The sequence below is a fragment of the Segatella copri DSM 18205 genome, assembly GCF_025151535.1.
Classification (GTDB): Bacteria; Bacteroidota; Bacteroidia; order Bacteroidales; family Bacteroidaceae; genus Prevotella; species Prevotella copri.
Map to the genome: position 1 here is coordinate 125,172 of NZ_CP102288.1, position 55,880 is coordinate 181,051.

The window sequence follows — 55,880 nt, forward strand, 5'->3', positions numbered from 1 at the left end:
GAAACTGCTGGAGAGAACAAGCAGGAAACTGCTGGAGAGGGTGCGAATCTGGAGGCGCAGGGGCTGGAGATTCCGGTATCTAAGGTAAAGGTATCTGAAACCATCAAGCATCGGTTGGCTTATACGGTATCTTATAATCATGATACGCGACAGCCGAATTGGGTAGCCTGGGTGCTGACGGGTGAGCATGCATCTGGTAAATTGCCGCGCGGTAAGTTTGCTGATGATGAGGAGATGCCGGCACCCGTGGGTACTTTGGCGGATTATTACAACAGTGGTTTGGACAGGGGACACATGTGTCCGGCTGGTGACAACAAATGGAGTCAGCAGGCGATGGATGAATGTTTCCTGATGACCAATATGTGTCCGCAGAACCACAGTCTGAATGCGGGGGTATGGAACACGATAGAGCAGCAGTGCCGTAACTGGGCGAAGCAGTATGGCAAGGTTTATATTGTCTGCGGACCGATATTTCTGAATAAGCAGCATCGCAAGTTGGGTAAAAACAAGGTGGTAGTGCCTGATGCCTTCTTCAAGGTGGTTCTTCATACGGGCAAGAATCCGCAAGCCATCGGCTTTATCTGCCGTAACCAGTCGCAGAAAGGCAGGAAGAAGACGGAATTCGTAAATTCAGTAGATGAAGTGGAGCGTATCACCGGCTATGATTTCTTCCCTCAGCTTCCGGATGATGTTGAGAAGAGGGTAGAGGCTAAGGCTGAAATGTTTTAATAATTCAAGTTTCAAAAGTGAGGGAATTGACAGAAGTTAAAGAAGTTATCACTCCCTACGGTCGTTCGGGAAGTGAAGAGACAATAGTTATTTTACGTAAAACGTAGGACATTTGTCCCTTAACTTCCCTCTAACTTCCCTTAACTTCCCCACTTGCGAAAGTTCAGTTTTAATAACAAAAAAAGGCTTTCCGTAATGGAAAGCCTTTTTCTTGAAGATCTGTGACTCGCATGGGGCTCGAACCCATGACCCCAACATTAAAAGTGTTGTGCTCTACCAGCTGAGCTAGCGAGTCAATCTTCTGCTTTATGTTTCAAAAGCGAGTGCAAAGGTACGGCAAAAATCTGAAATAACCAAATATTTTGCCATATTTTTACTGATTTTCTTCATTTTTATCCGAAATTGGGACATTTTCGCCCGTTTCTTCATGATATTGCGGCTTCTCTTTCGTTACATACCGCTGCCAATAGGCTATGATGAGCGTTGTGAGCGGAAGGGCTACAATCAATCCCAGGAAACCCAGAAGTGCACCCCAAACCGAGAGACTCAAGAGGAGAATGGCTGGGTTCAATCCCATCGCTTTACCCATGATCTTCGGGGTAACTACCATGTCGGTGATGACCTGCACCACACAGAACACCAGAACAGCCAGACCGAATACCAGCCAGAAATTCTGACCTGTGTCGGCTGCCTTCAGCATGGCAAGGAATGCCGTAGGGATGAGGGCGAAGGTATGGAGGTATGGAACCAGGTCCATGATGCCGATGAGAATGCCCAGACCTATCGCCATCGGGAAACCGATGATGGTAAAACCGATGCAGAACATGATGCCCATACAGAGCGCTACCAGTCCCTGACCACGGATATAGTTGTTGAGCTCGCGCTCCACATCCTTCATCAGCGCACTCCAGAACGGACGGTTCTTCTTAGGGAAGATTCTCACCCAGTTGGCTGTCAGTGTCTCATAATCGAGCAGGATGAAGAACATATATAATAAGGTAATCATCGATGCTACGATACTCATCAGTACCGTTGCCGTCTGGCTGACTACCGAGAAGACCTTAGGCATGGTGGTCTTGATGGCATCGCTGAAGTCCTTGCTTTTCAGAAAATGCTCTATCTGTTCCTGGTTGGCCTGCAACCAGTCTTTGATCAGCGCCGTCAGGTTGTTGGTATGAGTCGTCTGATGCAGCCATCGTGTCAACACCTCACCGAGTTTGTCAAACTGGTCAATCATCGGAGGGATGATGAGCCACAGCACGCCTCCTATAACAGCGATAGCCGTTCCCATGGCGATGAGGATAGACAGCGCACGTATTCTGACGTGGAGTTTGTTTTCGATAAACTTCACGACCGGATAGAGCAAGTAAGCGAAAAACCATGCAATGAAGAATGGCAGCAGTACGCTGCTCAGATAATTGGTCATGTAGAGCACGGCCAGTACGATGAGGGTAACACCCGCCCATCTTATAAATTTATCAAATGTAATCTCCTTTCCCATAACTGTTCCTTTTGTTATAATTTTTCGTTAAGAATCGCCTTCTGGTAGCATTCCCTGCAGAGTGGCTCGTATTCATCTTTCTCGCCCAGAAGCACCCGTTTGTCGTTATTGACCAACCGGTGGCTCACATAGGCAACCGATCCGCACTTTACGCAGATGGCATGAACCTTGGTCACCTCGTCGGCGATGGCACAGAGAGCAGGAATCGGACCGAAGGGAACTCCCTTGAAGTCCATATCCAGTCCTGCCACGATGACTCTCACGCCACGGTTGGCGAGTTCGTTGCATACCTCCACGAGCCCATTGTCCAGGAACTGGGCTTCATCGATACCCACCACGTCGATATCAGAAGCCAATAGCAGTATCGATCCAGAGGACTCAATAGGAGTAGACCGGATAGAGTTCTGATCATGGCTCACTACATCTTCCTCGGAGTAACGAGTGTCAAGCGCCGGCTTAAAGATTTCCACCTTCTGCTTGGCGAACTTCGCACGCTTCATTCTTCGGATCAATTCCTCTGTTTTTCCGGAGAACATCGATCCGCACACCACTTCAATTCTTCCGGGACGGTGTGCCTCCCCAATTAGATTTTCTGTCATTTCGGGGGCAAAATTAATAATAAGGTTTTAAAAAATGCAAAGAAACGCGTTTTTTTTTTGCTATGAAAGATTAATTAACTACATTTGCGGTCAGTATGGGCACATTATACATCGTTCCGACTCCAGTTGGTAACATGGAGGACATGACAATGCGAGCTATTCGCATACTGAAAGAAGCGGATTTGGTACTCGCTGAGGACACTCGAACATCGAGTGTCCTGATGAAGCATTTCGATATCAGAAATCGATTAGTGGCTCACCATAAGTTTAACGAACATGGCACATCTTCTGCCATCGTAGAGCGACTGAAGGGTGGCGAAACCATTGCCTTGATCAGCGATGCCGGAACACCGGGTATCAGCGATCCTGGTTTTTACCTCGCCCGCGAGGCAGCCAAGGCAGGCATCACGGTGCAGACTTTGCCTGGACCTACGGCATGCATACCGGCCATCGTTTCATCGGGTTTGCCATGCGACCGTTTCTGCTTCGAAGGATTCATTCCGCAGAAAAAGGGCAGACAGACCTATCTTGAGTCATTGAAGGATGAGGTGCGCACCATGATTTTCTATGAGTCGCCTTATCGTGTGGTGAAAACCTTGCAGCAGTTTGCCGAGGTTTTCGGGGATGACAGACAGGTGAGCTGTTGTCGTGAAATATCCAAACTCCACGAGGAGAGTGTGAGGGGTACGCTTGCCGAGGTTATCGCTCATTTTGAGGAGACAGAACCAAGGGGCGAATTTGTCATCGTATTGGCAGGAAAAGATCCTAAACAGCTCAAGGAGGAGATGAAGGAAAAGAAGCGTGAAGAGCGCAGGCAGAAGAAAAACGGGGCTCGCAGGGATGAAGAAAGTAATGAATAAAGTTTAGGAAGCGACGCGTTATACGCGAAAAGATAATTTTTTAAATCAAATATTAAAAAGGAAAATGATTATGAAAAAGCTATTATTTGCGGCATGTTTAGCTGCTTTTTGCTTGACCAGTTGCAACAACGGCAAGAACAACACCCAGGATTTGGCAAATCAGCAGAATGATTCGCTAAACAGTATCATCGCTCAGAAGGATAGCGAAATTAACGATATGATGGGTACATTGAATGAAATCCAGGATGGTCTGAACCAGATCAGTGAGGCTGAGCACAGGGTAACTCTCCTGAAGAACGGTGAGGGTGTCAGCAAGAGACAGCAGCTCAAGGAGAATGTTCAGTTCATCGCTACCCGTATGCAGCAGAACCGCGAACTCCTGGCTAAACTGCAGAAGCAGATGGCTAACAGCTCTTTGCAGGCTGACCAGTTGAAGAAGACCATCGCAAACCTTCAGGAGCAGATTGCACAGAAGGATAAGGAACTTCAGGCGCTTCGCGAGGAGTTGGATAAGAAGGATATTCATATTGCAGCGCTCGACGAGACTATCAACAATCTGAATACCAAGACCGCTCGTCTTACTACTGAAAGCAACCAGAAGACAGAGACAATCAATGCACAGGACAAGCAGCTCAACACTGCCTGGTACGTATTCGGTACCAAGAAGGAGTTGAAGGAGCAGCATATCATGGAAAAGGGTAAGGTAATGACCGGCAATTTCAACAAGAGTTATTTCACCAAGGTTGATATCCGCAACATTTCTGAAATCAAGTTGATGTCAAAGTCGGCTAAGTTGCTCACTACCCACCCATCCAGCTCTTATGCATTGGTACGTGATGCTAACAAGCAGTATACACTCCGCATCACCAATCCACAGATTTTCTGGAGCACCAGCAAGTATCTTGTAGTGCTCGTTAAGTAATTATCTCTTTCTCTGAAAGAAATCCTGCATGAGTGCGCGGCACTCATCTTCCAATACGCCCGATGTCACTGTCGTCTTAGGATGCAGTGCATCGGGCGCATATTTTGTATACCCCCTTTTCTCGTCGCTGGCACCATATACCACGCGGCTGATCTGTGCCCATCCCAGCGCTCCGGCGCACATCACGCAGGGTTCTACCGTAACGTATAGGGTACAGTCTTTCAGGTATTTTCCTCCCAGCATGTTGGCTCCCGAAGTGATGGCCTGCATTTCGGCATGAGCCGTAACATCTGTCAGCATCTCCGTAAGATTGTGGGCACGCGATATGATCCGGTCTTTACAAACGATGATGGCGCCTACCGGAATCTCGTCTTCATCGAATGCCGCCTGAGCCTCCATCAGGGCACGGCGCATGTATGCTTCGTCTTTTTTCTTGATATCTTCCATTGTTTTTCGTGCAAAATTACATAAAAAAGTTTGAAGTGTGGACTTTTTTTGTTATTTTTGCAAGGTAAAAGCATCTTTTGGTGCAAAATAAAGAAAATAGACTATGGCAGAGCATAATGAATTAGGCAAATGGGGAGAAGACGAGGCTACGCTCTATCTCGAGAATGAAGGCTATGTCGTCATCGACAGAGACTGGAAAGCCGGCAAGCGGGATCTGGATATCCTTGCCGTTTCGCCGGATGGTAAGACGCTGGTTGTGGTAGAGGTCAAGACCCGTTCGGGTGAAGAATACCAGCAGCCCGAGGAAGCCGTAGATGTCAGGAAGATGCGTAATCTGGCAATAGCCGCCAATACTTATGTCAAGGAACAGAAGGTGGAAAAAGAACTTCGCTTTGATATTGTTACCGTGGTAGGGGTAGGGCATCAGGTGAAACGCATCGAGCATCTTGTGGATGCCTTCAACCCGTTGCTGATTGGATAACCCGTTGTGATTCGCTATACATTATTATATAGACATGGAAAAGAAGATTATACGATTAAAGGAAGTGGATTCCACGAATACCTTCCTGAAGAATTTGGATACTTACGATGAAGATGCGCTGACCATTGCCATTGCTGATTATCAGACAGCAGGCAGGGGACAGGGCGTGCATACCTGGGAGAGTGAGCCGGGCAAGAACCTCCTCTTCAGTATGATGATGTGTCCTAAGTGGGTACCTTTGCGCCAGCAGTTCCTACTTTCCGAGGCTGGTGCGCTCGCCGTGAAGGACGCTCTTGATTCCTATACGGACGGCATTACGCTGAAATGGCCGAATGATGTGTACTGGTATGACAAGAAAATCAGTGGCACGCTGATAGAGACTGCCATCGACTCCAAGGGCATCAAGCGCTGCATCTTCGGTATCGGTATTGATGTCAATCAGACTGAGTTCCACAGCGATGCGCCCAACCCTGTATCTCTGGCTCAGATTCTGGGTCATGAGGTGGATAGGGAAGAGGTGCTTCAGAAGGTGATTGAGGCTTTCTGCAGATACTACGAACTTCTGCGTCGTGCCGACTATATGGATGTGTCGGGCATCTATCATCTTTCTCTCTACCGTCGCAAGGGCTATCACTGGTATGAGGATAAGGACGGTAAGTTCGAGGGCGCCTTCGTAGAGGTGGAGGACGATGGTCATCTCATCCTTCATGACAAGAAGGGAGTGATACGCTCGTATGCGTTCGGAGAAATCAAGTTCCTGATTAATAGTTTATAGTTAATAGTTAAGAGTTAATAGTTTATAGGAGGCTACGCCCTATAAACTGTTAACTGTAAATTGTAAATTAAAATAAAATGGCAAAGTTTAAAAGAATTCTTTTGAAATTGAGCGGCGAGAGTCTGATGGGCAAGCAGAGCTTCGGCATCGACCCAGAGCGCCTGAGTGATTATGCTAAGCAGATAAAGGAGGTCCATGAGATGGGCGTTCAGATAGGCATTGTGATTGGTGGTGGTAACATCTTCCGCGGTTTGAGCGGAAGCCAGAAGGGTTTCGACCGTGTCAAGGGCGACCAGATGGGTATGTGTGCTACCGTTATCAATTCCCTGGCATTGAGCAGCGCACTCGGAGCCTTGGGTGTTAAGAACAAGGTGCTTACTGCCATCCGCATGGAGCCTATCGGCGAATTCTACACCAAGTGGAAGGCGATTGAGGCGATGGAGGCAGGCTATATCTGCATCTTCTCTGCAGGTACAGGTAGTCCATACTTCACTACCGATACCGGTTCTTCTCTCCGTGGTATCGAAATCGAGGCTGACGTGATGCTCAAGGGTACCCGTGTAGACGGCATCTATACCGCCGACCCAGAGAAGGATCCTACAGCTACCAAGTTCAAGGACATTACCTATGATGAGATTTACACCAAGGGCTTGAAGGTAATGGATTTGACTGCTACCACCATGTGTAAGGAAAACAACCTTCCTATCTACGTGTTCAATATGGATGTTGTAGGTAACCTCAAGAAGGTGATGGATGGTGAGGAGATTGGTACGCTCGTACACAACTAAACTTCTCTCAACAGGAAGAAAAAAGCAAATGCGACTGGATTCACATCTAGCCGCATTTTTCAATTAACAATCTTACTAAAACTGTATATCCCAATAAAGGGAATTTCTTCTATTTCGTCTTCTTCAGATAAATAATCGCCGAGATGATGACGTATGCCACGATGACAAGCCACCAGCCGGTGAGGAAACCGATCAGACCATCAAGTGCTACCGATGTAGCGAGGATGATGATGGTGAGCGCGGCAAAGCCATATTTCACCTCATTGCCCTTGAAGCCCCACTGCTTGAACTTCAAGGCGAAAAGAGGCATCTCGCAAACCAGCAGATAGCTGGTGATGAGAATCAGAGCCAGAATGATGAATACCGACCATGAATATCCTTCGAGCCAGCTTGGATTGAACACAATCAGCGAACCCCAAAACAGGGCGTTGGCTGGTGTAGGAACACCGATGAAAGAGGTAGTCTGACGCTCATCAAGATTAAACTTAGCCAGTCGCAATGCCGAGAAGGCTGCGATGATGAAGGCTGCGTAAGGCAGCCATGGGCGCAAAGGCTCCAGAAAACCCGGATATTCCATTACAAAGAGTTGTGAGAATACGATGGTGGCAGGAGCCACACCGAAGGTTACGTCATCTGCCAGCGAATCCAGCTCCTTGCCTATTGGCGATGAAACGTGCAGCAGGCGGGCGCTCATGCCGTCAAAGAAGTCGAATACGGCTCCGATGATAATCCATAACAATGCCATCCTTGGGTTCCCGCCGAAGGCAAACGATGTTGCAATGCAGCCCGAAACCAGGTTGCAGCAGGTTATCGTGTTTGGAATATGTTTTTTGATACTCATTTCTTTACACTATATTATGATAGAGTGAAAGCCGGAAGTATGTTCCGGCTTGCCCTCTATCTGTCAATATGTTATTTCAATTTAGCGATGATGGTCTGGTCGCCAGTAGTTGACTGTCCCATCTTTACGCATACTTCTGAACCTACAGGCAGGTAGACATCCACGCGTGAACCCAGCTTGATGAATCCCAGGTGCTCGTCGATGAAGCATTCTTCCCCTTCCTTGGCATAGGTTACGATGCGGCGTGCCACTGCACCGGCAATCTGTCGGCAGAGTACATCCACTCCCTCAGGTGTGGTAATCATCACGTCGGCATGCTCGTTTTCCTCGCTAGCCTTAGGCAGCCATGCCTTGTGGTAGTTGCCGTCCACATGCTTCACGAATTTTACCTTACCATCCACCGGGAACCAGTTGGCATGAACATTCCAGAGGCTCATGAAGATGGAAATCATCAGGCGGCGGTCACCGAAGTAAGGAGCATTCTCCACCTCTTCTATCACCACAATCTTTCCGTCGGCAGGTGCTACTACCAGTTTCGAAGTATCCTCTACGTTGAGGTATCTGATAGGACAACGGTAGAAGTTGAGCACGATACCATATACCGTACCGAACACAACAACAAAAGCCCAGAACGGAATCTTGTTGTCTAAGGTTGTCCACAATATAGCCGCAATGGCTACTAACGCTATCGCTCCGGTTACCAGCTGATCGGTACCTTCGCGGTGCAATCTTATCTTCTTTAATTTCTTTATTTTCTGTCCCATATAGTAGGATTAAGTTTTTATTGGTGCAAAGGTACGTCATTTTTATCACTTTTGCAAATTTTTTATGGGTTTCTTTTACCTTTTTCAATATTTTCGCATATTTCTTTTGGCTTTTTCAATATTTCGCCGTAACTTTGTTGTCAAAATTTGAATTTTAAACAGATAATGGAAGATTTTGTTCATTTGCATGTACACACCCAATACTCCATCCTCGACGGCCAGTCGAAGATACCGCATCTGGTAGATAAGGCCATCAAGGACGGCATGAAGGGTATGGCGGTAACCGACCACGGTGTGATGTTCGGCATCAAGGAACTCACCGACTATTGCGGCAAGATTAATAAAGACCGCAAGAAGGAGGGACTCGAACCTTTCAAGCCTATCATAGGCTGCGAGATGTATGTGGCACGCCGAACCAAAGCCGACCGAGAGAAGGATAAGGGCGATATGAGCGGTTATCACCTCATTGTACTTGCCAAGAATTATAATGGATACAAGAACCTCATCAAGCTGGTGAGCAATTCGTGGGTGGATGGTTACTACATGCGCCCACGAACCGACCGTGCCGATCTGGAGAAGTATCACGAAGACCTCATCGTCTGTTCGGCATGTATTGCAGGCGAGGTGCCATCCAAGATTCTGCATGGTGACCTGGAAGGAGCCCGCGAGGCTTGCCAGTGGTACCACAACCTCTTTGGCGATGATTACTATCTCGAGCTCCAGCGCCATAAAGTGCCCGATGATCCCAGTCTGCTTGCCAACCGAGAGGCTTACGAGTTGCAGCAGCGTGCCAACAAGGAACTCATCAAGATGGCAAGGGAGTTTAACATCAAACTGGTGTGCACCAACGACTGCCACTTCGAGGATAAGGAGACTGCCGAGGCTCACGACCATCTGCTCTGTATCGCTACCGGCAAGGATCTCGACGACCCTAACCGTATGCGCTATTCCAAGCAGGAATGGTTCAAGACCCGCCAGGAGATGAACGAGGTGTTCTCGGATATCCCCGAAGCGCTTTCCAATACCCTCGAAGTATTGGATAAGGTGGAGATTTACAGCATCGATCATGGTCCTATCATGCCTTTCTTCCCGATTCCGGAGAGTTTCGGTACCGAGGAGCAGTTGCGGCAGAAGGTATCAGAAGAAGACCTCTACAAGGAGTTTACCTCTGATGAGAACGGCAAGAACCCGCTGCCACCAGAGGAAGGTCAGAAGGTAATCGACCGATTGGGCGGTTACGATAAGATATACCGTATCAAGTTTGAGGCAGAATATCTGCGCCACCTTGCCTACGAGGGAGCCAAAAAGCTTTATGGCGACCCGCTGCCCGAGGATGTAGACGAGCATGTAAACTTCGAGCTCCATGTGATGAAGACCATGGGTTTCCCGGGCTACTTCCTCATCGTGTCAGACTTCATCAGGGCGGCGCGCGAGGAACTCGGCGTGATGGTGGGCCCGGGACGTGGATCTGCGGCAGGTTCGGTGGTGGCTTACTGCTTGGGCATTACCAAGATTGACCCATTGAAGTACGACCTCCTGTTTGAGCGTTTCCTGAACCCAGACCGTGTGAACCTTCCGGATATTGATACCGACTTTGATGATGACGGCCGAGGCAAGGTGCTGAGATGGGTAATGGATAAGTATGGTCATGAGAACTGTGCCCATATCATTACCTACGGTTCCATGGCGACGAAGAACTCCATCAAGGATGTGGCGCGTGTAGAGAAGTTGCCGTTGGATAAGGCGAATGCACTCTGCAAGGCTATCCCAGACCGATTGCCTGACGGTGCCAAGATGAACCTGACCAATGCCATCAAATATACCCCAGAGCTGCGCGAGGCAGAGTTCTCCAACGATCCCCGCGAGAGCAATACCATCAAGTATGCCAAGATGCTCGAAGGAACCATCCGAGGCACGGGTATCCATGCCTGCGGATTCATCATCTGCCGCGACCCTATCAGCAACTGGGTGCCTGTATCTACTGCCGATGACCCTGATTTCCCGGGACTGAAGACGGCGGTAACGCAGTACGACGGCCATGTCATCGAGACCACCGGTCTGATTAAGATGGACTTCCTGGGCTTGAAGACCCTCTCCGAGATGAAGGAGGCATGCAAGGTTATCAAGCAGACTACGGGCGATGTCGTTGACCTCGATACCATCCCTATCGATGACGAGCTGACCTATCAGCTCTATCAGCGCGGTCAGACCATCGGAACCTTCCAGTTCGAGTCGCCGGGTATGCAGAAGTATCTCCGTGAGCTGAAGCCTACGGTGTTCGAGGACCTCATCGCCATGAACGCCCTCTACCGTCCGGGACCTATGGATTACATCCCTGACTTCATTGCCCGCAAGAACGGCAAGCAGGCGATTACCTACGATATCCCGTGTATGGAGAAGTATCTGAAGGATACCTACGGCATCACGGTCTATCAGGAGCAGGTGATGCTTCTTTCCCGTCAGTTGGCGAGCTTCACCCGAGGCGAGTCTGATGCGCTGCGTAAGGCGATGGGTAAGAAGAAAAAGGCCATCGTAGATGCGATGAAGCCTAAGTTTATCAAGCAGGGACAGGAGAACGGCCACGACCCGAAGGTGCTGGAGAAGATATGGGGCGACTGGGAGAAGTTTGCTTCCTACGCCTTCAACAAGTCTCATGCCACCTGTTATTCGTGGGTAGCCTACCAGACTGCCTATCTCAAGGCGCACTATCCTGCCGAATACATGGCGGCGCTGATGACCCGACGCTTTGCACAGATTACCGAAATCACCAAGCTGATGGAGGAGTGCCAGTCGATGGGCATCAAGACCTTGGGACCGGATGTGAACGAGAGTTACCGCGTGTTCGGTGTGAACGAGCATGGAGAGATACGTTTCGGTCTTTCAGCCATCAAGGGTATGGGTGCTCCGGCAGCCGATGCCATCGTGGCAGAGCGACTGAAGAACGGACCTTATAAGAGCATCTTCGATTTTGCCGAGCGTGTAGATTACTCCAGCGTGAACCGCAAGGCTTTCGAAACCTTGGCGCTGAGTGGCGGTTTCGACAGCTTCGGCATCCGTCGCGAGCAGTTCTTCGGCAAGAACAACAAGGGCGAAACCTTCCTCGATACGCTGGTGCGCTACGGTCAGCTCTTCCAGCAGGAACAGCACGAGGCTGCCAACTCACTCTTTGGCGGTACCGAGGCGATAGAAATAGCTACGCCGCCTATTCCTGATGCAGAGAGCTGGAGCACCATCGAACGTCTGAACCGTGAGCGCGAGCTTGTGGGCATCTATCTTTCTGCCCATCCGCTCGATGAGTACAGCATTATCCTCAACTCCCTCTGCAATACCCATTGCTCTGAACTGGGCGACAAGCAGGAGCTGGCAAAGAAGGAGGATGTGGTGCTGGGCGGCATCATCACGGGTGTGAAGTCGAAGTTTACCAAGACGGGCAAGCCGTGCGGTTTCGTTACGCTCGAAGACTTTGAGGGCTCAGGCGAGCTGGCTCTCTTTGGCGAGGACTGGGGCAAGTGGCGCGGCATCATGGTTGAAGGCAGCACCATCTACATCACCGCCAAGTGCGTTTCCCGTTACGGCAATGCCAACTATCTCGATTTCCAGATAGGCAATGTGGAGTATCTGCAGACGGTCAAGGAGAACCGCATCGACCGCTTCACCATCAATGTGGAGAGCGATGCGATAGATGAAACGATGGTTAGCGACCTGCAGACCATTCTGGAGAATGACGAGGGCAAGGCGCAGCTCTTTTTCCAGATACATGATGTAGACAGCAATACCTATTTGCTGATGCGTGCCCGTGAGCATACGGTGGGTGTGGGCCATGCCCTCATCCAGTATATCGAGCAGCATCCTAAGATGAGCTATCAGATCAATTAGAGATAATTTTGTTTAATATTTAAAAGTTTAGAAAAATGGAAGTAACAATTACAACCGAGAATTTCGAGAGCTACAAGAATGGCGAACTGCCATTGGTAGTAGATTTGTGGGCAACATGGTGCGGTCCTTGCCGCCAGATTGCTCCTATCGTATCAGAACTTGCTGAGGAGTTTGACGGCAAGTTGGTAGTAGGCAAGTGTGATGTAGAGGAGAACGACGACATCGCTATGGAGTTTGGTGTCCGTAATATCCCTACCATCCTCTTCTTCAAGGGGGGCCAGCTGGTAGACAAGTTTGTTGGCGCAACCTCTAAGGCAACCCTCACCGAGAAGTTCCAGGCTCTCCTGTAATCAGCCTGGATAGGAAATGATAAAAGCATCTGGCTTGAGAAAACATATTCTCAGCCAGATGCTTTTTTTGTTCGGGGCTGTCGGAGACTTACCATTCTACGCTTCTGGTTCCGTCTTCTTCGGCGGTGATAGTCACTTTGGTGCAGTCTTCCGGCAGCAGGTCTTCTATCAGTTCCGGCCACTCCAGGAAACAGAGGTTGCCGCTGTAGAAATAATCTTCGTAGCCCATATCGTATACCTCATCGAGTTTCTTGATGCGGTAGAAATCGAAGTGGTAGACAGGTGAGCCGTCGCCCGCTGTATATTCGTTTACGAGGGCGAAGGTAGGAGATGTGATGACATCTTCTACGCCCAGTTCTTCGCAAATGGCTTTTACAAATGTTGTCTTTCCGGCTCCCATCTTGCCATAGAAGGCAAAGACCTTGCCGTCGCCCATGTTCTGCAGAAATTCCTTGGCTGCTTCATGGATCGTGTCTAATGAGTCAATTTTTATCTTCATATATTTACTTTGAATTAATTTATTCTAGCTAGGAGTTAAGGAGTTAAGAAGTTAAAGGAGTTAAGACGTATGTCTTGTTGCCTAAGAACAACGCCTGAAGACTATTGTCTTAACTCCTTTAACTCCTTTAACTCCTTTAACTCCTTTAATTCCTTTAACTCCTTTTTCTCGGTGTCAGCGTGATGAGCGGTATGAGCATTTCCTCCATCGAGATGCCGCCGTGCTGGAAGGTATCCTTGTAGTATTGCACATAATAGTTGTAATTATTCGGATAGGCGAAGAAACTGTCGCCCGTGGCAAATACATACGAGGTACTCAGGTTAGGTGCCGGCAACTGGGCACGCTGAGGCTCCTTGATGGTGAAAACTTCCTTGCTCTGGTAAGCCAGATTCTTGCCCAGTTTGTAACGCAGGTTGGTGTTCGTATTGCGGTCGCCTACAATCTTGATTGGTTTCGATGCCCTGATGCTGCCGTGGTCGGTGGTGAGCACTACCTGGTAATCGCTCTGCGAAAGGAGCTTGAAGAGCTCGGAGAGAACCGAATGGCGGAGCCAGCTCTGCGTGATGCTGCGGTAGGCACTCTCGTTGTTGGCAAGCTCGCGCACCATCTTAGATTCGGTACGCGCGTGAGAGAGCATGTCGATGAAGTTAATCACCAGCACGTTCAAATCGTAGTTGCGGCACTCGTTGTAATGCTCCAGGAAGCGGTCGGCACCCTGCGAATCGTTCACCTTGTGATAACTGAAGGTATAGTGCTTTCTGAATCGCTCTATCTGGGTCTGTATCAGCGGCGCCTCGTTGAGGTTCTTGCCTTCCTCCTCGTCCTCATCTACCCAGAGGTCAGGGAACATTTCGGCTATCTTGTTCGGCATCAGGCCGCTGAAGATGGCGTTGCGCGCATATTGCGTGGCGGTAGGAAGGATGCTCATGTAGAGCTGCTCGTCGATGTCGAACAGGTCGCCGATGTCTTCAGCCAGCATGCGCCACTGGTCATAGCGGAAGTTATCTATCACAATCATGAACACCTTCTTGCCCTCATCGAGCAGCGGGAATATCTTGCGCTTGAAGATGTCGGGACTCATCAGATGGCGGTCTCTGTTGTCGGGACTCACCCAGTCGAGATAGTTCTTGGCTATGTATTTGGCGAAACCCTGGTTAGCCTCTTCCTTCTGCATGCCCAGCATCTCTGCCATCGGACTTGCCGTATCGCTCAGCTTCAGTTCCCAGCTTACCAGTCGCCTGTAAATCTCCATCCAGTCTTCCGCCGTTCTGCATTCCATCATCTGCATGGCTATCTGCTGGTAGTCTTGCTGGTATCCGCTCTGCGTCACCTCCGCCACGATGTCTTTGCGGTGGATGTTCTTCTTGAGCGAGAGCAGAATCTGGTTCGGGTTTACGGGTTTGATCAGATAGTCGGCTATCTTTGAACCGATTGCCTGGTCCATGATGTTTTCTTCTTCGCTCTTGGTGCACATCACTACCGGTGTAGCAGGCTGGATGTCCTTGATGCGTAGCAGGGTTTCCAGTCCGCTGAGTCCCGGCATCATCTCATCGAGCAGGATGAGGTCGAAGGTCTGCTGGCGGCAAAGTTCAATGGCATCAGGGCCGTTGCTTACCGTCTGCACCTCGTATCCTTTCTTTTCCAGAAAGATGATGTGTGCCTTGAGAAGTTCTATCTCGTCGTCTATCCAAAGTAATAATCCGTTGCTCATATTTTATATCCTTTTTCTTTTCGGGGTGCTAAAGTACAAAGAAAAATGGAATGAGGAACACGACTTCGTGTTAAAGAGAGTTAATGATAAAGATTCTTTGGTACTTTTTATGAAAACGTTTGTATTACCTTGTGACAAAACCTAAAGACATAGGTTATTTGAAACTTATTTGTATAACTAAACATAAGCATTATGATCAGACGCAATTACTTGAAAAATTTGTCTATTTAGCAATAATACGACCGGGAATCCGTTTTTTATGGTAAGGTAATTCATAAAAACGAACAATATAAAGAAGAAAAACAAGAAACAATGCTCAAGATAGTAATGATTATGTTATGCGGAATAGGTACCGGCTATCTGCTCCGCAACAAGAAAATGAGTTTTATCGGCCGTATCATCACGGTGCTGATATGGGTACTCCTGTTCCTGCTCGGTATCGAGGTAGGTTCTAACCCTCGTATCATCAGCGGTCTTCAGACCCTGGGACTTGAGGCGATAGCCCTGACCTTGGGAGGCAGTCTGGGTAGTGCACTCTTTGCTTGGGCATTGTGGAAGTATGTTACAGCAAAGCAGGCTAAATCGTCGGCTCACGCTGAAACCGGGAAAGGAGGCAAGGCATGAAAGGCAGTTTGATTATCGTAAGCTTCTTTGTTCTGGGTATCATCGTAGGCTTGTGTGATGTGATTCCGGCAGGTCTTCTGGACAGCGACGTGAGCTATTGTGCACTCTGCTGCCTGATGTTCTGCGTAGGTATCAGCATCGGTTGCGATACCTCAGTGCTGAAGAGTTTCAAGAAGGTGAATCCCCGTCTGATGATGCTCCCTGTGATGACCATTCTGGGTACGCTGGCAGGTTGTGCCGCCGTATCTCTCATCTTGAGCCACCGCCAGCTTACCGATTGTCTGGCTATAGGTTCAGGATTCGGATATTACTCACTTTCTAGTATCTTCATCACCGAATACAGGGGCGCCGAACTGGGAACTATCGCCCTTCTTGCCAACATCTTCCGCGAGATTCTCACCCTGCTGTGTGCTCCGCTGCTGGCAAAATACTTCGGCAAACTGGCACCTATCAGTGTAGGTGGAGCCACGACCATGGATACAACGTTGCCTATCATCACCCGATATTCGGGCGAGAGTTTCATCATCGTTTCCATCTTCCATGGCTTCTGTGTCGACTTTTCTGTACCCTTCCTGGTTACTTTCTTCTGTTCTTTGTAGAAATAGCTAAAAGCAGTTCTTAAGACCTAAATAAAAAAGCCCCCGATGCGTTATGCACCGAGGGCTTTGCTATGTCGAATCAAAATTTAAAAAACATCTTTTTTTTACCTTTTTACCTTTAAAGAGCAGCCTTGCTGGCTTAACATCCCGCTAGGCTTTTTTACCTTTTTACTTTTTTACCTTTAAAGAGTGCAGCTGGTAACTCCGAGCGTAGTAGCGATGGCTGTAAGGACGGAGATTGCAATCTGCAAAATCGTTTTCCAAGTATTTGCTTTCATAATCTTTATTTTAATGTTTAATGTTGAATGTTGAGTGTTGAGTGTTGACTTTTTGAATGTTGAATGTTAACTTGGTGGGGGGATGCGCTGGCTTCCGTCAGGCGTTAGGGAGAGACGCACCCCCGTTAGGCACTCCTGCGGGTTTTGCCCTCAGGCGAGGGCTTTATTCAAGCCCGTCGCCGCTATCCTGAGAGCCGCCTCCGCCGCCTTCTTGGGTTCCGCCACCGGTAGTACCTGAGCCGCCCTGGCTGGTGTCAGAGCCACCGCCCTGAGTTGTGTCACCACCGCCTGTGGTGCCCTCCTCGTCGGTGCCGATATAGCCGCCGTACTCCTGAATCTTGCACTTCTTGCGCAGCTCGGCATTGCTCCAGCTCTTCGTGTTTCTCACAATCAGGTGCACGCCCTCCACGCTGGCAGCCGTCACCTTCTCCTTGGTATCCTCCGCCTTGGAGCTCATACCGATGGAGAACAATCCGAGGTCAGAGAGACGCACGCTCTTGCCGTCGAGAATCAGCTCCTGCAGATGGTCGAGTGCATCCATCAGCACACCGTGGATGGTACCACGAGAGTATGGCGAGCCGTGGTCGGAGATATGCGATACGAATCCCTCGAAGTCCACTTCGCGGTCGGTTACCGAAGTAGCATACCACTTCTTCTTACCTGCGTTTTCACCAGTCTGAGGTGTGCGCTGTACTTTACGATATTTCAATGTTCCTTTTACTTCCATAATCTTTAGTTTTAATGTTGAATGTTAAATTAATAGTGTTGAATGTTGAATGTTGAATGTTGACTTGGCGGGGTGCACAAGCCTTTCTTGAACGACAGTGCAAAGATACGCCAATTTCCCGATACCACCAAATTTCAGCGTGTGATAAGGCGCGATTTTCAGCACGCTTTCAATCCGAAACCTGTTAAACAATCTAACTCGCCGTTTTGCGCCCCGCAACTCATACTTTTTCAGAAGAGAAACCATAGAGTTAAAGAGAAGAAAACACAGCACCTTATTCAGTATTCAGTTATTCAGTTTTTTTTAAGGGTTTACTTTTTACCCCCTTAAAAAGTAAAGTTTATATACTATCTATATATCTATATATATAAATATATATATAATATAATATAATAATAAAAAATACATTACAAAATAACCAATCCCTTTCTTCTGGGTTTTCAAACCCTTTATCTATGTAAGGGTTTAAAAAAAAACTGAATAACTGAATACTGAATACGGAACAAGGCAATTGCAGAAAGGATTGTTCTTATATTTTTCGCGCACTTATAAACATTTTCTCAATTTTTATCAGAAAACTCTTGCAGATATGAAAATAAAATCGTAACTTTGCTGATGCAATAGAAATATTAATAACATTGGGATTATGAAGCAGGTAGAAGAAAGATATATCAGTTTTGAAGCCAGCAAGATGGCATATCGTGATATCAAGAATTCAATTGATACCGCCAAGCGAGAAGGTAAAGAAGAGGGCCTGGCTGAAGGCTGGGAGAAGGGCCTGGCTGAAGGCATGGAAAAGGGCTTGGCTGAAGGCATGGAAAAGGGCTTGGCTGAAGGCATGGAAATGGGCTTGGTAAAAGGCTTGGCTGAAGGCATGGAGAAGGGCATGAACAAGCGAAGCCTTGAGATTGCCAGAAAGATGCTGGCGAATGGTATGGATGCTGCCACGGTGATGGAAATAACAGGATTGTCGGAGAGTCAGTTACAGCAGCTGAAAGGATAAGGAACTGCCTGGAGAAACGAATGATCTCCGAGGCTGCATCTTTGACATCTATTGTGTTACCGACGATGATAAACATTTCATCGTTGAGATGCAGAACAGATGGGTACCTTTCTTTGCGGCTGCACCCTTTCGGCTAGCCCCACACGCCCTGAAGGGGCAGAAGCTCCTAGCCCAGGGCAACACCCTGGGTATTAATGAAATATAAACTAACGCCCTGTAAGGGCAAAAGCTTTAAAAATATTCGAATTTTAATCTATAGGCTTATGGTACATGTAAATGAAACAATAGTTATATATTCACTTTTGCGTGATTTTTCTTGCTGAAAAGTTTGTTTTATCAAAGATTATTCGTATCTTTGCAGCGTCAGTCCTCGCCAAGCCTCTTAACAATGCTCAAATCGTGCGAGGCGTTTTTTATTTATACACATTTGAATATGGCAAATCTTATACCTTTTACAAAACGATTTGAATCTTCAGAAAATCTCGTTAATTTGCTTGAATCACGAGGTTTACAGATTTATGATAGGAACAAAGCCATACAGTACCTTGACAATATTGGTTATTACAGATTGTCTGCTTATATGTATCCTTTGTTGAAGATGCCCAAGACTGCACATTTATACAAGGAAGGTTCATCCTTCAAGAAAGTGATGATGCTTTATCGTTTTGATAAGAAACTGAGACTACTCATGTTCAATGAGATAGAAAAGATTGAAATTGCTATCCCAAAATAACATGGTTGTTCATTCTGTTTCCCGAAATTGACTTAAAAGCTCTCGGCTTTCCGCAGGGATGGCGAATGGAACCATTATGGAGGTAATTTCAAGTGAAACTGCTATTTTGTGCAAATCTATGTGATTCTGTATTCAGTTCCATCGGTTGTAGGTAGTTCGCAAAACGAAAATAGCTTACAGAATGAAGAAATTTTATAGCATCTTCTTCATCTTCGATTGTCAGCCCGCGTTCTTTCAGAATGTCAAGTTGACAATAAAAATCCATTGCTTGTTTTGTGTACTGCATATTACTTCAGTATAATATAAAACACGAAGTCCTGCCGTGGTACGCTTTCAAGAAGAGGCGTGGCAGGAACTGTTGCTGCAAAATTACTAATTTCATTCCAAAATGCCAACTTTTTTTTAAAGAATATGCATTCTAAATATGCTATTTAACATTGTATAACGGAATTTCGGTCAACGAACCATCTCATGTCATTTGATACTTTCTTCATACTTCTTTTCTTTTGATTCTATTTTGCGAAGATACAAAAGAATCCGAATAACCGGAAACCATTTCATCTTTCTTATATTTTTCGCGCACTAATAAACATTCTCCCTTTGCCAGTAACTTTTTCTAAAACTTTTCCCCGATTTTCTTGCGTGTTTCGAAATAAAAGTTTATCTTTGCGGCAGATTTACAGAATCTAAACTGATAATTTATGGGTAGATACATCAACCCCTTTACCGACTGGGGCTTCAAGCGTCTCTTCGGTCAAGAGTTCAGCAAGGACTTGCTGATTAATTTTTTGAACGACTTGTTTGAAGGTGAGTTTCAAATCAAGGACGTAACATTCAAGGATAAGGAACAGCTTGGAGATACTAATGATCTCCGTGGCTGCATCTTTGATATCTATTGTGTTACCGACGATGACAAGCATTTCATCGTTGAGATGCAGAACAGATGGGTACCTTTCTTTGTGAACCGTTCCATCTATTATGCTAGTAAGGCTTTTGTTGCCCAACGCAAGAAATTTGATGAAGCTGGTGTCCGCACAGCTATTTTATACCAGTTTGTACCGGTTTATGTGGTTTGCATCATGAATTTTATGCCAAGGGAGCATGAGGTGACAAAGTTTAGGACAGACGTTGCTTTGAGGGAGAAGTCTAGTGACTCGATGTTTTCTGACAAGCTTCGTTTCATCTATCTTTCTCTTCCTTTCTTTGATAAGAGTGAGGAAGAATGCGAGACAGGTTTTGAAAAATGGATTTATGTTTTGAAGTATATGGAAGTATTGGAAAGATTGCCTTTTACGGCACAGAAGAAGATATTCGATCATCTTGCTAAATTGGCGGATGTTCGTTGCTTGAGTAGTGAGGAGCAGGAAAAATACGATGAAAGTATTAAGGCCGCCGATGATTACTACTCCGGCCTTTATGGCTCTTATGTTGAAGGAGAGGAAAAGGGAATGGCTAAAGGTAGAGCAGAAGGAATGGCTAAAGGGATGGCTAAAGGAATGGCTAAAGGGATGGCTAAAGAAAAGTTAGACACAGCTTACCGCCTTTTGTCAATGGGTCTTTCTGAAGCGCAAGTATCAACGGCCACCGAGCTTCCGCTGGAGGAAATTCAGAAAATGAGGAAATAAGAACTGGCATTGAAAAATTGATTTCTGTATTGAAGTATATGGAAATGGATGAAGTATTTAAGAATTTGCCTTTAGCGGAACAAAAGAAGATGCTCGATCATCTTGCAAAATTGCCAGATGTTCGTTTCTTGAGTAGTGAGGAGCGGGAAAAATACGATGAAAGTATTAAGGCTGTTGATGATTACTACTCCGGCCTTTATGGCTCTTATGTTGAAGGCGAGGAAAAGGGAATAGCTAAAGGTAGAGCAGAAGCTCGTGCAGAAGGTGAATTATCTAAAGGTTTGACAATAGCCCGTAACTTGTTGTCAATGGGTATGTCTTGGTCGCAAATCATGCAGGCTACCGGATTGACAGAAGAAGAATTGAAGCCGCTTCTGGCGTAGTGTATATCTCGGCTGCACCCTTTCGGCTTGCCCCACACGCCCTGAAGGGGCAGAAGCTCCTAGCCCAGGGCAACACCCTGGGTATTAAGGAAATATGAACCAACGCCCTGTAAGGGCAAAAGCTTTAAAAATATTCGAATTTTAATCTATAGGCTTATGGTGCATGTAAATGAAACAATAATTATACAGAGCTCTTCTCCCAAGATGGCAGAATGGGTGAAGAGACTGAAGGCTCATAAAGCTGAGCAACTGGAGAAGTTGCGCAACGTAGAGAAGTGTGACTTTGAATTTCAGTTCTGATGCGAGCCAATATATGATACCAGCCTCCCCTAATACTTTCTGATAACTTTTTCTAAAACTTTTCCCCGATTTTCTTGCATGTTTCGAAATAATGATGTACCTTTGCTCTAATAAAAAGAAGTATTTATGACAGGAGAAGAGATGAAAATATATCTAAAGCAAAGTGGAATTCCTCTTGCAACAATTGCAGAAGGTCTTGGAATCAGTCCTCAGAACCTGAATGGTAGGTTGAAGGCTAAAAGTCTGAAGACGGACTTTGTAGCGCAAATTAGGGCTGTCATTGATAGCTACGCATCCTCTCTGTCGACAGAAATGGAAGGGGACGTGATGGATTCGAATGTTAACGGCTCGAATAATATGGCAGGTCAGTCATCTGTAGATTTGGCCTTGCAGCGAGAGACTGAGGTTTTGCGCAAGCAGAATGAGTTTCAACAGAAACTGATTGAAGCACAGCAGAAACAGATTGCAACCCTGCTCGCTCTCGCAAGTAAGAACATTATAAATAATTGATATGAAAAAAATATTTTTATTCTTAGTTCTAGCTTTGTCCAGTATGAGTATTTGGGCACAGCATACAGTATATTGTGAAATAATGCAGTTTAATCCGGCAGGACTGGGGGCTTCGGTTATATCCGTAGACTTCGGGAATAAAGGGGCTGATGAGTTGGTAGACGAGAATGGTAAGAAGATTAAATTCAATTCCTCTATTGATGTACTCATGTATATGGAGAAAAGAGGATGGAATGTCGTGTCTGCATTCTCGGTAATACATGACCCCGGCATTTCCAAGGCTGTTCCTGTCGTTCACTATCTCATGAAGAAGATTGTCTCAGATTATTCTGAGATAATGAATGGTATCCATACGAAGAAAGCTACCACGCAACAAAAGCAGAAGAAAACTCTTGGGGATGATGGATACTTTAATTAATCCTGTAATGTGCAAGGAGTAACCTCGCTGCTGACGGCAAGTATCTCGGCTCTACGGTTGCAGCCAACGGTGCAGCCTCTTATGCTGTATCTGAGTCTTTGGTTATCGCCAAAGTGGGTAAGAATTCTATCAAGATTGCGATGAAATAATGATTGTGCAGAGCGTGCATCTAGCATAAAATCATATAAGTCGGGAAGATGCAGTAGCTTATAAGGAACTTCTTAAAGGTATGACATGGGAAGAACTTATTGTCTATTATCAACCAATTAAAAATATAACGAATATGGTAGAAGATTATACAGCAGAAGAGTTGAATAAACTCATCAATGAGTGTCGGAAGAAGTACGAAAAACTTGAAAAAGAGACCGTCATGAAGGCTCTGACTGGCGAGATTGGTACGAACTCCGCAATGGTGGAAGAGTTGGAGATTCTCAACATCCACTATCACGATGAAATGGATGAGTACGATATCACTGCACCTGACCTGAATCCAGATCTTATCGAGAACTTCAAGATGGCAGAGCGTGATGGCAAGAACGTCATCTTCGAGGCACAGGAATATCTTAAAATCCTGGGAATGTGCGAAGAGATGTTCAACCAGAAGCTATGGGTCAACGAAGATGGCCACATATGCGATGAGGAAGGTAATAGACTATCTGCCGACGGAGAACATCGTGTATTTGAGGTCATTAAAGGCAGAAAATGATATATTTCTAGTTTTTCATAGCTAGATTTGTTTAAATGATTGTCCTCTCTTGCCCGTGAGGGTAGGAGGGGATTTTTAAAATGGCTCCGATTAGCCAAAACTGGGAACTTCGGCTCCTATAGTAATAATAAAAGCCCTACGCAACACGGTTAAGCGAGAACGATATGAGTGATAAATTAGTAGTAAAGATTCTTATGATAGCTGGGCATATTGCCACAGTCATATCAATACTGATTGTACTAGGCAATCTGTATACAGCTTTATTTGGTTCTGACTTCAGGGTCGGGGCTGCAATGGAAAGAGTACTCATTGGTATTGCCTCTTTCGTGTCATCTGTTGCACTCATTGGTTTTGCATACATAGTAAAACACGTGTGTGGAATAAAAGATTAGTAATATTATAGTCGTTTGTCACATTACTGATAGAAGGTTATTATATGTGTATTTATTAGGACAACATCAATGTGCTCAAATTGTCCTTGCAAAGGAAGAATAATAGTTTTGAGTGTCATGAATGAAAAATTATACATAGAATTATTATTGACTTTATTTTTATATATTAAAATAATGAGATTATGAAGAAGTTATGTTTTGCAATAATGATACTCGCTGGAGCATCCGTTGTTTCTTGTAGTAGCGGTGATGATGATTATACACCTAGTTGGTTTGTGCATAAGAATCTAACTAAGGCTGATGGTGCAGATCATTATAATGCTGATCGCAAAATAAATATTCATGTAACAGCTGATGGCTCTTGCATGTAAGTATGGAGGAAAGATAATTTTAGAGGAAATTCACATTGTTACGATAGTTTGCTCAAATAGTTTTAAGGTAATTAATGTCTGTATAAATATCAGTTTTAGCTAAAAAGAAACACTATGAGTAAAGAAAAGTCTTTTAGTGGTATATATAAGGATGTTACATACGAAGATATTCTGTCGTATAAGAGATTCAAGAAGCTGTCTTTCCTGAAAGGCTATAGCCCAGAAGAGATAGCTAGGCATCTTTATGCCCAAGAAAATATATCGAAAGATAAATGGAAAGTTCTGAATATATTAAGCAAAGAGCTTTTCAATAAGAAAAGAGCTGAAGCTTATAAGCTGAAAATTCATAGTAATTATGATTATCTGTTAAACGAATTTGATAATAGAAGATTACCGGATGGTGTGTTCTCGGAGTCATTTGATAAAGGAGTTATTGCATGTGTAAAGGCAAAATCTGAAATCCCCTTCTATCAACAGTTTATCTGTGATTATTTTTTTGAATTCAATATTGACAGCATCATAGATTATGCCTATACATTACCAGAAGAACAAAAAGATATGTGTAAGACGTTGATTTATGCAGCTATACAATATTACAGAGATACCAATGACTCTAGAAAAATAATGTTGAATAATGCTCGACATAAAGAATATTCTAGTGATAAGGTTGATGACAGAGCCCAAAAAGACAAACTTATTTCAAAAATAAGTGAATCTGAAAATCATAGTGATGTTCCTGCCAAAGAAGTGCATCTTGACATGGTTTCCAAGCCAGAAGATCCTATTGATGCTAAGGAGAGAAAAGATAGAATCCGCTCTAAAGATGGTATTGATTATAGTGACCAACAGAAGAGAAAACAGGAAACAGGAGATATTGGCGAGAAATTAGTTCTTGCAAATGAAATCGAAAAAGCCAGAAAATGGGGGCTGTCAGAAGATTTGGTCTCTCAAATAAGAAGAGTCTCGTTGGAAAGCGATGATTATGGTTTTGATATACTCTCCTTTGACCAAAATGGAAGGGAACATTATATAGAGGTAAAGACAACCAAGGCTTCAAGCAACAGTTTGTCGTTTGTTCTCACGCAAAACGAATTAGACCATGCTAGAAAATATGGTAGTGCTTATTCTATAGTTATGGTATTTGACGTTGCGCAAAACCCTCGTATATGGGATATGGGAAATCCTTTTGTTAGTGAACCATGTAAAGTGAACATCAAACCGATTAAGTATTTGGTGGAAGTTAATGTAGATACGAAAGAATAATTATCTCTTATGCGAGGTAGTGAAGTTCTTCGCTGCTGATGGCAAGTATCTCGGCTCTACGGTTGCAGCCAATGGTGCTGCCTCTTATGCCGTTTCCGAGTCTTTGGTTATCGCCAAAGTGGGTAAGGATTCTATCAAGATTGCAATGAAATAAGGATTGTGAAGAGCGATGCACCTACCGTAAAATCATAAAAAGTAAGGGGAAGAAGGCGAGTAACGTAAATTGCTCACTTTTTTCCCTTTTTTCTTGTTATTCTATAGTAAAATATAGTTTAAATATTAATGTTTTTGAAAAATATATCCGGCTATTCATGGTAGCTGGGGAGTCGGCTTTGCTGTTCAAATAATTAGTTGTAAATTCGCATAAATTTACACAATTATGTTGGATATTGCAGAACATAGACAAAAGTTGATTCTGAAGAACTTAGCTCAGCTAGACGACAGAATCAATGAGATACAAGAAGAGTGCATCATCTTGTATCTAAAGTCTTTTATAGGTGATGGAGCTGAACTGCTATCTCCATATCAGTTCTCTAATATTACGCATATCAAGTATGATACAGTAATAAATGTGTTGAAAAGAAAAGTGAAGTTCAAGTCTTACCAGCAGCGGCGGTGGTGTTATTGCATCCTTTATCATTGGGATACTATCATTGATACGCTGAATAAGAAACATGTTGCGGAGAGTAAAAATTTTGAAAAAGATAAGTTCGAAAAGAACTTCAATGAGGCTTTTTGGCACTGGGCTACGATAGGGAGAGACTTGAAACAACTTGACAAGTTGAAAGAGAAAGTAGAAGAAATGCAAAGCAATTTTTCACCTCGCAATAAATAATTGAGCAACAACATTAAAAAAATATCATGAGATTTAGCCGTGCATCAGTGTTTGCGCAGCTATTATAGAGAAACAATAACAATTAATAACTTAAAATCAGAGTAAAAATGAAAAATTCAACATGAAATCGGGGGAGACATTCCTCATACTGCTCTGCAGCTCAATGTCTCCGAAGTAAGGATTCACCCTGGAAAACTTTCAGGGGCCACCTCTTCTTCCAAGATTGAGGAAGTAAATTTAGTCTATCTTAAAAGGTGAAGATATATGATTAAACTTATCGTAAAACTGAAGATTGCCCTGGCTGTGTTGGGAATCATCAGTATGAGTGTTGATATCGTAGTTAACCTGAAAGGCGTTCGCGTGTTTGAGGGTACTACAAGTATTGATAACCTTATAAGTCTTTTTGAATCATGAAAGTCAGTTGCATACTAAATTTTAATGGCGATATTCATGTGGGAGGTGTAAATCTTGGCAATGTCGTGAACTTCAATCCTTCGCATGATGCCGCAAGAGAGAGGTATAAGGGAGATGATTTTTCTAATTCCGATGTAACGGAAGCTGACTTTGAAGATGATGATGAAGAGGACAAAAGGAATAATAAGAAAGCATCTGGCATAACCAGGTTGTTCTTACCTCATAGACCTACAGTTCCTAAAGAATTGAAAGGAGAAAAAGCACAACAGATTCTGAAAAGTTTGTATGAGTATGGGATTTTGGATGAAAACTACCAGCCTGTCAATCTTTCTGGCTACCAGAAAGGTTATCTTGCCTATAAGTTATCCATCAAACTGAATATTACCAAACAATGGAAAGTATTCTCACAGTTATGGGATATGAACCCTGCTGTGCTCAGAACCCGCTACAATGAAGCTATCTCAATGCCTTCTATGGGTGAATTTGGAGATAAAATCAATAAATATATAGGTTAAATGACCGTTTTTTGCAAGTAGTACTAGTACGACAGTACTGGTACGTACTAGTTTTTTGTCGCAGAATCGCCGTACATTTGCCCCCGGAATTCAGAACCGATATGGTCTGGGTTTCGGGGGCTTTTGTGTATAGGCACATCAACCGTTGTGGGAGCGCCCAACTGTTTAAAAAGGAATTTATAAGATGAAAGCAATGAAACCTTTTTATTTTACTCATCCGCAGTACGGAAAACTGAGGGTGGTGGTGATTGGAGGCAAAATCTATTACTGCCTGATGGACGTGAAGAACATCTTCAAGAAGTCGGTACAGAAACTCTATGAGACGATTGCTGACTCGGAGGGGGAACTGAAAAATCTGAACATCGTGATGATGAAGGATATGAAAATCAAGTATAACCTCTTCTTCGAGAACCAGGAAATGGGGAAGGAAGAAACGGAGGCTGAGAACGTGAATGCGGATATCAACTTCTGCGATGAACAGCTGGTGAAAGACCTCGTTGACAAGGATGTTGCTGCCGAGAAGATTGCGGCAAAATGGGTAATAGGGTTCGTCAAGAGCAGACTGAATGATGCCGAGAATGCTTCGCTCTTCGAGGCGAACGGGGTTGACGAAATTTCTGATAACTCGCTGATTCTGCCTATCAATGTATGTTATGGTAGCGGGTATATCATGATTAACAGCGAAGTGTTCGATTAATAAAAATATGGAGGTAAAATGGAGACAGTACATGTAGTGGCAATTAATCCTTATCGCAAAGGTAATAAGGGGAAAGTTTTTTCTTACAATATCGATACTTATGATAAGGTCATCGGGTCGGAGGAAATCAAGAAGATGATTCAGCAGATTCGGGGTGAATTGCCGATTGACGGAGTGGATTTGAACGATGCGCAGGCGGTGAAGAAGGCGCAGGAGAGGCTGAAGAGCGAGCTGCCTTTCTTCTGCCCGCACTACGGCATGTTCAAGAATAATGTGCGCAGACAGGAGAATGCGATGCCGGAAAGCTTTCTCTTCCAGACGATTATCGATGTGGATGATATGGAGTATGTGGAGAGGGCGATTGAGAAGGCGCGCGAGCTGAACTGCTCTTCGGGGATATGGAACGGCTCGTTGCTGCATCTCTGTTATAGCGCTCGCAAGAAGCTGCATATCGGGATTAGAATGCCGGTGGGGATGACCATCGAGGAGACGCAGAAGGCGTATTGTGAGGCACTGGGCGTGCCTTATGATGAAAGCTGCATCACACCTGAGAGAATGATTTTCCTGACGGATAAGGACTCGGAAATCTACCGGTCTAAAATGTGGTGCGCAGTGATGCCGGAGAGCGAGATACAGGCTCGCAGACAGGCTTTTCTGGACCGTGGGCTGACGGTGGACGGAAGAGGAGTTGCAAAAGTTAATAGTTTACAGTTTACAGTTAATAGCAATAGTAATGACAAAGTTCAAAACAATAGACTTCCGGGCAATCATGGCACTGGTGAACTGGGAGAGGCCAGCGAGAAGAATCTGATAGCCTTTGATCTGTTCGTGCAGTCGGCTGGGCTTGAAGGAATGGCGATTGATACCGTCGGGTCTCGGCACTCTTCGCTGCTCGCTATCATGAGCGCAGGCGCTTCGAGGGTGATGAGCGAGGAGGAACTGATGAAGGTGGTGAGAACGAAAATGCCGAGCTACTATCAGGAGGATGACTGCCATCAGCTGATACATGATTTCTATGCGAAATATGCTGACAGCTGCAAACCGATGTCGAGGGATGTGATAAGGGTGAATGCGCTGGCGGAAAAACAGGCCAGCCAACAAGTTAATAGTTTACAGTTAACAGTTAATAGCCCTAACGCAAATCATGCAGTTCAAGGTTCAATGCTCCAAGTTCAAAGTACCGAGGAGGATTATCCTGACCCGCCAGCGATGCCGGAGAAACTGCCGAAACTGGTGGAACTGCTGATATCTCGGACACCGGAGATTTATAAGCCGGCTGTGGCGCACGCTATCTTCCCACCGCTCGCTACGCACCTCTGGCAGACGAGCTTCCGATATATTGATAATGTAGTGCATGAGGCTACATTGTCTACGTGCTTGCTGGCTGGTACGGGCGCAGGTAAATCGTCTGTAAACAAGCCGATTAGCTATATTATGGAGGATATCCGGAAACGGGATGCAGAGAATCTGAAACGTGAGAAGGAATGGAAGGAGGAGATGACGCGTAAGGGCGCCAACAAGGACAAGCGTAAGCGACCGGACAACCTCGTTATACAGGAGATTGATGCCGATATGACCAATCCGGCATTCGTGATGCGAACCGCTGAGGCGCAGGGACGATTTCTTTACACTTCGCTCAATGAGCTGGATCAGTTTGATGCTCTGAAGGGTACCGGAAACCAGCATTTCCGTATCATGTGTCTTGCCTCAGATAGCGACAACCAGTACGGCCAGACTCGCGTGGGCATATCGAGCGTTACGGAGCGTGTAACCATCCGATTCAACTGGAACGCATCTACCACTATCCAGAAAGGACAGCGTTACTTCTCAAAAGTTTTGACAGATGGTCCGATAAGCCGCATCAATTTCTGTACCATTCCGGAGCGTGAAATCGGTGATGAAATGCCTGTCTTTGGTGATTACGATGATGCTTACCGAGAGGGGCTGAAGCCTTATATCGAGAATCTGAACAACGCCAGGGGGCTGATTGACTGTCCTGAGGCATTCCAGCTTGCCCTCCGGCTGAAGGATGAGAATGCTGAGTTTTCACGTCTGTCGCAGGACAGGGTTTACGAGAATCTTTCCTTCCGTGCCAACGTCATCGCCTACCTGAAGGCGTGTGTGCTGTATGTGGCGAACGGCTGTAAATGGGAGCCGGAGATAGATGAGTTCATCCGCTGGAGCGAGCGTTACGACCTCTACTGCAAGATGCGATTCTTTGGTGATGCCATCAAGAGGGCGAACTTTTCGAACGAGAAATCGAGCAAGCGTGGACCGGCAAATCTGTTGCAGCAGTTGCCTGATGTCTTTAATTTCCAGCAGGCAGAATATCTCCGCTCGCAGTTGGGCATGGACAAGAAGGGCACTCCTTCGATGTTGCGTAATTGGGTGAACCGAAACTATATCCGGAAGATTCCGCCTAAGGGTGCAACGGGTGACGTAATCAGTATTCAGTTATTCAGTTTTGAAAAGCTACGTAACCGCAAGGATGGTAAAGAGGTAAAAATATTAGAATCTTAATGGAGTTTGAGTTATGGAAATAGTAGTAAAAAGAATAGCAAAAAAGAAGACTTATACGATAGGTCATCTTTATATCCTGAGCGATAAGGATGTGAAACGTACTTGGCGCTCGGGGGTAAAAATAGGCGACAAGCGTATCTTTGAGCACAGCTTCGATAAGACGAAGTTGGACAAGGAGCATTACTTCTGTGATACCCTGGAGCCTACGTGGAGAAACCTCCTGGGTGTCGAACTGAAACCGGAAGAGGAGGATGGACGGTACAGCAGGGTATCGGGCAAGAAAGCCCGCAAGATACCGGGTCATACGGCGATACCGGAAGGCTCGTATCCTGTGGTTATCTCGAAATCGCCAAGGTTCAAGAAGTGGCTTCCGCTGGTGCAGGGTGTTCCTGATTTTGAGGGCATCCGCATTCATGCCGGTAATTATCCCGATGATACGCAGGGGTGCATTCTGGTAGGTGAAAATAAATTACAGGGTGCCGTCTTTAATTCCCGCATCTGGCTGCACAGGCTCATGAATGCCATTACCGCAGCGAGAGAACGGGAGGAGAGCGTTTGGATTACGATTTTGTAATGTTAAATGTTGAGTGTTGAATGTTGATTTTTGAATGTTAAGTTATTAATTTTTAAAAACAAATTATTATGGTAAAGTCAGTTAATACAAATAAAGTAGAAATGGATAAGAAGGCAGCAATTGCTGTTGTGTTTGAAAACCCTGAATTCGGTAAGATTCGTACCTTGACCGATGAAAATGGGGAGCCTTTGTTCTGCGCAAAGGATCTCTGTGATATACTGGGGTATAAAAAATCAAGAAACGCTGTAAATCAGTTGGTTAACCACCTTGACGCCCTAAAACAGGGCGTCAAGGTATCGGGAAGCCTTCGTAAGGATGGAAGCCGAACAGTACGAACTCAGCAGATGATCTTCGTCAACGAGAGCGGTTTCTATGCTTTGGTGCTCGGCTCCAAGCTTTCTACTGCCGTGAAGTTCAAGAACTGGGTTACGGCTGATGTGCTGCCACAGATTCGCAAGACGGGCGGTTATATTCCGGTTCAGCCGGGCGAGAGCGATGAGGAGACAATCCGACATGCGGAAGAAATTCTCCGTGCTACGCTCAAGGAGAAGGAGAATCTGCTGAAGAAACAGCGCCTGCAGATTGAGCAGCAGAAGAAGCTTATCGGCGAACAGGATACAGAAATCCGCCGCTTGAATGATGTGGTGGATGAGCAGGTGGTTCGCATCGCCAAGAGTGGTGATAACATCATCCAGTTGGAGAATCAGGTGGGTAATCTTTTGCCGAAAGCGCTCTATAGCGATAACGTGCTCGATTCCGTTTCTTGCTTCACCACCACGCAGATTGCGAAGGAGCTCGGCATCACAGCGCAGGAACTGAACCGCTCGCTCTGCGCCCTGCATATCCAGTATTACCAGAGCGGTCAGTATCTCCTCTATGCCGATTATGCCCACATGGTGACAGTATCGGCGAATCGGTACCACTGTAGCGCATGAATCGGTACCATCATAGCACTGCATTCGGTACCATCGTATCACTTGAATCGGTACCATCATAGCGCACCAATCGGTATCAAAAAGATGTAAAGTTCTGCTCATGTATAATAATCACCGCCTATCTTTGCAGAAGAATTTTAAAATCTGTATAGATATGGCACAAAGTAATGTAAACATGAGCAAATTAAAACGTTCATTTCAAATGCTAGCGGCAAAAATACCGCAACGCACCATTTGCGAGCAACTACACATGGGACGTGGCGTACTGAATCGTTACAAGACCCTGGCGGATTCCCAAGGTTTGTCCTATGGCGTGATAGGCCGCATGAGTGACGGGGAAATAGAATCTTTCCTCCAGTTGTCCAAACCCACAGCAGCCCCATCCTCCCAACGTCAGGTGCTGGACGGGCTGTTGCCTGAATATGTGTCAGACTTGTCGCATAACCGCTACCTCACCATTCAAGCCCTGCACGAGTCATACAAGAAGGAGCATCCCGACGGATATGGATACACCCAGTTCAAGAAGTCAATCCGTGAGTATCAGTACTCACACAACCTCAGCTTCCATAACACCTATATTCCTTGGGGAAGAGATGCAGATTGACTTCGCCGGCGATGCCCTGTGGCTTACCGACCCGAAGACAGGTGAGCTAACCAAGGTTGTCGTCCTGGTCTGTATCCTGCCATACAGCGGTTTGGGATTTGCCAAGGCTATGTACAACGCTTCCATGGAGAACTTCTTCGGCGGTATATCCGATGCCTTCTCTTACTTCGGCGGAACAACTCGCATAGCCAAGAGTGACAACATGAAGCAGTGGGTGAAGAAATACGACCGCTACGAGCCAGCGTTCAATGATGCAGCCGTGGAATGGGCCGCCTACTACGATACAACCCTCCAAACCTGCAGGGTTCGCACTCCCAGGACAAAGGTCCAGTCGAGGGACTCGTCCAAAAGACATACAATGCCGTCTACGCTCTGCTACATGACGAGGTGTTTTACAATCTACCGAGTATGAATGCCCGTATCTATGAGTTGATGGACGGCTTCAATGAAAAGCCGTCCGAACGACAGGGAGAAGCAGACGTGACATCTTCGAGGCGGAAGAGCAACCAACGTTGGGTAAACTGCCCATGGCTCCATACCGCTTCAGATATCGCAAGGAGGTGAAACTGTCCGGTACCTATCACGTCATGGTTGACAAGCACAACTATAGCGTGCCATACCAGTATGTCGGGCAAAAGGTGAGCGTACTGTGGGACTTGGATACCGTGGAGGTTTACTCCGGGAGTTCTCGCATAGCCATCCATCAGCGTCGCCAAGGATCCGGATACAGCACGCTTGACGAGCATATGCCGGACAAACATCTTGCCTACAAGCACGGACAGGGATATAATGCCGCCTATTTCCTGGAGGAGGCGGCATTGGTCGGCAGCAACACCACTGCCGCAGTCCAATCCATCCTCAATCGCACGAAGCATGTCGAGCAGTCGTACAAGTCCTGCCAAGGAGTCCTGTCTCTCAAGCGCAAGTATGGCAAGGAGCGCCTGGAGAAGGCCTGCAAGCGTCCTGCAGGTTGTTCATCCATCACCTACACGACCATCCGCAATGTGTTGGAGAAGAACCTTGACCAAGTTGACGGGGAAGAAACAGTCTCAAATGTGCCACAGAACGACTATGTGAGAGGCGCGGAGGCATTTATGAACATTTAAACATATATAGTAACATGAACTTACAAGAAACCATCATACAACTCAACGAGTTGAAGCTCAGAGGTATGTCATCCTCCTTCGAGGCCATGACCAGCCTTCCTGTACAGAACCGCCCATCCCTTAAGTCGCCATCTCCAAGATGGTGGATGCAGAGGTGCAGGACAGACGAGATCGAAAGACCGCCATGTATCTAAAAATCAGCAAGCTTAGATATACGGCACTCTTAGAGGATGTCATCTGTGGAACAGACCGCAACTTCACCAAGGATGACCTTGCCGCCATTGCCGACTGTGCCTTTATACGCAGGCATGAGAACTTGCTCATACAAGGAAAGTGCGGCTGCGGAAAATCCTTCCTTGCCTGTGCCCTTGGAAGACAGGCTTGCATGCTAGGCTACAGAACTCTCTATCTCAATATGAACAGCTTTGTGGAGAAAGTTGCACTCAGCAAGCTGGATGGGTCGTACCTGAGGATGATAACCAATCTGGAAAAGTATGACTTGCTCATATGGGATGACTTCGGGTTGCAGCCAATGGATGACAAGACCAGACTCGCAATGCTCCAAATCCTAGAAGAGAGATACGAGAGAAAGTCCGTCATTATCGCCTCACAGCTTCCCATTGCCAAATGGTATGATTACATAGGTGATCCTACCTTGGCAGATGCCATTATGGACCGTTTGGTGGCAAATGCAAGTAAAATAGAGTTAAAAGGCGAATCTATGCGCCAGAAATTGAAAAAATAAATTACCTTTGCAAATTGAAAAGCAGAACTGAAATCTTGGTACCGCTTGCAGCGATACAAGCGGTACCGATTGCAGTGATAGCATGGTACCGATTACACCGCTACGCGTGGTACCGATACAGCGCTATCGTCAACATGGGTTTAGCCAAGAGCCGCACCCGCTACAGCGCCTTCCTAGACCCGAAGAGCGATGGCAGACAGGAGAAGATGGGCAGAGCCTACACCCATACCTATCTCGTATGGACCGAGCGAGGACGGAAGTTCATCCATGACCTTGCTCAGCGATACTGGGAACTCATTGAAAAGTAAAAAGGTAAAAAAGTAAAAAGGTAAAAAGAGCCTAGCGGAATGTATAGCTAGGTTCTTTTTACCTTTTTTTAGGGGGGAAAGGGGCTAAGGCTCCTTGAAGCAGCACGCCCTGAAAGGGCAGAAGCTCCTAGCCCAGGGCATCGCCCTGGGTATAATAGCAATCAGCAAGGCGCCCTGTAAGGGCAAAAGCTTTATGTATTGCCTGGAGTTTTAAAGCTTTTGCCCTTACAGGGCGACAGGTTCGCGTCCGTAATTACCCAGGGCGATGCCCTGGGCTAGGGGCTTCTGCCCTTTCAGGGCGTGTGGCTAGGAGCTTCTGCCCTTTACCTTTCCCTTCGGCCGGTGATCGTTGGTTCAGGGCGTGTGGGGCAAGACTTGTGAAACTTCAGTTATCTCAAAATATACTGACGAAATCATCATACTCCAGCTGACTGTCCACTAAAATCCATCTAAATCATATTCTTCGCTGTCCAAATCCAGACTGTCGTCGTTGTCGTAAGTTGTCTTTGGCGCTTTTTCTTCCTTTATATCCGCATCGGTTCCCTGGGTTCCGGTAGTTTCGTTGCTGAGAGTTCCGGTTGTACCATTATCGAATGTTCCGGTAGTTCCGGTTTCTATTTCACCGGTAGTTCCGTTTTCTTCTTCATTTTCTTCTGAATCATCCGTCTTTTTCTGCTGGATGATTTCCTCCGGTTCTTCAAGCAGTGGGTCCTTGCTGATTTTCAGCGGTGCCAGATGCTGGGTATAGAAGAGGGTATAATCGTCGTAGCTCAGACTGGTGCCCAGTAGCAGGAGGTTTGGTTCGCTGATAACGATGCCTCGGGCTCCCTTTGAGAGGAGCTGGGTGATGGCCTGATGCTGGTAGATGTCGTTGGCATACTGGCGTGCTTCATCGTAATTGCGGAAGCCCTTTACCTGCATGCGGTGCAGACCATTCTGCTCGTCAATGACGAGGTCGAAATTGCGAACGAGATAGGAGGTGAAATTATATTTCGCCATCTCGAAGAGCAACTGGTTCTCGTTTACAGAATCGGGAACGTAGGCGAGCATGAAGACGAACGGCTCGTTGCGCTCAATGCTGAATACCTTTGCTTTGGATTTGACGTCATCATTGAGTACGGCGTTGCGGCGCGACCATACATTGCTCAGATCGAATGTGCCGCCCTTGAGCTGTCTGCCGGCTTTCACTCCGTTGAGAATCATTCCTGCCATTTCGCTGAGTCGGCTGTTCGGATATTTCTCTACCACCTGCTGCATATCATCGAGACAAGCCTGGATATTACCCTCGTGGAGCTGGGTGAGTCCGCCGATAAAGAGGAACTTGTCGCGGTTGGCTCCTTCAGGATAGCGCTTGTCAGAGATAGCCCTGTTGTGTACCACCTTATTATATAGGTTAGCCTTGAAGGCATCGTAGGTGGCAGCATAGAGCGAATCTTCGAGATGAATGCCCATCTTCGCATCTTCCTCATAATAAGGAGAGGTGAGCAGGGCGGTCCATTGGCTCTCCGGATAATTCGCTTTCAACAGGTCGAGATAGCGGCTGGCGATGGCTGGCTGCTTCCTGATGTTGTAGAGCAGGTAGAGGTGATAGTAGGCATCATCGAGATGTTCGTATGCTGCGTTCTTCTTCACCAGTCGCTGCAGCATGCGTTCGCTTTCGTCCAGATCATTGAGTTTGTCTTTCAGGATGATGCCGGCATGCAGCAGTCCGTCGTCCAGAATCTGATTGCTTTCTGCCATCTTCTCTTCGGTGAGCGGAATCTGAGCGAGATAGTAGGCGCGCTGATGCGGATCTTCTTCTGCACTCAGGTTCTTCTCTTTCTCCTTCTCAAGGGCTTTCTTCTGTGCCTCGTTGAGGAGTGAATCGCGCTGTTCATCAGTCATTTCTTCTACACCTTTGGTATCGGCTACTACGGTCTGGTTACTCCGCTGCCAGTTGTCTATGTTCTTTCGTTTGCCCCAGAGGCGTTCAAACTGCTGTTTGCCTTGGGCTACGGCAGATTGGGAGTAGAAATACCAGGTATTGGCGTTGCCGAAACCGCCGTTGCCCATGGCTCCGTTTCCGAAGCCGGATGAGGCATTGCTGTTTCCCTGATTCCTGTTATTTCTGCTGTTATAACCATTGCCGTTGTTTCTTCCGAAGTCAGAGTTGCCCTGCTGTTCTGCCAATTCCTGGTCGGCAAGTCTTCTCTTTTCTTCTTTTTCCTGCTTTTTCAGGGCATCTATCACCTTGTCAATGGCGACATTCCGTTCTGTTTCGCTCATGCGGGCGAGTGATTGCAGGGAGTCCTGCAGATGGATGGCGTCGGTATAAGGCACCAGTTCATCGAGAACCTTCGAACGGTCGGAGAGCTGTTTGTAGTCTTTGCGGTCCTGGTCTAGGAGTCCGATGGCAGCATCATAGCATCGCTTGGCATCGCCATAACGGTGGCATTGCCAGTATACATTGCCCAGATGCAGCAGCAATACACCTTTCTCTACTCCGTTTCGGCTTGATTTCGCGGCACCCTTTTCGTATGCAGCAATAGCCTGAAGGGTATCGCCCTGGTTGAGATGTATGTTGCCGATGGCATAATAAACCTGGTCGAGATATTCCTGGTTCTTGTCGCTCGCTGCCATTCGCTTCAATTTAGATACCATCTTCCGGGAGTTGTTGGTTGCCAGTACCTCGGTCATGGAGATGCGGGCATTGAACTCCAGTTCGTAAGGCGGATTGAGACGGATGACATGCTTGAAGGCACGGTAGGCATTCTGGGCATGTCCCTGTAGTGCTTCTACCTGTCCCATCAGATACCAGAGGCGGGCTTTCTGCTTGCGTCGCATCTCATAGCCGATGGCTTTGCGGAGATACGGAACGGCCTCCTGATAGCGTCCGGTCTTCAGATAGTAGAGGGCATAGGTCTTGTCCCATTCCTTCTGGGCACGCCAGTGGATGGAATCGCGCTCGATATTACGGATTACATCTTCGGCATCGTATATCCATCCCGATTCGAGATAACTCTTGGCGAGCCAGGCACGTGCCTTGCCGTAAATGCCGGGTTGGGTAGCGTAGAGGCGGCTCATATAGGCGAATGTAGCTGCTGCCGACTGGAAATCGCCTTCAAAAAATTGGGAACGCCCCATCAGCATCCATGCCTTCCAGAGGAACGGATTATATTCACGGCGTTGCAGCCATTCCAGGTCTTTGGCTGTCTTGCGGCGTTTCTTGTCCCATACCGGGCGGCGCTTGATGCTATGCTGGTGAATGGCTTTCTCGCATTTCTCGATGGCGCGGTCGTAGTTCGACTTGCCCAGTTCGCGGCTGTTCTTGTTGCCAACCGTATAATAAGGAATCATTTCAGAGTAATTGTCCTTATTTCCGTTTTCCTTTTCGAGCGAGCCTTCAATATAGGCTACGGTCCCATTATAATAGGTGTTGTATCGGGCGTTGAAGGCATGCCACCATCTGCTCTTCGCCGTATTCTTCTGCGTAGAACATCCTGCTATGGTCACTGCAAAGGCAAGGATAACCATAGCTGGCAAGAAGTTTCTGAATGGGAAATGCTTCAACATAAATTGCTTCTTTATTTTAAAATTTTTCTTTCGGAGCGTGTGAAAGCCTTAGTGCTTTCTGGCTGCCAGTATCCTTGCTGCTGCAAACAGGATGATGCTGACGAAGATGATGGTTGCACCTGATGGCACATAGAGCAGATAACTGGCATAGAGGCCTACGATGCAGTCGATGCAGCCTATCACGATGCTGGCTCCTATCATGCGTTTGTAGCTGTAGGTGAAGAGGTTGGCAGTCATCTGTGGTATGGTGAGCAGACTGATGGCAAGTACGATGCCCACCATCTTGATGGTTGCCACGATGGTCATGGCGATGAGCGTCATCATCATATATTCTATCGCAGTAACCGGCAGATGTTGCGATTTGGCAAAGGTGCTGTCGAATGCGATGGTCTGGATAGGACGCAGCAGAAAGGTGAACAGCAATGCTACAAACAGGGTAAGACCTGCCAGAAGCCAGAGGTCTGTGCTGTCGATGGCAAGTATACTTCCGAAGAGGAAAGAGGGCAGGTCGGGCATGAATCCCGGAGTAAGGAAGCAGCAGATGATGCCCACGCTCATGCCAAGGGTCCAGAACATGGCGATGGCTGAGTCTTTGCGCACATCTTTCTTCCGTGATACCCATTGCACGCCGAAGGCACTCAAAATGGCGAATACCATGGCAGAGAGTATGGGGTTGATGCCTGCAAATACGCCGATACCGATGCCGCCAAAAGAGGCATGCGTAATGCCACCGCTGATGAAGACCAGCCGGCGGGTGACGATGTAGGTGCCTACAAAGCCACACAGGATGCTTGCCAGTAGGGCGCCAATCAGCGCGTTCTGAAAAAATGTATATTGCAGTATATCCATGTCTTTACTTTAAACTTAATACTTTGAACTTTGCGCATTGCATGTTGCGCATTGCGTATTGCACGTTTAACTTAAAAAACTGATGACTTCGTCCTTAATCTGGTTAGGCAGGTTGATGCCTCTCAGTATCAGACTTCGGTTCCATCCCGCCACCTCTTCCGGCTGCATCGTATAGAGCACTTCCGAGAATTCCTCTACCTCCTCATCGGTATAGTCGTCGGCAGCTCTTCCTGCAAACCGGTCGAGTTCCTCGTCATCGTAGTATTCTATTTCCTTGGTGGCGGCTTCCATCATGCATTCCTGTTCGCATTTGGAGTTCTCTCCGTTGCAGGTATTGCACGAAACTCCTTCCTGCAAAGGCTCTTCATCCTCTCCCTTGCGATGAGAAATGATGCCGAAAATGGCGCTTATCAAGCCTAGGACCACCAGGGCAAAAATCAGGTACAACATTTACTTTGATCTTTGAATATTGAACTTTATGATTGGTAAAGCTGTTGAACAATTAACTATCAACTACTGAAGTTTCGCAAGTAAGCCCCACACGCCCTGAAAGGGCAGAAGCTCCTAGCCCAGGGCATCGCCCTGGGTTATTATGGGCGCTAGCCTTTCGCCCTGTAAGGGCAAAAGCTTTCAAATACCAAGCAATTAACAAAGCTTTTGCCCTTACAGGGCGCCTTGCTGATTGCTATTATACCCAGGGCGCTGCCCTGGGCTAGGAGCTTCTGCCCTTTCAGGGCGTGCTGCTTCCAGGAGCTTTTGAGCTTTCAGCCCGTACTTGAATCACATGCGAAACTTCAGTCAACTATTAACTGTCAACTATTAACTGTTAACTATCAACTATTAACTTTCAACTATTTCAAATCCCACTTTCTTCAGGTCTTCCCAATAATGAGGATAGGATTTGCTTACCACCTCAGGATTGTTGATTTCAATCTGAGGGAACTTGAAGGCAAGTGGGGCGAAGGCAAGTGCCATGCGATGGTCCTCGTAGGTGTCGATAGGCTCGAAACTAGGCTCGCAGGTCTCGCCATCCCAAATCAGCGTGTTATCGTTCTCGTCATAAATCACGTAACCTACCTTCTTCAGCTCCTTCTTCAATGCCTCGATGCGGTCGGTCTCCTTGATCTTGAGACTGGCAAGGCCGGTGAACTTAAACTTTACGCCCAGGGCACAGCAGGCTACAACGATGGTCTGTGCTAGGTCTGGAGAACCGCTGAAATCGTAGTCAAAACGAGGCAAGAGACAGCGCTGGACTTTCAACTTGACAGGAGAAAGAACATCTCGGTTCTCAAATTCTGATTTCACGCCCAGCAGACTGAAGATGTATTTTACGACAGAATCGCCCTGCTTGGAACTGTCGAACAAGCCTTCGAGTCTTACCTCAGAATCAGGGTTTCCGTTCAGCGCCATCATTTCATACCAGTAAGAAGAAGCGCTCCAGTCATTCTCGATGGTGTAGTCGGCTACGCAGCTGTAAGGTTGTGGCTTTACGGTGATGGTATCCACATCGGTCCATTCTGCGCTGGCTCCGAAGTTCTGCATCGTCCACAGCGTGAGGTCGATGTAAGGACGTGATGCTATCTCGCCCGTCAGTTTCAGTTCCAGACCGTTTTTCAGGATAGGACCAATCATCAGCAGTGCCGAGATATACTGCGAACTGATGTTTCCCACCACTTCGAGATGTCCGCCTTCCAGTGGCTTACCAACGATGTGGAGTGGAGGATAGCCCTCTTTCTTTTCATACTGTATATCAGCTCCGAGGTAGCGCAGGGCATCTACCAGAATAGCAATAGGGCGGTTCTGCATGCGCTCGGTACCTGTGATGGTATGCTCGCCCGGTGTAGCAGAAAGATAGGCGGTCATAAAGCGCATGGCGGTACCGGCAGCCTTGATGTTGATGACATCAGGCATATCGCGCAGTGCCGCAATGATGACTTCTGTATCATCGCAATCGCTCAGGTTGCGGGGCTGCAACTTGCATCCCGCCATGGCATTGATTACCAATGCACGGTTGCTGATACTCTTGGAAGCTGGCAAGTTGATACTTGCATTGAGTTGGCGTGGAGCCTTGATTGTATATTTCATTTTCTTCTTGTTTCTATTTCTTTTAATACTCTTTTTTCTGATTTTGCTATTTCTCAGCCTTCAGTATCCGGATGTCCTTGATGCTGACAGCCTTTTCCTTGGCATATCGGATTGGGAGGTCATCTTCTGTTTCCGGCATCTCATCCCATGCACGGGTTCTCGGACGAATCTTCTTCGGACCCGGTATCAGGGGCGAATAATACAGAACCTGACGGATGCGGTTTGCCTGTTCTGGGGTGAATCGCATGCTGTAACAGATGCTGTAGTCCATCAGATTGTCTGACTGCCATTCCTCATCCTTGCTGTTGGTGCGTTTGGCAAGCTCTCGCATGCTGAGCGTGGTATCCTTCTTGATGGCTTGTGCCTTGCTGACATATTCTGTCAGCCATTTGCCGTATGCTATTCGGTTGTAGCTCGGCGTATCATCGCAATAGTCTGAGTCGTCATCATCATCGGCAGCCTCTGAACTTTCTTTTGTAGTCTTTTCCGAGAAGCAGTGGAAGAGACCCAGATAATGACCCAGTTCGTGGGCCAGCGTAGCATTCGGGTCGGCTGTATTGTAGGTATATCCTTTATGATTCTTATCTGTAGTATACCGGGTCCCTTCATACTCCCTTCCCACATAGATTGAGTTAAGCGAAACGCAATAAGGTTTCCCTAGCTTACTCAGCGGATAATTCTTGCCATCGCCCAAACCATCTATCTGCGGATAGCCGCCTACCTGATAAGGCAGATGACTGATGCCCAGCGTGGTGCTGTTTTCATCGGTCTTCTTGAAGGCATATACCATCACATTGATGTAGTTGTTCTGGTCCCAGCAGTACTTAGCATTCTTTTTGTCCTTCATGAAGCTCTCGCAGTCGAACTCCGATTCTGGAACCTTGATATATTCTACACCCGGTGTACTGAGTCTCTTGCCGCTCTCATTCTTCTCAGCCAGTTCGAACAGGATATGCAGGTTCTCGCTCGGGATGGTATCCATCTGATAGTTGTAGACATCACCCTGATAAAGTTCGTTCACATTGGAGAGAATCTCCTTGAGGCGGGTATATTCAATGTATTGCGTGGAGTCCCTGTAGAAGACATGAAAGATGACAGGCAGATGATAAACATAATCATCGCCTGTAATGATATCTGTGTCACGGTCTTGTCCGTGGGATATGATAGGGTCGCCGATAGAGCCTTCGGTATCCTTGCATGATGCAAAGCTGAGGACGGTGAGGGCGATCATGAAATAAAGAATTTTTCTCATGTGCGTACCTTATATTATATATTTTCGTGCAAAAATACAAAAATAAAAGAAGATAGGCGAGAAATATCCTGAAAAAGTTTCTCGAAATGCCAAAAAACTTGTGCTTCCATCTTCTTGATGTATATCAATTCAGTTACATTTTGTAAACTTGGCTCCATGAAAATAGCGTTTTATAAGGTATACCTTCGTGTAATATGCAATTTTTTAGGCTATGAAATTGCAAATTGTAAGCTTGTGTGCGTTCAAAATCAAAAAGTATTACTTGCTCAAAAAATAAGATAAAATAGCGTTAAGGAATTATGATTTTTTCGGAAATCGTTGTATCTTTGCACCAGAAAAAGAAACAAAGACAATTACAATAACATCCTAAAAATAAACAATATGAAACGAATGATATTATTCTCATTGATGGCTTTGATGACCATAGCAGCTTTCGGTCGTAAGCACGTAGAGAATGCAACAGTTGTAGCTGACACTATTTTCTATGCAGAAAATATGAGCAATGTAGCCAGTGCAGATCAGGCTAGTTATTACAGACTGCTGATGACTACTGGTTCTGGCCTTAACAAGAAGGACGTTTTCCAGGACTTCTATATGAACGGTAATCTCCGTGCTGAAGGTGGTTATAGTTTTATCGACCTCGGCAACGATCGCAATACTATCTTTGATGGTGAGGTTACTACCTATTATAAGAATGGTAAGGAGAAGTGGCATGGCAACTATGTCAATGGTAAGCGCGAAGGCTACTTCACCCTCCAGCTCCGTGAAGGCGGTGTAGCTGTCGTTCAGTTCAAGAATGGCAAGTCTGTTCACGATTACTTCATGGTAACTTACAAGGACGGTTCTTCTGAGAAGAGAAATCTCTCTGAGTTGAAGCAGTTCATGTAATCAGAAATAAGCAACTATGTAGTTTTGTTACTTCATTGAATTAGAAGAAAATCTCTCTTATATAAATTAAAATTTTATGTTGATATGACCAATATGGGGATGGCTTCCGTGAGGAAGGTGCATCCCCTTTTTTTATAACCTATATTTACCAACAACAAGAAGAGGGTGAATCATAAACTTATGACACACCCTCTTCTGATTATTCTTGTTGATGTTGGATGAAAGGTAGGATTAGAACGTTAAATCTACTTCTACCGGACAATGGTCGCTGCCCATGATTTCTGTATGGATCTTAGCTTCTGTAATCTGTTCCTTGATACGGTCGGAGACAAGGAAGTAGTCAATACGCCAACCGGCATTCTTCTCGCGCGCCTTGAAACGGTATGACCACCACGAATAGGTTACCTCATCAGGATGGAGATAACGGAAGCTGTCGGTGAAACCATCATTCAGAAGAACGGTCATCTTTTCGCGCTCTTCATCGGTGAAACCGGCATTACGGCGGTTGGTCTTCGGATTCTTGATATCTATCTCTTCATGTGCTACATTCAGATCGCCGCAGATGATAACAGGTTTCTTGGCGTCAAGAGATTTCAGGAACTTTCGGAAATCGTCTTCCCAAGTCATGCGATAATCCAGGCGCTTGAGCTCTGTCTGCGAATTTGGGGTGTAGCAGGTAACGAGATAGAACTGGTCATATTCCAGCGTGATGATTCTGCCTTCATGATCATGTTCCTCTACGCCCATACCATAACTTACGTTCAATGGCTTGTGCTTGGTATAGATAGCTGTACCGGAGTATCCTTTTTTCTCAGCGTAGTTCCAATAACTCTCGTAGCCCTCAAACTGAAGGTCTAGCTGTCCCTCCTGCATCTTTGTTTCCTGCAGGCAGAAGAAGTCGGCATCGAGTTCCTTAAACTGGTTCTCGAAGTCCTTGCCCACGCAAGCGCGCAGGCCATTTACATTCCAAGATATAAACTTCATTTTTTTATAGTTTATAGTTAAGAGTTAATAGTTTACTGTTGATGGCAAGAATGCTCTATAAACTATCAACTGTAGACTATTAACTATATATTAGATTCTTTTACTTTCTCCTCTCAGCAGACTCATAAACTCCTGGCGGGTGTTCAGTGAATTGAAGACTCCGCTGTAGTCGCTGGTGGTGGTAATGGAATTCTGTTTCTCTACACCTCGCATCTGCATGCACATGTGCTTGGCTTCTATCACTACCATCACGCCCTGCGGATTCAATGTTTCCTGAATACAGTCTTTAATCTGCTGGGTAAGACGCTCCTGTACCTGGAGACGGTGGCTGTAGATATCAACCACACGGGCAATCTTGCTCAGACCTGTAATCTTGCCGTTCGGGATATAGGCTACATGCACCTTGCCATAGAAAGGAAGCATGTGGTGCTCGCACATCGAGAAGAAATCAATATCTTTCACGATGACCATCTGGTTGTATTTCTCTTCAAAGAGGGCATCGGTCAATACCTTGTGTGCATCCTGTGTATAGCCACGGGTCAGTATCTGCATAGCCTTGGCTACTCGCATCGGTGTTTTTACAAGTCCTTCACGTTCAGGGTCTTCTCCCAAGAGCTTTAATACTTCAGTATAGTGTTCTGCGAGTTCGTCCAATCCCTCGCGAAATTCTGTTTCTGGATTCATCTTATTTAATTTATAATTCTTAATTAATAGTCAATAATTTACAATTAATAGTTTATAGTTAGGCCTACGGCATAAAAGTTTATAATTTATAATTAATAGTTTATAGTTAGACCTACGGCATAAATGCTGTAAACTATCAACTGTAAACTATCAGCTGTTAACTATCAACTATAAACTATTAACTAGTACTGTACCGTAATCTGTCCCTTTACAAGGCATGCCTGTCTGTATCCCAGGGAACGAACCTTGGCAAGCATCTTCTGGGCTTCAGCTAAACTGCGGAAGTTGCCCATTCGGCAAATCCATCTTGGAGAGTAGAAATGAACATAAACCGGCTGCTCAGGGAAATGAACTTTCAGCTGATTGCCAGTCTGTTCTGCTTTCAGGCGGTCGTTACGCGAATTGCCGCCTGCAAAAGCCTGTACTCTATATCCTGTAACCTTATAGCTCTTGCGCATCACTTTCTTGCGCATATCCACTACAGGTGTCTCTGTTTCTTCTTTTTTGTTCTCTGCCTTTTGGGCATTGTTCACATGGGCATTCTCTCGGTTTGCCTCATGATGCTGTGGCTCAGTCTTCTTCAGGGAATCAGGCTCCTGCTTGTGCTGAGTTTCAGGCTCTTTTTCTTTTTTCTGTGGGGTAGTCTTAGTCTTGTCGTCTTGTGGAATCACTTGTTTGCCGTTTACCAGTTCATCAATCGCCTTACTTTGGTTCACGGTTACAACACCCTTTCCCGGTTCCTTCTTTTTGAGATGGTCCAGGTAGTTCTGCGCATTAGCTGTGAATGTTGAGCAGAGGATCATAATCAATAATGTGACGAATTGTTTCATGACTATTCCTTTTATGTTTGTCGTCTTGTTTTTTTAACAGCACCTTATTTTTAGTTCTCTCAATATATAATAAGGTGTAATGAAGAATGAAGGGATGCGCTTCACGAAGAAGGCATCCCTTCGGGAAATGTAATATCCTTGTGAGATTACTTCTTCCAAGCGTCGATGATACCCTTGAAGTCAGCAGCCTTCAAAGAAGCACCACCGATCAAACCACCGTCGATGTTTGGCTTAGCGAAGAGCTCAGGAGCGTTGCTAGCCTTGCAGCTACCACCGTAGAGGATTGATGTCTCCTCAGCAGCCTCGTTGCCATACTTCTCTGCTACGATAGAGCGGATGTATGCCAACATCTCTTCAGCCTGGTCAGAAGTAGCAGTCTTACCTGTACCGATAGCCCAGATTGGCTCGTAAGCAAGGATGATGTTCTTCCAATCGTCAGCGCTCAAGTGGAATACTGAACCTTCCAACTCAGCCTTTACTACCTCGTTCTGCTTCTCAGCCTCACGCTCCTCGAGAGTCTCACCGCAGCAGAAGATAACCTTCAAACCGTTAGCCAAAGCCAACTCTACCTTCTCCTTCAGGATCTCAGCTGTTTCGCCATAGTACTGACGACGCTCTGAGTGACCGAGGATAACATACTGAGCACCTGTGCTCTTTACCATCTCTGCTGAAACCTCACCAGTGAAAGCACCCTTAGCCTTGTCTGCGCAGTTCTCTGCACCAAGACCTACAATCTCTGAATCCAAAACCTGAGCTACAGAAGCCAAGTGGATGAATGGAGTACAGATTACTACGTCGCAGTTTGGTTTGTCTGCTACCAATGCCTCGTTGATCTCCTTAGCGAGAGCAACACCGTCCTGCAGGTTCATGTTCATTTTCCAGTTACCTGCTACAATTTTCTTTCTCATTTTTCTTTTCTTTTTAAAAGTTGATAATATTCTGTTCGAATTCTCTTTCTTTCTAATCCAGGCGCCCCAAGCCCAGAGCCGGTCGGCAATGGTGAGGAGTACCAGCGGAATGATGAACCAGGAGATGATGCCGGCTATCTTCTTGGCGGCACTTACTTCCGGCATCTTGCCTATCTCGGTCTTCTCCAATGGCTTGTCACCAATCTCTGCCATGTCAGGCAAATCGTTGTGGCTCCATTTCTGGATGATGGTTCCGTTCTTCAGCAGAAGAAGACCTGGGTTGCTGCGGATTACCGTCTTCAGCGTAGTCTCGTCTGTGACATAGAAGGGATATTCCGCTCCTGTTATGTCCTGCCAGTGCTTGATGGCTTTCTCCGTACTAGCCGTGAGGCAGAGAAAACGGTAGCCATGGTCGTTGGCATATTCGTAAATCTCATCGATATTGCCGAAGTTGCTGTCGTCGGCAAATTCAAGATGTGGCGAAACCAGGAGGAAGGTGTAGCCTTTATCGTGAATCACTTCCTGGGTAATGTCTTCTCCCGTCTTGGCATCAGCTATGCTGAAGTCGTGGATTGGAGGTACGTAACCTTCTTCGGTCTGAACCGTCTTGCTGTCGATGAAAGTCCAGGTGGAGTCGGGATAGTTGTCTATCGTAAACTCCTTCCGTTCTCCGTTCTTCTCCAGGATGAAGGTGGTATCAAACTTGGGTTGCTTGGCTCCCTTCGGAATCTCCATGCCCTTGGCGATGTTGACACCTATATGATAAGGACGGAAGTCGAATTGCGGCAGATACCACAGACTCCAGATACTCATCACGATGGAGAAGAGAAAGGTGTAGTTGATGGCAATCCACTGGGTTGGTTTAGATACCAACTGTGGCATTTCCATCGGTTTCTTCCATAGCAGGATAGCGATGGCAAGGAGGATGAGGTTCTTGACGAACGTCTCCATGTTGGTGAGTACGACGGCATCACCGAAACAGCCGCAATCTTTCACCGGGTCTGCGATGACAATCCACAGGGTAATCAGCGTCATCACGCTCATTAAGAGCAGCGCAATCTTGCTGACCAGTTTTCTGCGGATGGCAAGAAGCAGGAAGATACCGATGGCAAACTCGCACATAGCCAGCACGATAGACATCAGCAATGTGCTCCATGAAGGGAACATCCAGTCGATGTGCAGCGCCTCCAGATAGTCGGTTATCTTGTATTGCGTGCCTAATGGGTCAATTCCCTTCACAAATCCTGAGAAAATGAAGGTTATTGCCATCAGAAGTCGCCCAATATTGACCGCTATCTTTGTTAATATGTGAGTTGCCATATTCTTCATCATTTTATATTTTTACTTCTCGCTCATTTTGATGACACCGAAGACGGCATAGTTGATGATGTCCATATAGTTGGCATCAATACCTTCAGAAACGAGGGTAGCGCCTGCGATGTCTTCAATTTCCTTTACGCGCTGAATCTTGGTCAGGATGAAGTCTGTATAACTGCTGACTCTCATCGAGCGCCATGCTTCATCATAGTCATGGTTTTTCCTGAGCATCAGTTCCAGTGCCTCCTTTGCATGGAGGTCGTATAGTTTTATAGCCTCTTCGGGTGTCATATCCACCTCATCCACAAAAGGCTTTTCGAGCTGGATGAGTCCTATGATACCATAATTGATAAGGGCAATGAATTCCGGACGGATACCTTCGCCAACCAAAGATTCTTTCTTGATTTCGAGCGAGCGGATGCGCTTCGCCTTGATATAGAGCTGGTCTGTCAGAGAAGAAGGGCGCAAGATTCTCCAAGAGGCTCCATAATCATGAAGCTTCTTCTCAAATAATGTCCTGCATTCACTCATGACATCCTTAAACTGCTGTTCTGTTTTCAATAAATCTGCCATAATAATTTCGAAATTCGGTGCAAATTTACGCATTTATTATGAAATAGCCAAATAATTATTTTGTTTTTCGCTTAATTTGCTGTAACTTTAAATAAGTTACGCTGCATCTCAACAATAAAAACAAAAAAAAAACTTTTTTTATTATGTATTGTCTTCGATTTGCTGTAACTTTTGATAAGTTACGCTGCACTCGGAAGAAAAAATAAATCGCGATTTATTTTGTTTTTCGCTCGATTTGCTGTAACTTTGCACCCCGAAAGTAAAAAGAGTATGAGAAATTTGACCAATGCCGAACTGGCACAGATACTGGATAAGGATATATTTCATAAGATTTCAGAGGCAGCAGATGGGCTGTCTGTGGAGTGTTATGTAGTAGGTGGATATGTGCGTGATCTCTTCCTGGAGCGACCTTCCAATGATATTGATGTCGTTGTGGTTGGTAGCGGTATAGAGGTTGCTTCTGCCTTGAAGAAGATGCTCGGAAGAAAGGCGCATCTCTCTGTGTTCCGTAATTTCGGAACAGCACAAGTGAAATATCAGGATACAGAAGTGGAGTTTGTGGGCGCCCGTAAGGAGAGCTATCAGCACGATTCCAGAAAGCCTATTGTGGAAGATGGAACGCTGGAGGATGACCAGAACCGCCGCGACTTTACCATCAATGCGATGGCTATCTGCCTGAACAAAGACCGTTTTGGAGAACTCGTAGATCCTTTTGATGGCGTCTACGATATGGAAGATGGCATTATTGCCACTCCGCTCGACCCGGATATCACTTTTTCTGATGACCCGCTGCGTATGATGCGTTGCGTGCGTTTCGCTACCCAACTCAATTTCCAGATAGAGGAGGAGACCTATGATGCGCTCTCCCGCAATGCCGAGCGCCTGAAGATTATCAGTGCTGAGCGAATCTGCGACGAGATGAACAAGATTATGCTCTCCAAGCACCCAAGCAGCGGTTTCTATTACCTGAAAGATACAGGTCTGCTCGATCTCATTCTTCCGGAACTGATTGCGATGGACAAGGTGGAAACCCGTAACGGCAGGGCACATAAGAATAATTACGACCATACGATGGAGGTGCTCGAGAATGTGTGCAAGCATTCAGATAACCTCTGGCTCCGCTGGGCTGCTCTCTTCCACGACATCGGTAAACCGAAGAGCAAGCGCTGGGACAATAATATCGGCTGGACATTCCACAGTCATAATATAATAGGTGCAAAGATGATTCCGGGTATCTTCCGCCGTATGAAACTTCCGATGGATGCGAAGATGAAGTATGTGCAGAAGCTGGTAGAACTCCACATGCGTCCGATTGTGATTGCTGATGAGGAGGTTACCGACAGTGCCGTTCGCCGCCTGCTGAATGATGCCGGTGATGACATCAACGACCTGATGACGCTCTGCGAGGCTGATATCACCAGCAAGAACCAGGTGCGCAAGCAGCGTTTTCTGGATAATTTCAAGATGGTGCGCGAGAAACTGGTTGATCTGCAGGAACGTGATTATAAGCGACTTCTCCAGCCATGCATCGATGGTAATGAGATTATGGAGATGTTCCATCTTACCCCTTGCCGCGAGGTAGGCACCCTGAAGCAGTATCTCAAGGATGCTGTATTGGATAATAAGGTGGCTAATGAGCGTGAACCGTTGATGGAACTTCTGATGAAGAAGGCTCAGGAGATGGGATTGGTAAATGCAGAAAACTCAAAATAGAGAATAATTTTTGTTAAATAACGGCTCCTTGCGAGCCGTTATTCATTTATTATTAGTACTTTTGCAGTGCTTTTAAAACTTAAAGGTGCATAAAAGTTTTCGCTAGAGGACGAAAAGACTTTTGGATAAGAGAAGATAAAAGATTAAATAATAAATTTATAATATAAAAATAGGTATGAAAATTAAAAGCGTTTTGTTTGTTGCAGCAGTTTGTGTTCTTGCTGCGTTGACATCATGTGGTGGAAGTAAGAAGGGCGGTCTGCCTGACTTCAGCGATGATGAGTTCGCTGTAGCTACTATCGGTACTTCCAGCGCCGCATTGCAGACTACCTATCCTGCTACCATCAAGGGTATCCAGGATGTAGAGGTACGTCCTAAGGTTTCTGGTTTTATCACTAAGGTTTTTGTACACGAGGGACAGACTGTATCAGCAGGTCAGGCTTTGTTCTCTATTGATAGCGAGACCTATCAGGCTGCTGTCCGTTCTGCAGCTGCCGCTGTAAACACAGCTAAGGCACAGGCTAATACAGCCAAGTTGACCTATCAGAACAATAAGAAATTGTATGATAGCAAGATTATCGGTGAATATGAACTCTCTACAGCAGCTAACAGCTATGCAACAGCTAAGGCTCAGGTAGCTCAGGCAGAGGCAGCTTTGGCTTCAGCCCGCGAGCAGTTGGCTTGGTGTACCGTTACCAGTCCTTCTGCTGGTGTAGTAGGTAGTCTTCCTTTCAAGGTAGGTGCTCTGGTAAGTGCTTCTGGTCAGGCTCTTACTACCGTTTCCAATATCAGCACTATGGAGGTATTCTTCTCACTCTCTGAGTCTCAGATCTTGAGCATGTCTAAGACCAATGGTAGCATTCAGGCAGCCATCGCAGCGTTCCCAGCTGTTAAGTTGCAGTTGGCAGACGGTTCTATCTATAATCACCCGGGTAAGGTGGTTAAGATGAGTGGTGTCATCGATGCTACTTCCGGTTCTATCTCTCTCATCGCTCACTTCGCTAACCCAGAGAAGTTGCTGAAGAGTGGTGGTGCAGGTTCTATCGTCGTTCCTAACGATCATAACAGCGCTATCGTTATCCCTCAGGAGGCTTGCTCTCAGGTTCAGGATAAGATTTTCGTTTACATCGTAACCAAGGATAACAAGGTGAAGTATTCTGAGATCAAGGTCAATCCACAGGATGATGGCAAGAACTATATCGTAACTGCAGGTCTTCATGTAGGCGATCGTATTGTTTTGAAGGGTATTACCAAGTTGACCGATGGTCAGCAGATCAAGCCTATCACTCTGGAGCGCTACAATCAGAAGATTGCTGAGGCTGCCAAGTTGGCTGAGTCTCAGGATAACGCTCATGCCTTCGCTACTGCTATGGGCGGAAAGAAGTAATATATAATAAGGTATAAAGAAAAATAGTAAATTATGTCATTTACAAACTTTATAAAACGCCCGGTACTTTCGACGGTGGTTTCCATCTTCTTCGTCTTGCTGGGTATTATCGGCTTGGTATCGCTGCCTATCGAGCAGTATCCGAATATCGCGCCGCCTACCATCACGGTAAATGCTGACTATACGGGTGCAGATGCCCAGACGGTGTTGAACTCTGTCGTTGCTCCGCTGGAGGAGAGTATCAACGGTGTGGAGAACATGACTTATATGACCTCTTCCGCGTCTAACTCTGGTGATGCTGAGATCACCGTTTACTTCAAGCAGGGTTCCGACCCAGATATGGCTGCGGTCAACGTACAGAACCGTGTATCTCAGGCGCAGTCTCTGCTGCCTGCCGAGGTTACCAGGGTGGGTGTCACTGTAACCAAGCGTCAGAGTTCTAACGTCATCATGTTCGCTCTGACTACAGACGATGGCCGTTATGACGACCAGTTTGTTACCAACTACGCCCTGATCAACGTCATTCCTCAGTTGAAGCGTATCAATGGTGTGGGTGATGTGCAGAGCCCTTCTGCCCGTAACTACTCTATGCGTATCTGGTTGAAGCCAGAGAAGATGAAGGAGTTCGGACTGGTTCCTTCTGATGTTTCTCAGGCTTTGGCAGAGCAGAATATCGAGGCTGCCCCTGGTAGCTTTGGTGAAAGCTCTGATATGCAGTATGAATATACCTTGCGCTACAAGGGTCGTTTGAAGACTCCAATGGAGTATGAGAACATCCTTATCAAGAGCAATACTTCCGGTCAGACGCTCCGTTTGGGCGAAATTGCCAAGGTTGAGTTGGGTGGTTTGCAGTATAACGTAAACCTGCTCAATGATGGTCAGCCTGCCGTGCTGGGTATGGTTCAGCAGATTGCCGGTTCCAACGCTACCCAGATTGCCAGCGACGTAAAGAAAACGCTTGATGAACTGGAGAAGAGTTATCCTCCTGGGTTGAAGAATGTTATCCTGATGGATGTTACTGAGTTCTTGTTCGCATCTATCGAGGAAGTTATCTTCACCTTGATCATCACCCTGGTACTGGTGTTTATCGTAGTGTATATCTTCTTGCAGGACTTCCGTTCTACGCTGATTCCTATGATTGCCGTGCCTGTGGCTTTGGTCGGTACCTTCCTCTTCCTCTGGATCTTCGGATTCTCCATCAACCTGCTTACGCTGTCAGCCCTGCTGCTGGCTATTGCGATTGTGGTCGATGATGCCATTGTGGTGGTCGAGGCGGTTCACGCCAAGCTCGACCAGGGTTACAAGAGTGCCCTTACTGCAGCTATCGATGCGATGAACGAAATTTCCAGCGCCATCATCTCTATTACATTGGTGATGTCTGCCGTGTTCGTTCCTGTATCGTTCATCGGTGGTACTTCCGGTTACTTCTACCGTGAGTTCGGTGTAACCATGGCGGTATCTATCGTTATTTCGGCTATCAATGCGTTGACGCTGTCTCCTGCACTCTGTGCCGTGTTACTGAAGCCACACGAGGAGGGTCACGAGAAGAAAATGTCTTTCATCGACCGATTCCATGCTGGATTCAACTATCAGTTTGATAAGATTACCAATAAATATAAAGGTGGTGTCAAGTGGGTTATCAATCATGGCATCATCGCTGGTAGCCTCGTGGCTGTCAGCATCGTAGGTCTGGTTGCCCTGATGGGTACAACCAAGACGGGTCTGGTGCCTGATGAGGATACCGGTACTATCTTCGCTTGTATCTCTACAGCTCCTGGTACTTCTCAGGAACGTACAGCAGAGGTGGTTAAGCAGGTAGATAAGATGCTGGCTAGCAACCCAGCCATCGCAACCCGTAACGCCATCATGGGTTATAGCTTTATCGGTGGTGCCGGTTCTAACCAGGGTACCATCATCGTGAAGCTGAAGCCATTCGAGGAGCGTCCGGGTGGATTCTTCCACCGTATCAAGGAGGCTTGTACCGGTGGCGGTATCGAGGCGCTGTTTGTCAACCCTATGGAGTATACCTCTGTATTGGGTATGATCTACAAGCAGACTGCTACAATCAAGGATGCACAGGTGCTTGCCTTTGCTCCACCTATGATTTCCGGTTTCTCTATGCAGAATGGTATTACCATGACTATGCAGGATAAGACTGGTGGCGACTTGAATAAGTTCTTTGATAATGTGAAGAAGTTCCTGGCTGAGTTGAACAAGCGTCCTGAGATTCAGACCGCCCAGACTCAGTATAACCCTAACTATCCACAGTATATGGTAGATGTAGATGTTGCCAAGACCAAGCAGGCTGGCATCTCTCCATCAACAGTATTGTCTGTCATGCAGGGTTATCTTGGTGGTCTCTACGCATCTAACTTCAATGCCTACGGTAAGCTCTACCGTGTCATGATTCAGGCTGGACCTGAGAGTCGTATGCGTCCAGACGATCTGAGCAAGATTTATGTACGTTGTGCTGATGGCACCATGTCTCCTGTAAGCGAGTTCGTGAACTTGAAGAAGGTTTATGGTCCAGCAAACATCACCCGATTCAACCTGTTTACCTCTATGGATGTATCTGTAACTCCTAACAGCGGTTACTCTACCGGTGACGGTATGAAGGCGATTGCTGAGGTTGCCAAGGAGACATTGCCAGAGGGTTACGGCTATGAGTACTCTGGTTTGACCCGTTCTGAGGCTGAGTCCAGCAACTCTACAGGTTTGATTTTCGCACTCTGTATCGTATTCGTTTACCTCATCTTGAGTGCCCAGTACGAGAGTTACATCTTGCCTCTGTCAGTAGTATTGTCTATCCCATTCGGTTTGGCAGGTGCGTTCATCTTCACCAACCTCTTCGGTCACTCTAACGATATCTACATGCAGATTTCGTTGATTATGTTGATCGGTCTGTTGGCTAAGAACGCCATCCTTATCGTACAGTTCGCCCTCGAGCGTCGTCGTACGGGTATGGCTATCAAGTACTCAGCTATCCTGGGTGCCGGTGCCCGTCTCCGTCCTATCCTGATGACCTCTCTGGCGATGGTTATCGGTCTGTTGCCTCTGATGTTCGCATCAGGTGTAGGTAAGAATGGTAACCAGACCCTGGGTGCTGCCGCCGTAGGTGGTATGTTGCTCGGTACAATCTGCCAGATCTTCGTGGTTCCTGCTCTCTTCGCAGTCTTCCAGTGGTTGCAGGAGAAGTTGACCCCAATGAAGTTCGAGGATGAGTTGAACGAGGAGGTAGCTGCCGAGTTGGAGCAGTATGCCAACGCAGCTCATCAGAAGAAGGGTATCGATAAGAAGTAATAACGCAATGTAACTTCAAAGGAAACAATGAAAAAGAATTTAAATATCATCATATTGGGTCTCGCAGCGCTCTCCCTGAGCAGCTGCAAGACTCTCTACGGAAAATATGAGCGTCCGGATGTGAAGACCAGCGGTATCGTTCGCGATGTAGCTTCTGATACAGATACTTTGGCTGTAAAGGATACTACTACCTTCGCCAATATCCCTTGGCGCAGTGTCTTTACCGACCCTCAGCTTCAGTCGCTCATCGAGAAGGGATTGAACAACAATGTCAACCTCCTCAATGCGGCTTTGAACGTGAAGATAGCAGAAGAGCAGCTGAAGTGTGCTAAGTTGGCATTCCTGCCTGCCTTGTCTTTCACTCCTCAGGGAACCATCGCTTCCTGGGATGGTCAGGCTGCAACCAAGACTTACACGATGCCTGTTACAGCCAGCTGGATGGTAGACCTCTTCGGCAATCTGCTATCTCAGAAGCGCAGTGCCCAGATGGCGCTGCTCCAGTTGCAGGATTATCAGGTATCTGTCAAGACCAACCTCATCGCCAACATCGCCAACATGTATTATACTCTGTTGATGCTCGACAAGCAGGTGGAGTTGGTTAACAATATGGAAGGATTGACCAAGGATACTTGGGAGACTATGCAGAAGATGCACGATCTCAGATTGGGTTACCGTACACCAGCCATCCAGTCAGCTGAGTCTAACTACTATTCTGTGTTGACCCAGAAGACCGATCTGTTGCGCCAGATTCGTGAGACAGAGAACTCTCTGAGTCTGCTCATCGGCGATCAGGCACATAGCATCGCCCGTGGCAAGTTGGATAACCAGAGTCTTCCATCTAATTTCTCAACCGGTGTAGGCATCCAGTTGCTCAACAACCGTGCTGATGTCCACGCAGCCGAGATGAATCTTGCCCAGTGCTTCTATGGTGTAGAGACCGCCCGCAGCAAGTTCTATCCATCTATCACTATTTCCGGTACAGGTGCCTTCACCAATTCAGCTGGTATGGGCATCGTGAACCCTGGTAAGTGGTTGCTCTCAGCTGTAGGTTCTCTTACCCAGCCAATTTTCCAGAACGGCCGTATCATTGCCGGTTTGAAGGTGGCTAAAATGCAGTATGAGCAGGCTTACAACACCTGGCAGAATACCGTGCTGAAGGCTGGTAGCGAGGTGAGCAATGCGCTTGTTCTCTACAACTACTCTGATGAGAAGAGCAAGATAGAGCAGAAG

Annotated in this window: 60 protein-coding genes, 1 tRNA gene and 1 pseudogene (2 of these 62 cut by a window edge); 41 read left to right on the forward strand and 21 right to left on the reverse strand. The window is 46.4% G+C overall.

Going from position 1 to position 55,880, the window contains the following annotated elements; translation table 11 throughout:
* On the forward strand, positions 1 to 729 hold the 3' portion of the coding sequence (locus NQ544_RS00445; RefSeq protein ID WP_006847862.1) for a DNA/RNA non-specific endonuclease. 180 nt of this gene lie to the left of the window's left edge; 729 of the gene's 909 nt are visible here — the last part of the coding sequence; the start codon falls outside the window, past its left edge; its stop codon occupies positions 727 to 729.
* A gap of 222 nt (positions 730 to 951) precedes the next feature.
* Here NQ544_RS00445 and NQ544_RS00450 read toward each other — a convergent pair.
* The 3 genes from NQ544_RS00450 to NQ544_RS00460 all read right to left on the reverse strand — a co-directional run bounded on the left by NQ544_RS00450 (position 952) and on the right by NQ544_RS00460 (position 2,829).
* Positions 952 to 1,024, reverse strand: a tRNA-Lys gene (locus NQ544_RS00450).
* 78 nt (positions 1,025 to 1,102) lie between these two features.
* Entirely contained in the window at positions 1,103 to 2,230 is a 1,128-nt protein-coding gene (locus NQ544_RS00455) for an AI-2E family transporter (RefSeq protein WP_006847861.1), read from the reverse strand.
* A gap of 14 nt (positions 2,231 to 2,244) precedes the next feature.
* Positions 2,245 to 2,829, reverse strand: coding sequence for a thymidine kinase (locus NQ544_RS00460; RefSeq protein ID WP_006847860.1), 585 nt, complete (start codon positions 2,827 to 2,829; stop codon positions 2,245 to 2,247).
* A 95-nt stretch (positions 2,830 to 2,924) separates the two neighbouring features.
* On the opposite strand from NQ544_RS00460, the gene rsmI reads away from it, so the two are divergent.
* Positions 2,925 to 3,689 carry a 16S rRNA (cytidine(1402)-2'-O)-methyltransferase gene (rsmI, locus tag NQ544_RS00465; RefSeq protein ID WP_006847859.1) on the forward strand — a complete coding sequence of 255 codons (765 nt, stop codon included), beginning with the start codon at positions 2,925 to 2,927 and terminating at the stop codon, positions 3,687 to 3,689.
* A 70-nt stretch (positions 3,690 to 3,759) separates the two neighbouring features.
* Entirely contained in the window at positions 3,760 to 4,611 is an 852-nt protein-coding gene (locus NQ544_RS00470) for a Cbp1 family collagen-binding glycoprotein adhesin (RefSeq protein WP_040553231.1), read from the forward strand.
* On the opposite strand, the gene NQ544_RS00475 is transcribed toward NQ544_RS00470, so the two are convergent.
* Positions 4,612 to 5,058, reverse strand: coding sequence for a nucleoside deaminase (locus NQ544_RS00475; protein WP_006847857.1), 447 nt, complete (start codon positions 5,056 to 5,058; stop codon positions 4,612 to 4,614).
* A gap of 103 nt (positions 5,059 to 5,161) precedes the next feature.
* Here NQ544_RS00475 and NQ544_RS00480 point away from each other — a divergent pair, with 103 nt between their 5' ends.
* The 3 genes from NQ544_RS00480 to pyrH all read left to right on the forward strand — a co-directional run bounded on the left by NQ544_RS00480 (position 5,162) and on the right by pyrH (position 7,102).
* Entirely contained in the window at positions 5,162 to 5,539 is a 378-nt protein-coding gene (locus NQ544_RS00480) for a YraN family protein (protein ID WP_006847856.1), read from the forward strand.
* Between the two features lie 34 nt (positions 5,540 to 5,573).
* Positions 5,574 to 6,314, forward strand: coding sequence for a biotin--[acetyl-CoA-carboxylase] ligase (locus NQ544_RS00485; RefSeq protein WP_006847855.1), 741 nt, complete (start codon positions 5,574 to 5,576; stop codon positions 6,312 to 6,314).
* A gap of 77 nt (positions 6,315 to 6,391) precedes the next feature.
* Entirely contained in the window at positions 6,392 to 7,102 is a 711-nt protein-coding gene (gene pyrH, locus NQ544_RS00490; RefSeq protein ID WP_006847854.1) for a UMP kinase, read from the forward strand.
* A 109-nt stretch (positions 7,103 to 7,211) separates the two neighbouring features.
* Here pyrH and NQ544_RS00495 read toward each other — a convergent pair whose 3' ends face one another.
* Complete coding sequence (locus tag NQ544_RS00495; protein ID WP_040553151.1) at positions 7,212 to 7,943, reverse strand: CDP-alcohol phosphatidyltransferase family protein; 732 nt, start codon at positions 7,941 to 7,943, stop codon at positions 7,212 to 7,214.
* Positions 7,944 to 8,014: 71 nt separating this feature from the next.
* Entirely contained in the window at positions 8,015 to 8,707 is a 693-nt protein-coding gene (locus NQ544_RS00500) for a phosphatidylserine decarboxylase family protein (RefSeq protein ID WP_006847852.1), read from the reverse strand.
* A gap of 165 nt (positions 8,708 to 8,872) precedes the next feature.
* Here NQ544_RS00500 and dnaE point away from each other — a divergent pair, with 165 nt between their 5' ends.
* Entirely contained in the window at positions 8,873 to 12,583 is a 3,711-nt protein-coding gene (dnaE, locus tag NQ544_RS00505; protein WP_006847850.1) for a DNA polymerase III subunit alpha, read from the forward strand.
* Between the two features lie 35 nt (positions 12,584 to 12,618).
* Positions 12,619 to 12,933 carry a thioredoxin gene (gene trxA / locus NQ544_RS00510; RefSeq protein ID WP_006847849.1) on the forward strand — a complete coding sequence of 105 codons (315 nt, stop codon included), beginning with the start codon at positions 12,619 to 12,621 and terminating at the stop codon, positions 12,931 to 12,933.
* Positions 12,934 to 13,021: 88 nt separating this feature from the next.
* On the opposite strand, the gene tsaE is transcribed toward trxA, so the two are convergent.
* Both tsaE and porX read right to left on the reverse strand, forming a co-directional pair.
* Positions 13,022 to 13,432 (reverse strand): tRNA (adenosine(37)-N6)-threonylcarbamoyltransferase complex ATPase subunit type 1 TsaE, encoded by a 411-nt coding sequence (gene tsaE / locus NQ544_RS00515; RefSeq protein WP_006847848.1) that lies wholly within the window; start codon positions 13,430 to 13,432, stop codon positions 13,022 to 13,024.
* Between the two features lie 154 nt (positions 13,433 to 13,586).
* Positions 13,587 to 15,143, reverse strand: coding sequence for a T9SS response regulator signal transducer PorX (gene porX, locus NQ544_RS00520; protein ID WP_006847847.1), 1,557 nt, complete (start codon positions 15,141 to 15,143; stop codon positions 13,587 to 13,589).
* Positions 15,144 to 15,455: 312 nt separating this feature from the next.
* Between porX and NQ544_RS00525 the strand changes: the two genes are divergently transcribed.
* Both NQ544_RS00525 and NQ544_RS00530 read left to right on the forward strand, forming a co-directional pair.
* Entirely contained in the window at positions 15,456 to 15,767 is a 312-nt protein-coding gene (locus tag NQ544_RS00525; protein WP_006847845.1) for a LysO family transporter, read from the forward strand.
* On the forward strand, positions 15,764 to 16,366 hold the full coding sequence (locus NQ544_RS00530; protein ID WP_006847844.1) for a LysO family transporter: 603 nt from the start codon (positions 15,764 to 15,766) through the stop codon (positions 16,364 to 16,366). Before NQ544_RS00525 ends, NQ544_RS00530 begins: the two co-directional genes overlap by 4 nt.
* Before the next feature lie 182 nt (positions 16,367 to 16,548).
* On the opposite strand, the gene NQ544_RS00535 is transcribed toward NQ544_RS00530, so the two are convergent.
* Together NQ544_RS00535 and NQ544_RS00540 are read right to left on the reverse strand one after the other, a co-directional pair.
* Complete coding sequence (locus NQ544_RS00535; RefSeq protein ID WP_153083965.1) at positions 16,549 to 16,644, reverse strand: smalltalk protein; 96 nt, start codon at positions 16,642 to 16,644, stop codon at positions 16,549 to 16,551.
* A gap of 163 nt (positions 16,645 to 16,807) precedes the next feature.
* Entirely contained in the window at positions 16,808 to 17,371 is a 564-nt protein-coding gene (locus NQ544_RS00540) for an HU family DNA-binding protein (RefSeq protein ID WP_006847843.1), read from the reverse strand.
* Between the two features lie 646 nt (positions 17,372 to 18,017).
* Here NQ544_RS00540 and NQ544_RS00545 point away from each other — a divergent pair.
* From NQ544_RS00545 to NQ544_RS00580, 8 genes and pseudogenes are all read left to right on the forward strand, one after another.
* Positions 18,018 to 18,374, forward strand: coding sequence for an Rpn/YhgA-type helix-turn-helix domain-containing protein (locus NQ544_RS00545; RefSeq protein ID WP_006849088.1), 357 nt, complete (start codon positions 18,018 to 18,020; stop codon positions 18,372 to 18,374).
* Between the two features lie 46 nt (positions 18,375 to 18,420).
* Positions 18,421 to 18,579: an Rpn family recombination-promoting nuclease/putative transposase gene (locus tag NQ544_RS00550; RefSeq protein WP_235305712.1), complete on the forward strand. Its 159-nt coding sequence runs from the start codon at positions 18,421 to 18,423 to the stop codon at positions 18,577 to 18,579.
* A 228-nt stretch (positions 18,580 to 18,807) separates the two neighbouring features.
* Positions 18,808 to 19,098: pseudogene (locus NQ544_RS00555) on the forward strand (Abi family protein); the annotation flags it as partial.
* A 710-nt stretch (positions 19,099 to 19,808) separates the two neighbouring features.
* Positions 19,809 to 20,732: an Rpn family recombination-promoting nuclease/putative transposase gene (locus tag NQ544_RS00560; protein WP_153134064.1), complete on the forward strand. Its 924-nt coding sequence runs from the start codon at positions 19,809 to 19,811 to the stop codon at positions 20,730 to 20,732.
* Positions 20,733 to 20,770: 38 nt separating this feature from the next.
* Positions 20,771 to 21,115: an Rpn/YhgA-type helix-turn-helix domain-containing protein gene (locus NQ544_RS00565; protein WP_006849092.1), complete on the forward strand. Its 345-nt coding sequence runs from the start codon at positions 20,771 to 20,773 to the stop codon at positions 21,113 to 21,115.
* A gap of 156 nt (positions 21,116 to 21,271) precedes the next feature.
* Positions 21,272 to 21,415, forward strand: coding sequence for a hypothetical protein (locus tag NQ544_RS00570; protein WP_006849093.1), 144 nt, complete (start codon positions 21,272 to 21,274; stop codon positions 21,413 to 21,415).
* A 141-nt stretch (positions 21,416 to 21,556) separates the two neighbouring features.
* Positions 21,557 to 21,925: a hypothetical protein gene (locus tag NQ544_RS00575; protein ID WP_147350948.1), complete on the forward strand. Its 369-nt coding sequence runs from the start codon at positions 21,557 to 21,559 to the stop codon at positions 21,923 to 21,925.
* Between the two features lie 82 nt (positions 21,926 to 22,007).
* Positions 22,008 to 22,343, forward strand: coding sequence for a hypothetical protein (locus tag NQ544_RS00580; RefSeq protein ID WP_151202086.1), 336 nt, complete (start codon positions 22,008 to 22,010; stop codon positions 22,341 to 22,343).
* Here NQ544_RS00580 and NQ544_RS00585 read toward each other — a convergent pair.
* Complete coding sequence (locus tag NQ544_RS00585) at positions 22,340 to 22,519, reverse strand: hypothetical protein (protein ID WP_006849096.1); 180 nt, start codon at positions 22,517 to 22,519, stop codon at positions 22,340 to 22,342. The two genes, NQ544_RS00580 and NQ544_RS00585, sit on opposite strands and share 4 nt — an antisense overlap.
* A gap of 107 nt (positions 22,520 to 22,626) precedes the next feature.
* Here NQ544_RS00585 and NQ544_RS00590 point away from each other — a divergent pair, with 107 nt between their 5' ends.
* From NQ544_RS00590 to NQ544_RS00675, 18 genes are all read left to right on the forward strand, one after another.
* Positions 22,627 to 23,049, forward strand: a complete 423-nt coding sequence (locus NQ544_RS00590) for a hypothetical protein (RefSeq protein ID WP_040553704.1) — start codon at positions 22,627 to 22,629, stop codon at positions 23,047 to 23,049.
* A 164-nt stretch (positions 23,050 to 23,213) separates the two neighbouring features.
* Positions 23,214 to 23,441, forward strand: a complete 228-nt coding sequence (locus NQ544_RS00595; protein ID WP_006849098.1) for a hypothetical protein — start codon at positions 23,214 to 23,216, stop codon at positions 23,439 to 23,441.
* Between the two features lie 182 nt (positions 23,442 to 23,623).
* Positions 23,624 to 23,812, forward strand: a complete 189-nt coding sequence (locus tag NQ544_RS00600) for a hypothetical protein (protein WP_006849099.1) — start codon at positions 23,624 to 23,626, stop codon at positions 23,810 to 23,812.
* Between the two features lie 114 nt (positions 23,813 to 23,926).
* A complete protein-coding gene (locus NQ544_RS00605; protein WP_006849100.1) occupies positions 23,927 to 25,075 on the forward strand; it encodes a protein NO VEIN domain-containing protein in 1,149 nt (382 codons plus the stop codon).
* A 19-nt stretch (positions 25,076 to 25,094) separates the two neighbouring features.
* Complete coding sequence (locus tag NQ544_RS00610) at positions 25,095 to 25,229, forward strand: hypothetical protein (RefSeq protein ID WP_006849101.1); 135 nt, start codon at positions 25,095 to 25,097, stop codon at positions 25,227 to 25,229.
* A gap of 225 nt (positions 25,230 to 25,454) precedes the next feature.
* A complete protein-coding gene (locus NQ544_RS00615; protein ID WP_006849102.1) occupies positions 25,455 to 25,910 on the forward strand; it encodes a hypothetical protein in 456 nt (151 codons plus the stop codon).
* Positions 25,911 to 26,174: 264 nt separating this feature from the next.
* Positions 26,175 to 26,324, forward strand: a complete 150-nt coding sequence (locus NQ544_RS00620; protein ID WP_006849103.1) for a hypothetical protein — start codon at positions 26,175 to 26,177, stop codon at positions 26,322 to 26,324.
* On the forward strand, positions 26,321 to 26,839 hold the full coding sequence (locus NQ544_RS00625) for a hypothetical protein (protein ID WP_006849104.1): 519 nt from the start codon (positions 26,321 to 26,323) through the stop codon (positions 26,837 to 26,839). The genes NQ544_RS00620 and NQ544_RS00625 overlap by 4 nt, the downstream gene beginning before the upstream one ends.
* A 193-nt stretch (positions 26,840 to 27,032) precedes the next feature.
* Complete coding sequence (locus NQ544_RS00630) at positions 27,033 to 27,536, forward strand: spore coat protein (protein WP_244263587.1); 504 nt, start codon at positions 27,033 to 27,035, stop codon at positions 27,534 to 27,536.
* 18 nt (positions 27,537 to 27,554) lie between these two features.
* Complete coding sequence (locus tag NQ544_RS00635) at positions 27,555 to 30,056, forward strand: hypothetical protein (RefSeq protein WP_006849107.1); 2,502 nt, start codon at positions 27,555 to 27,557, stop codon at positions 30,054 to 30,056.
* A gap of 13 nt (positions 30,057 to 30,069) precedes the next feature.
* On the forward strand, positions 30,070 to 30,630 hold the full coding sequence (locus tag NQ544_RS00640) for a DUF5675 family protein (protein ID WP_006849108.1): 561 nt from the start codon (positions 30,070 to 30,072) through the stop codon (positions 30,628 to 30,630).
* Between the two features lie 68 nt (positions 30,631 to 30,698).
* Positions 30,699 to 31,565, forward strand: coding sequence for a phage antirepressor (locus NQ544_RS00645; RefSeq protein WP_006849109.1), 867 nt, complete (start codon positions 30,699 to 30,701; stop codon positions 31,563 to 31,565).
* 154 nt (positions 31,566 to 31,719) lie between these two features.
* Positions 31,720 to 32,169, forward strand: coding sequence for a hypothetical protein (locus tag NQ544_RS00650; protein WP_260113661.1), 450 nt, complete (start codon positions 31,720 to 31,722; stop codon positions 32,167 to 32,169).
* A complete protein-coding gene (locus NQ544_RS00655; RefSeq protein WP_260113662.1) occupies positions 32,159 to 32,581 on the forward strand; it encodes a hypothetical protein in 423 nt (140 codons plus the stop codon). Before NQ544_RS00650 ends, NQ544_RS00655 begins: the two co-directional genes overlap by 11 nt.
* Before the next feature lie 115 nt (positions 32,582 to 32,696).
* Complete coding sequence (locus NQ544_RS00660) at positions 32,697 to 33,275, forward strand: Mu transposase domain-containing protein (RefSeq protein WP_260113663.1); 579 nt, start codon at positions 32,697 to 32,699, stop codon at positions 33,273 to 33,275.
* 14 nt (positions 33,276 to 33,289) lie between these two features.
* Positions 33,290 to 33,469: a hypothetical protein gene (locus tag NQ544_RS00665; protein ID WP_260113664.1), complete on the forward strand. Its 180-nt coding sequence runs from the start codon at positions 33,290 to 33,292 to the stop codon at positions 33,467 to 33,469.
* Positions 33,460 to 34,020 carry an ATP-binding protein gene (locus NQ544_RS00670; protein WP_260113665.1) on the forward strand — a complete coding sequence of 187 codons (561 nt, stop codon included), beginning with the start codon at positions 33,460 to 33,462 and terminating at the stop codon, positions 34,018 to 34,020. The genes NQ544_RS00665 and NQ544_RS00670 overlap by 10 nt, the downstream gene beginning before the upstream one ends.
* A 14-nt stretch (positions 34,021 to 34,034) precedes the next feature.
* On the forward strand, positions 34,035 to 34,328 hold the full coding sequence (locus NQ544_RS00675; RefSeq protein WP_228023622.1) for a phage antirepressor KilAC domain-containing protein: 294 nt from the start codon (positions 34,035 to 34,037) through the stop codon (positions 34,326 to 34,328).
* Between the two features lie 438 nt (positions 34,329 to 34,766).
* Here the strand turns inward: NQ544_RS00675 and porW are convergent, their stop codons facing one another.
* From porW to NQ544_RS00700, 5 genes are all read right to left on the reverse strand, one after another.
* Positions 34,767 to 37,880: a type IX secretion system periplasmic lipoprotein PorW/SprE gene (gene porW, locus NQ544_RS00680; RefSeq protein ID WP_006849049.1), complete on the reverse strand. Its 3,114-nt coding sequence runs from the start codon at positions 37,878 to 37,880 to the stop codon at positions 34,767 to 34,769.
* Positions 37,881 to 37,928: 48 nt separating this feature from the next.
* The gene (locus NQ544_RS00685; RefSeq protein ID WP_006849050.1) at positions 37,929 to 38,729 is read right to left on the reverse strand and encodes a metal ABC transporter permease; all 801 of its coding nucleotides are present in this window, start codon (positions 38,727 to 38,729) and stop codon (positions 37,929 to 37,931) included.
* A gap of 66 nt (positions 38,730 to 38,795) precedes the next feature.
* On the reverse strand, positions 38,796 to 39,179 hold the full coding sequence (locus NQ544_RS00690; protein WP_006849051.1) for a hypothetical protein: 384 nt from the start codon (positions 39,177 to 39,179) through the stop codon (positions 38,796 to 38,798).
* A gap of 390 nt (positions 39,180 to 39,569) precedes the next feature.
* On the reverse strand, positions 39,570 to 40,814 hold the full coding sequence (locus NQ544_RS00695; RefSeq protein ID WP_006849052.1) for a 3-phosphoshikimate 1-carboxyvinyltransferase: 1,245 nt from the start codon (positions 40,812 to 40,814) through the stop codon (positions 39,570 to 39,572).
* A gap of 46 nt (positions 40,815 to 40,860) precedes the next feature.
* Positions 40,861 to 42,066, reverse strand: coding sequence for a zinc-dependent metalloproteinase lipoprotein (locus NQ544_RS00700; protein ID WP_006849053.1), 1,206 nt, complete (start codon positions 42,064 to 42,066; stop codon positions 40,861 to 40,863).
* A 381-nt stretch (positions 42,067 to 42,447) separates the two neighbouring features.
* Here NQ544_RS00700 and NQ544_RS00705 point away from each other — a divergent pair, with 381 nt between their 5' ends.
* Positions 42,448 to 42,954 (forward strand): toxin-antitoxin system YwqK family antitoxin, encoded by a 507-nt coding sequence (locus tag NQ544_RS00705; protein WP_006849055.1) that lies wholly within the window; start codon positions 42,448 to 42,450, stop codon positions 42,952 to 42,954.
* A gap of 231 nt (positions 42,955 to 43,185) precedes the next feature.
* Here NQ544_RS00705 and NQ544_RS00710 read toward each other — a convergent pair whose 3' ends face one another.
* From NQ544_RS00710 to NQ544_RS00730, 5 genes are all read right to left on the reverse strand, one after another.
* Positions 43,186 to 43,938, reverse strand: coding sequence for an exodeoxyribonuclease III (locus NQ544_RS00710; protein ID WP_006849056.1), 753 nt, complete (start codon positions 43,936 to 43,938; stop codon positions 43,186 to 43,188).
* A gap of 90 nt (positions 43,939 to 44,028) precedes the next feature.
* The gene (folE, locus tag NQ544_RS00715) at positions 44,029 to 44,622 is read right to left on the reverse strand and encodes a GTP cyclohydrolase I FolE (RefSeq protein ID WP_006849057.1); all 594 of its coding nucleotides are present in this window, start codon (positions 44,620 to 44,622) and stop codon (positions 44,029 to 44,031) included.
* Between the two features lie 182 nt (positions 44,623 to 44,804).
* The gene (locus NQ544_RS00720; protein ID WP_006849058.1) at positions 44,805 to 45,452 is read right to left on the reverse strand and encodes an SPOR domain-containing protein; all 648 of its coding nucleotides are present in this window, start codon (positions 45,450 to 45,452) and stop codon (positions 44,805 to 44,807) included.
* A gap of 146 nt (positions 45,453 to 45,598) precedes the next feature.
* Entirely contained in the window at positions 45,599 to 47,689 is a 2,091-nt protein-coding gene (locus NQ544_RS00725) for a BT_3928 family protein (protein WP_153134137.1), read from the reverse strand.
* 12 nt (positions 47,690 to 47,701) lie between these two features.
* On the reverse strand, positions 47,702 to 48,250 hold the full coding sequence (locus NQ544_RS00730) for a DUF1599 domain-containing protein (protein ID WP_249041996.1): 549 nt from the start codon (positions 48,248 to 48,250) through the stop codon (positions 47,702 to 47,704).
* Between the two features lie 270 nt (positions 48,251 to 48,520).
* Here NQ544_RS00730 and NQ544_RS00735 point away from each other — a divergent pair, with 270 nt between their 5' ends.
* The 4 genes from NQ544_RS00735 to NQ544_RS00750 all read left to right on the forward strand — a co-directional run.
* The gene (locus NQ544_RS00735) at positions 48,521 to 49,963 is read left to right on the forward strand and encodes a CCA tRNA nucleotidyltransferase (protein ID WP_006849062.1); all 1,443 of its coding nucleotides are present in this window, start codon (positions 48,521 to 48,523) and stop codon (positions 49,961 to 49,963) included.
* Between the two features lie 175 nt (positions 49,964 to 50,138).
* Entirely contained in the window at positions 50,139 to 51,350 is a 1,212-nt protein-coding gene (locus NQ544_RS00740) for an efflux RND transporter periplasmic adaptor subunit (protein WP_006849063.1), read from the forward strand.
* Positions 51,351 to 51,383: 33 nt separating this feature from the next.
* Entirely contained in the window at positions 51,384 to 54,650 is a 3,267-nt protein-coding gene (locus tag NQ544_RS00745; protein ID WP_006849064.1) for an efflux RND transporter permease subunit, read from the forward strand.
* A gap of 27 nt (positions 54,651 to 54,677) precedes the next feature.
* Positions 54,678 to 55,880 carry the 5' portion of an efflux transporter outer membrane subunit gene (locus NQ544_RS00750; protein WP_006849065.1) on the forward strand. Its footprint extends 192 nt past the window's final position, so 1,203 of the gene's 1,395 nt are visible here — the first part of the coding sequence; the start codon lies at positions 54,678 to 54,680; the stop codon falls past the right edge of the window.

Excerpts from the sequence above, each read along its gene's own strand:
- NQ544_RS00615 (WP_006849102.1), top strand. The coding sequence starts at position 25,455 with ATGTTGGATATTGCAGAACATAGACAAAAGTTGATTCTGAAGAACTTA.
- rsmI (WP_006847859.1), top strand. The coding sequence starts at position 2,925 with ATGGGCACATTATACATCGTTCCGACTCCAGTTGGTAACATGGAGGAC.
- NQ544_RS00530 (WP_006847844.1), top strand. The coding sequence starts at position 15,764 with ATGAAAGGCAGTTTGATTATCGTAAGCTTCTTTGTTCTGGGTATCATC.
- NQ544_RS00685 (WP_006849050.1), bottom strand. The coding sequence starts at position 38,729 with ATGGATATACTGCAATATACATTTTTTCAGAACGCGCTGATTGGCGCC.
- tsaE (WP_006847848.1), bottom strand. The coding sequence starts at position 13,432 with ATGAAGATAAAAATTGACTCATTAGACACGATCCATGAAGCAGCCAAG.
- NQ544_RS00665 (WP_260113664.1), top strand. The coding sequence starts at position 33,290 with ATGAACTTACAAGAAACCATCATACAACTCAACGAGTTGAAGCTCAGA.
- NQ544_RS00470 (WP_040553231.1), top strand. The coding sequence starts at position 3,760 with ATGAAAAAGCTATTATTTGCGGCATGTTTAGCTGCTTTTTGCTTGACC.
- porW (WP_006849049.1), bottom strand. The coding sequence starts at position 37,880 with ATGTTGAAGCATTTCCCATTCAGAAACTTCTTGCCAGCTATGGTTATC.
- NQ544_RS00745 (WP_006849064.1), top strand. The coding sequence starts at position 51,384 with ATGTCATTTACAAACTTTATAAAACGCCCGGTACTTTCGACGGTGGTT.
- NQ544_RS00690 (WP_006849051.1), bottom strand. The coding sequence starts at position 39,179 with ATGTTGTACCTGATTTTTGCCCTGGTGGTCCTAGGCTTGATAAGCGCC.
- NQ544_RS00695 (WP_006849052.1), bottom strand. The coding sequence starts at position 40,814 with ATGAAATATACAATCAAGGCTCCACGCCAACTCAATGCAAGTATCAAC.
- NQ544_RS00625 (WP_006849104.1), top strand. The coding sequence starts at position 26,321 with ATGAAAGTCAGTTGCATACTAAATTTTAATGGCGATATTCATGTGGGA.
- NQ544_RS00580 (WP_151202086.1), top strand. The coding sequence starts at position 22,008 with ATGCAGTTTAATCCGGCAGGACTGGGGGCTTCGGTTATATCCGTAGAC.
- NQ544_RS00710 (WP_006849056.1), bottom strand. The coding sequence starts at position 43,938 with ATGAAGTTTATATCTTGGAATGTAAATGGCCTGCGCGCTTGCGTGGGC.
- NQ544_RS00570 (WP_006849093.1), top strand. The coding sequence starts at position 21,272 with ATGGTGCATGTAAATGAAACAATAATTATACAGAGCTCTTCTCCCAAG.
- NQ544_RS00605 (WP_006849100.1), top strand. The coding sequence starts at position 23,927 with ATGAGTAAAGAAAAGTCTTTTAGTGGTATATATAAGGATGTTACATAC.
- NQ544_RS00485 (WP_006847855.1), top strand. The coding sequence starts at position 5,574 with ATGGAAAAGAAGATTATACGATTAAAGGAAGTGGATTCCACGAATACC.
- dnaE (WP_006847850.1), top strand. The coding sequence starts at position 8,873 with ATGGAAGATTTTGTTCATTTGCATGTACACACCCAATACTCCATCCTC.
- NQ544_RS00735 (WP_006849062.1), top strand. The coding sequence starts at position 48,521 with ATGAGAAATTTGACCAATGCCGAACTGGCACAGATACTGGATAAGGAT.
- NQ544_RS00630 (WP_244263587.1), top strand. The coding sequence starts at position 27,033 with ATGAAACCTTTTTATTTTACTCATCCGCAGTACGGAAAACTGAGGGTG.
- NQ544_RS00480 (WP_006847856.1), top strand. The coding sequence starts at position 5,162 with ATGGCAGAGCATAATGAATTAGGCAAATGGGGAGAAGACGAGGCTACG.
- NQ544_RS00585 (WP_006849096.1), bottom strand. The coding sequence starts at position 22,519 with ATGCTAGATGCACGCTCTGCACAATCATTATTTCATCGCAATCTTGAT.
- NQ544_RS00635 (WP_006849107.1), top strand. The coding sequence starts at position 27,555 with ATGGAGACAGTACATGTAGTGGCAATTAATCCTTATCGCAAAGGTAAT.
- NQ544_RS00500 (WP_006847852.1), bottom strand. The coding sequence starts at position 8,707 with ATGGGACAGAAAATAAAGAAATTAAAGAAGATAAGATTGCACCGCGAA.
- NQ544_RS00575 (WP_147350948.1), top strand. The coding sequence starts at position 21,557 with ATGAAAATATATCTAAAGCAAAGTGGAATTCCTCTTGCAACAATTGCA.
- NQ544_RS00655 (WP_260113662.1), top strand. The coding sequence starts at position 32,159 with ATGCAGATTGACTTCGCCGGCGATGCCCTGTGGCTTACCGACCCGAAG.
- NQ544_RS00455 (WP_006847861.1), bottom strand. The coding sequence starts at position 2,230 with ATGGGAAAGGAGATTACATTTGATAAATTTATAAGATGGGCGGGTGTT.
- NQ544_RS00540 (WP_006847843.1), bottom strand. The coding sequence starts at position 17,371 with ATGGAAGTAAAAGGAACATTGAAATATCGTAAAGTACAGCGCACACCT.
- NQ544_RS00595 (WP_006849098.1), top strand. The coding sequence starts at position 23,214 with ATGAGTGATAAATTAGTAGTAAAGATTCTTATGATAGCTGGGCATATT.
- NQ544_RS00720 (WP_006849058.1), bottom strand. The coding sequence starts at position 45,452 with ATGAAACAATTCGTCACATTATTGATTATGATCCTCTGCTCAACATTC.
- NQ544_RS00650 (WP_260113661.1), top strand. The coding sequence starts at position 31,720 with ATGGCACAAAGTAATGTAAACATGAGCAAATTAAAACGTTCATTTCAA.
- NQ544_RS00535 (WP_153083965.1), bottom strand. The coding sequence starts at position 16,644 with ATGAAAGCAAATACTTGGAAAACGATTTTGCAGATTGCAATCTCCGTC.
- trxA (WP_006847849.1), top strand. The coding sequence starts at position 12,619 with ATGGAAGTAACAATTACAACCGAGAATTTCGAGAGCTACAAGAATGGC.
- NQ544_RS00495 (WP_040553151.1), bottom strand. The coding sequence starts at position 7,943 with ATGAGTATCAAAAAACATATTCCAAACACGATAACCTGCTGCAACCTG.
- NQ544_RS00725 (WP_153134137.1), bottom strand. The coding sequence starts at position 47,689 with ATGAAGAATATGGCAACTCACATATTAACAAAGATAGCGGTCAATATT.
- NQ544_RS00640 (WP_006849108.1), top strand. The coding sequence starts at position 30,070 with ATGGAAATAGTAGTAAAAAGAATAGCAAAAAAGAAGACTTATACGATA.
- NQ544_RS00590 (WP_040553704.1), top strand. The coding sequence starts at position 22,627 with ATGGTAGAAGATTATACAGCAGAAGAGTTGAATAAACTCATCAATGAG.
- NQ544_RS00620 (WP_006849103.1), top strand. The coding sequence starts at position 26,175 with ATGATTAAACTTATCGTAAAACTGAAGATTGCCCTGGCTGTGTTGGGA.
- NQ544_RS00560 (WP_153134064.1), top strand. The coding sequence starts at position 19,809 with ATGGGTAGATACATCAACCCCTTTACCGACTGGGGCTTCAAGCGTCTC.
- NQ544_RS00475 (WP_006847857.1), bottom strand. The coding sequence starts at position 5,058 with ATGGAAGATATCAAGAAAAAAGACGAAGCATACATGCGCCGTGCCCTG.
- NQ544_RS00525 (WP_006847845.1), top strand. The coding sequence starts at position 15,456 with ATGCTCAAGATAGTAATGATTATGTTATGCGGAATAGGTACCGGCTAT.
- NQ544_RS00545 (WP_006849088.1), top strand. The coding sequence starts at position 18,018 with ATGAAGCAGGTAGAAGAAAGATATATCAGTTTTGAAGCCAGCAAGATG.
- NQ544_RS00740 (WP_006849063.1), top strand. The coding sequence starts at position 50,139 with ATGAAAATTAAAAGCGTTTTGTTTGTTGCAGCAGTTTGTGTTCTTGCT.
- NQ544_RS00670 (WP_260113665.1), top strand. The coding sequence starts at position 33,460 with ATGTATCTAAAAATCAGCAAGCTTAGATATACGGCACTCTTAGAGGAT.
- NQ544_RS00645 (WP_006849109.1), top strand. The coding sequence starts at position 30,699 with ATGGTAAAGTCAGTTAATACAAATAAAGTAGAAATGGATAAGAAGGCA.
- NQ544_RS00600 (WP_006849099.1), top strand. The coding sequence starts at position 23,624 with ATGAAGAAGTTATGTTTTGCAATAATGATACTCGCTGGAGCATCCGTT.
- NQ544_RS00565 (WP_006849092.1), top strand. The coding sequence starts at position 20,771 with ATGGAAATGGATGAAGTATTTAAGAATTTGCCTTTAGCGGAACAAAAG.
- pyrH (WP_006847854.1), top strand. The coding sequence starts at position 6,392 with ATGGCAAAGTTTAAAAGAATTCTTTTGAAATTGAGCGGCGAGAGTCTG.
- NQ544_RS00700 (WP_006849053.1), bottom strand. The coding sequence starts at position 42,066 with ATGAGAAAAATTCTTTATTTCATGATCGCCCTCACCGTCCTCAGCTTT.
- NQ544_RS00705 (WP_006849055.1), top strand. The coding sequence starts at position 42,448 with ATGAAACGAATGATATTATTCTCATTGATGGCTTTGATGACCATAGCA.
- NQ544_RS00460 (WP_006847860.1), bottom strand. The coding sequence starts at position 2,829 with ATGACAGAAAATCTAATTGGGGAGGCACACCGTCCCGGAAGAATTGAA.
- folE (WP_006849057.1), bottom strand. The coding sequence starts at position 44,622 with ATGAATCCAGAAACAGAATTTCGCGAGGGATTGGACGAACTCGCAGAA.
- porX (WP_006847847.1), bottom strand. The coding sequence starts at position 15,143 with ATGAGCAACGGATTATTACTTTGGATAGACGACGAGATAGAACTTCTC.
- NQ544_RS00730 (WP_249041996.1), bottom strand. The coding sequence starts at position 48,250 with ATGGCAGATTTATTGAAAACAGAACAGCAGTTTAAGGATGTCATGAGT.
- NQ544_RS00660 (WP_260113663.1), top strand. The coding sequence starts at position 32,697 with ATGGCTCCATACCGCTTCAGATATCGCAAGGAGGTGAAACTGTCCGGT.